This is a genomic window from Roseicella aerolata, assembly GCF_020523605.1.
In the GTDB taxonomy this organism is placed as follows: Bacteria; Pseudomonadota; Alphaproteobacteria; order Acetobacterales; family Acetobacteraceae; genus Paracraurococcus; species Paracraurococcus aerolatus.
Map to the genome: position 1 here is coordinate 112720 of NZ_JAJAQI010000005.1, position 57411 is coordinate 170130.

Here is a 57411-nt window from a genome sequence, read left to right on the forward strand (position 1 = left end):
GCGAGGTCGGGCGCCTCGGGCAGCGCCTCGATGCTCTCCGCGGCGGCGAGTCCCTCGACCTGCATGCCGATGACGTGCAGCGAACCCTTGAAGCCGCCAGCGGCCAGGTTGCGGGCGATGGTGGCCGTTTCCGGCACCGCCGGATCGGCGAGCAGGACGACGCTGCGGGGCCGGAACATGGCGGCGGCGCGGAAGCTGGCGGTGCCGCGGACGGAGAGAAGGCTGGGCATGGTGCAGTGCAACATGACCCCGATCCCCCCCTCTCCGCAAGCATTACCGCATGACAATCCACGTGCTTGCGGTCCTCGCGCGGGGCGGTTCCACTGTGCCTGCGAAGCAGGAGGACGCGATGGCACACCCAAGGCTAGACCCGGAGATGGCCGCCTTCAACGCCATGATGGAGGCGCGGGCGGCCACCCTGCCGCCGATCCGCCTCGCCCTGCCCTTCGATGGGCCGCGCGCCCTGACCGAGGCACTGAACCTGCCCCTCGCCGAGGGCGGCCCGGTGATGGCCGAGAGCGGCGACCGCTGGGTCGCGGTGCGCGGCCGGCGCATCCAGTGCCGCTATCACCGCCCGGACCTGTCGGGGCCGCTGCCGGTGCTGCTCTACCTGCATGGCGGCGGCTGGGTCTGGAACAGCATCGACACGCATGACCGGTTGATGCGCGAATACGCCGCCGCCGCCGGCTGCATCGTGGTCGGGCCGGATTATGCGCTGAGCCCGGAGGCGGTCTTCCCGCAGGCGCTGGAGGAATCGGCTGGCGTGCTGCGCTGGCTGGCCGAGCATGGCGCGGCCTGGGGCATCGACACCGCCCGGATCGCACTCGGCGGCGACTCCGCCGGCGCCAACCTGGCGACCGGCCTCGCGCTCTGGCTGCGCGATGACGGGGCGCCGGTGCCGCTGCGCGGCTTGCTGCTGAATTACGGGGTCTTCGATTCCCGCCTCGACACGCCGAGCTACCGGGAATTCGCCGAGGGCTACGGGCTGACGCTGGAACGGATGCGCTTCTACTGGAGCGCCTATGCCCCGCGGGAGGCGGACCGCCTCAACCCGCTGGCAGCCCCGCTGCGTGCCGAGCTCACCAATCTGCCGCCCTGCCTGCTGCACATCGCCGAGCTCGACGTGCTGGCCTCCGAGAACCACGCCATGGCGGCGCGGCTGCGCGCGGCGGGGGTGGCGGTGGAGACGCGCCTCTTCCCCGGCACGGTGCACGGCTTCCTTCGCGCCCTCGGCCATGTCGGCCAGGCGCGGGACGCCGTGGCGGCGGCCGGCACCTGGCTGCGGCGGCGGCTCGGCTGATCCTGCCGGCGGCTCCCGCTCCTGGCCGCGCTGCCGCGGGGCTGGCGGGAGCGGCATCGGTTTTACACGCATTTCCTGTCCTCGACCGCGATTGACCGGCAGCATCCCGGGCGGTGCGGCATTTCCGGGATGGTGGGCCAGGCACCGCCACGGCGCAGGGGACCGCGCCGCCCCCTTCGAGGATTCGGGACATGGCTGAGCACAAGGCGCAGGAACGGTCGGTGGAACGGCCAAGGGGCGAAGCGCGGGCGGCTGACAGGCGCGGCGCCGAGATGCCCTCCCGCACGGGCGGCTTCGCGCGCATGCCGACCGAGGCGCGGCTGCGCGAGGTGCCGGCGGCCGCGCCGGCCGAGGCGACCGCCGACGACATGACGGCCTGGATGCAGGAGACCACGCGCGGCCTGCGCGCCGCGATGATGCTGCCCATCGCTCCGGGCGCCGGCTTCATCGAGGTGCAGGAGGCCTATGCCGAGCTGGTGACGGGCATGATGCGCAGCAATGTCCGGCTGATGCAGGAGGTGATGCGGATCTGCAGCCCGCAGGAGCATGTCGGCCTGATGCAGCAGGTGACGCGGCAATGGCTGGATGCCGTGCTCGAGAGCCAGTTGACGTTGCTGCGCCTCGCGCAGGAGCGCACCGACGAGGCGCTGCGCCCGGTGGCGGCGATGACGGAACGGCAGCAGGCCGCGCCCCGCTGAGGCCGGATCGCGTCAGGCGGGGCGTGCCATGAAGCGCGCGCCCTCGCCATAGGTCGCGAGAGCCAAGGGGTCCCTGACCGGCACATCGCGGAAGCCGTGCCGGGCCCAGTATGCGCCCGACCCCGGAATCGCTACCAGCGTCGTGCGGAGTGGCGAGGGGTCGGCCAGCAGGGATCGCAGCACCGCCGCGGCATGCCCCGCACCGCGCGCGGCCGGGACCAGCGCAATGTCGTGCAGATGCCAGGCGCCGGGCCGCGCCGGCAGGGAGCCCAGCAGCGAATCGAGCAATGGCGGCCCCTCCCCCGTCCAGGGATGGCCGACCGCATAGCCGAGCAGCCGATCGCCCAGGGCCAGGACCCGGCAGCCCAGCGGTGCGAGCGCCCGCCGCTCGGCGAAGACGGCGGGCGCTTCCGGGTGGTGCGGATGCAGCCTGTCCGCGAGCGCCACCACTGCGGGCAGGTCCGCCTCGGTCATCAGGCGCCAGGCTGCGTCCATGTCTCGCTCCGCGGGTCAGTCGCTGCGTACCGTCCGGGATAGCGTGGCCCGGAACGGCGTGCGAGCCTGCCGGACATGACCATTCGCCCCGGCCCCCGCAACCTGATCACCGATGTGGACGGCATCCTGGTGGGCCATGCCGAGGACCACCGGGTGCGCAGCGGCGTGACCGTGGTCTATCCCGTCGCGCGGTGCCCCGCCGCCGCCGATGTCCGGGGCGGCGCGCCGGGGACCCTGAACATCCAGGCCATGGATGCGACCAGCCTGCGGAACGAGGTGGATGCCGTCGTGCTCTCCGGCGGCTCCATGTACGGCCTGGATGCGGCGGGCGGGGTGGTGGCGGTGCTCGGCACCCGCGGGCGGGGCATCGCCTTCGGCGGCGCGGTCGTCCCGGTGGTGCCGGCGGCGATCCTTTTCGACCTCATGAATGGCGGCGACAAGGGCTGGGGCGAGCAGCCGCCCTACAACGCCCTCGGCCGGGCCGCGCTGGGCGCGGTCGGGCCGGATTTCCCGCTCGGCAATGTCGGGGCCGGGCTGGGGGCGCGGGCGAATGCGCTGAAAGGCGGGCTCGGCAGCGCGAGCACGGTCACGGCGGATGGGCTGCAGATCGGCGCGCTGGTGGCGGTGAACAGCTTCGGCAGCGTGGTGATGCCCGGGACCGACCGGTTCTGGGCCTGGCCGCTGGAGATGGAGGGCGAGTTCGGCGGCCTTGGCCCACCCCCGGCCGACTGGCGCGGGCAGGCGGAAATGCCCCTGCCGCCCAACTACGCGGTGAACCCGATGGCGAACACCACCATCGCGGTGGTCGCGGTGAATGCCGCGCTGGCGCAGGGCGAGTTGCAGCGCCTGGCGATGATGGCCCAGGACGGCTTGGCACGGTCCATCCGGCCGATCCACACGCCCTTCGATGGCGATACGGTCTTCGCCCTGGCGACCGGCAGGGTGCCGCTGAGCAATCCGGCGATGCTGGCGCGGCTCGGGCATCTGGCGGCGGACACGCTGGCGCGGGCCGTGGCGCGCGGCGTTTATGCCGCCAGGAGCCTCGGGGACCGGCCGGGCTGGCGGGAGCGCTTCGGTCATTGACCGGCGGGGATGAGGGTCGCGGTGGGCGCCGCGCCGGCCGGCACCGGCGGTAGCACCGGACCGCCGGCCCGAGCGCCTCTGACCCGGCCGTTGGGCAAGCGCGCTTCGCTGACAGCGCCGCTGAGGAGGGGCGCTGCGCACCACCGGGCGGGCGCCCCCGGCGAAGCGCAGCACCGGACCAGGCTGTCAGGTGACGATCCAATCCGACTTTGCGGCCGCGATCCCGGAACTCGCGACCCTGGCGCCATCCATCAGCCAGACTTCCACGCTGCCATCCGTGTGCTGCAACAGGATGTCGGTCTTGCCATTGCCGTCATAGTCGCCGGTATCGACCACTTTCCGGCCCGGGCCAGGATTGGCGATATCGGTGACGCCAGTGACGGTGACGCCATTCATCGACCACATGGCGAGGGAGCCGTCGGCCTGCTGGACCAGGATCTCATCCCGGTTGTTGTTGTCGAAATCGCCCGTGCCGACCACCGATGCACCTTCGGCAAGCGTGCCGATCTCGGCATGGGCGGCGATCCTCGAGCCGTCCATCTGCCAGGCGACGACCCTGCCATCCTCGTGCCTGAACAGGATGTCCGCCTTGTAGTCGCCGTTGAAGTCGCCGGTGCCTACAACCTTCCAGTCAGGCCCCGGCTCGGCGATGACCTTGGCTTCGCGGATGGCGCCGTCCGGCAACTGCCAGCTTCCCATGAACCAGATGACGATGGTGCCGTCATCGTGCTGGAACAGGATGTCCGCGCCGGGGTCGTCATCGAAATGCCCGATACCCACCGCCGACCATTGCGGGCCGGGGTTCGGCAGTTCCAGCGACTTCTGGATGGTGAAGCCGTCCATGTTCCAGATGACCGGCGGGCCGTCCTTGTGCTGGAACAACAGGTCGGGCTTCCAATTGCCATTGAAGTCGCCGCTGCCGATGACCTTCCAGTCATTGCCGGGATTGGCGAGGATCTTCTCGGCGCCGATCCGCGTGCCATTCATCTGCCATTCCGCGACCGAGCCATCCGCGCGTCGCAGCACGACATCCGACTTGAAGTCGATGTTGAAATCCTGCACCGGCGGGTCGAAGAACTTGCCCGGCAGCGGCTCGAAGACGATGTCGCCGGGTTGCAGGGCGCTGACCCCGGCCAGGAAGACGGAGTCCGGCCCGCCGACCCCGGCATAGTAGATCGCCAGGCCCGCAACGCCGGCGATGGTTTCCGGCCGGATCGTCAGCGACTCCGCGGTGAGCCCGCCGCCGAACTGGATCTTGTCCTCGCCCGGAGTGAAGTGGTTGATGAAGTCCAGGCCGTGGCCCGGCTCGAAGCCGAAGACATCCGCCCCGATATCCGCGATCAGGTAGTCGTTCCCGGGGCCGGCAACGATGAAGTCCCCCTTGGGCTCGGCGCCCGGTGGGTCATCGGCACCTATGATCTCCCGGTAGCGCGTGCCGACCAGCCACCGTCCGGTTACCGTTGCCATGCCGTGCAATCCTCACTCGCTTGTCCCGCAGTACCGGTTGCGGCACCGCAAGGAACATCAGGAATTCAGCACCGGCAACAACGCCACCGCCAGCGTTGCGGTGGGAACAAAAAGCATCTGTGATCCTAACTTTTTCTGATCCCGTTGGAGTGTGAATTGTGCTCGGCAGCGGCCGGCCATGACATTCGTGGTCCAGAGGTGACGCCGCGGCCATCTGTTCTGTTGTCGATATTTGCAACGATTTGGCGGAAATGCCTGCAGGTGGCGCTCTCACCCGAACGCGCCGGCTCCGAACCGGCTCTCAGCTTCCGGCCAGGGCGCGCCTGGCCACCTCCGCCAGGAAGCCGCTCGCAACAGGTAGGATCGCGTCGTTGAAGTCATAGTTGGGGTTGTGCAGTTCACACCCGCCCTCGCCCGGGCCATTGCCGATCCAGACGAAGGCACCCGGCACCTGCCGCAGGAAATGCGAGAAATCCTCGCCGGTCATGGCCGGCGGCAGGTCGCGCCGCACCGTCGTCACCACGCCCGCCGCCGCTGCCGCCAGGTCCCGCTCCGCCGGATGGTTCGCGGTCACCGGCACGCCGATGCGAAAATCGACCGTCGCACGGAGCCCGAAGGCTGCGGCGATGCCCTCCGCGACGCGCCGCATCCCGGTCTCGATCGCCTCGCCCGTCGCATCCGAGAGCCAGCGCGCCGTCCCCTTCAGTACCGCCCGGTTGGCGATCTGGTTCTGCGCCTCCCCAGCCTCGGCGATGGTCACGCTGACCACGCCGGCCTGCATGGGATCGACGTTGCGCGACACGATCGACTGCAGGGCGACGATGCAGTGCCCGGCCCCGAGCATCGGATCGCGCGTCAGATGCGGCAGCGCGGCATGGCCGGCATGGCCCTCGAACGCGATCTCGAAGCGGGCGCCGGCGGCCATCACCGCCGTCTCATGCACCGCGATGGTCCCCGCCTCCAGCCCCGGCCAATTGTGCCAGCCGAAGATGCACTCCATCGGGAAGCGCTGGAACAGCCCGTCGGCGATCATCGATCGCGCGCCGCCGCCGCCTTCCTCGGCCGGCTGGAAGACCAGTTGCACCGTGCCGGACCAGCTCTTGTCCTGCACCAGCAGCGCGGCCGCGCCGAGCAGGGCCGTAGTGTGCCCGTCATGGCCGCAGGCATGCATCACGCCGGGAATGGTGGAGCGGTGCGGCAGGTCCGGATTCTGCTCCTGGATCGGCAGCGCATCCATGTCGCCCCGCAGCCCGACCGAACGGTTGCTGCCCTCGCCTCGGACGCGCCGGATGGTGCCGACCACGCCATGCCCTCCCACCCCTTCGGTGACCTCCAGCCCCATCTCGCGCAGCCGGGCGGCGACGAAGGCGGCGGTCTCCCCCTCATGTAGGGTCAGGCCGGGATGGGCATGCAGATGGCGGCGCCAGGCGGTCAGGTTTTGGGCAAGGGCTTGATCCATGGCAGAGTCCTAGCCCGCACCCATCTCAACTGCCATCCCCGCAGGGAACCGAGCCGAAGGAAAATACTTCCGCACCCGTGTCAGCCAAACTTCGCCGCCTCCTGCTGCCCTTCCTCCTGCTCGCCGGGCTTGCCCTGGCGCAGGCGCCGGCGCCTGAGGAGGAGCCCGACACCCTCCCCTACACGGTGGAGATCGAGCCGACCGGCGACGGGCGGCTGGACACGGCCCTCACGGCGGTGTCGCAACTCGTCGCCCTGCGGGAGAGCGCCCCCACCAGCCCGGGCGGCGTGGCCGGCCGCGCCCGGGCCGATCGGGAAAGGCTGCAGCAGGCCCTGCAATCCGAGGGATACTGGGCCGGCACCAGCCGGATCGCGCTGGCCGGCACCACGGCCGAGGATCCCCTGCTGACCGAAAGGCTGGAGGCGAGCATGGAGCGCCCGCTGTCCATCCGCATCACGGTGGAGAAGGGCGAGCCCTACCGGATCGCCAGCATCGTGCTGCGGGCCGATACGCCGGCCGGCCAGCGGGCCCTGGACCGGGTCGCGGAGAAGCCCTTCGACCTGGCGGTGGGCGAGCCGGCCCGCGCCGCGCCCGTGCTGGATGCCGAGCAGGCGCTGCGGGACCGGCTGCTGGCGGCCGGCCACCCGCTGGCAAGCATGGTGCGGCGGGAGACGGTGGTGGACCATGACCGCAGGACCATGGACATCACCTGGCAATTCTCCCCCGGCCCGGTCGCGGTCTTCGCGGCACCGGAGGTGGAGGGCATGGTGCGAGTGGAGCCGCGCTTCCTGCGCGCCCAGGCCAGCCGGATCGAGGGCGAGCGCTACAGCCCGGAGGTGCTGGAGCGGCAGCGGCGTGACCTCATGGCGCTCGGTGCCTTCGGCTCGGTCCGTGCCAGGGCCGCCGAGCGGCTGGACGAGGCTGGGCGGCTGCCGGTGACCTTCACGGTCACCGAGCGCGCCCGCCGCGCCATCGGCGTGAACCTGGCGTATGAGACGAATTACGGCCCAAGCGTCAGGGTCTACTGGGAGCACCGCAACCTCTTCGGCCGGGCCGAGCGGCTGCGGCTGGAGGCCGAGCTGGCGCGCATCGGCACCAATGGCGGGCTGGAGGAGGCGACCTACCGCATCGGCGGGACTTATCGCGATCCCGCGGTGTTCGGCCTCCAACTCGGGCCGCAATGGAGCTTCGTCGGCAGCCTCTTCGGCTTGCGGGAGCGGCTGGAGGCCTATGACCGCGACGCCATCACCTTCTCGGCGCTGATGGAGCGGCGCCTCTCCGAAAAGCTGAGCCTGAATGCCGGCCCGGTGCTTGATTTCGGCAGCATCGGCCCGCCCGGCGGCACGCTGACGCCCTACCAGATCCTCGGCCTCCAGTTCGGCGGGCGCTATGACGGAACGGACAGCCTGCTCGACCCGGCGCGCGGCTGGCGGGTGAACGGGACCCTCACCCCCTCCTGGTCCTTCCGCGACTCCGCTCCTTTCGCCCCGCTGCGCGTGACCGCCAGCACCTACTGGGACGTGCTCGGCGACCGGCGGAGCATCCTCGCGCTCCGCGGCACGCTCGGCTCCCTGATGGGCGCGGAGCGGGCGGATGTGCCGCGGCACCAGCGCTTCTATGCCGGCGGCGGCGGCTCGGTCCGCGGCTATGACTACCAGTCGATCGGCCCGCGCGATGCCTTCAACCGCCCCTCCGGCGGTGCCAGCCTGATCGAGGCGAGCGCCGAGTGGCGGCAGCGGGTCTGGGGCGATTTCGGCGCCGTGGCCTTCGTCGATGCCGGCTCGGTCGGGTCCAGCTCGGCGCCGGACACCACCAATCTGCGGATCGGCGCCGGCCTCGGGGTGCGCTACTACACCGCGATCGGGCCGGTGCGGGCGGATATCGCCGTCCCGCTGGTGCGGCAGCGGGACAATTCGGCCTTCGGCCTCTATGTCGGCATCGGCCAGGCCTTCTGATGCGGCGCGCGACCCTCCTTCTGGTCCTGCTGCTGCCGCTGCTGGCCCTCCTCGCCCTTGGCACCGCGGCGCAGGAACAGGAGCACAGCCCCTCCTTCCTCGAACGGCAGCTGGAATCGCTGGTGCCGGGCCTGCGGGTCGAGGGCCTGCAAGGCACTTGGCGCGCGGCGCCGCGGGCGCGGCGCATCACCCTCTCCGACGCCCAGGGCGTGTGGCTGGAGTTGCAGGACGTGCGGCTGGACCTCGCCCCCACCTCCCTGGTGCGCGGCGTGCTGCGGCTGGAAATGCTGGAGGCGCAGCAGGCGCGGGTGGAGCGGTTGCCTGTGCCCGACCCGCAGGCGGCCCCCGCCCCCGAGGCCGCGCCTTCGGATCAGGTGCTCCCCGCCCTGCCGAGCCTGCCGGTGGATGTGGCACTCGACCGGCTCGCGGTGGAGCGGCTCGAACTGGGCGAGGCGGTGGCAGGCCAGGCCGCGGCCTTCGCCCTGGACGGCAAGGCCCGCCTTGCCTCCGGACGCCTGGAGGCGGAGCTTGGCCTTCGCCGCCTGGATGCGGGCGGCAACGCCCAGGTGAACCTGGTCCTGGCGCCGGCTGACGACCGGCTCGATGCCACGGTCACGCTGCGGGAGGATCCGGGCGGGCTGGTCCCGATGCTGCTGGGCCAACCCGACCGGCCGCTGGACCTCGATTTGCGCCTCGCCGGCCCTGCCTCGGGTGCCACGCTTTCGGTGCAGGCAGGCATGGGGTCCGGGATCGCCCTCAACACCCAGGGAACCGTTCGGGCGCTGTCGGATGGCAGCTATGGCGCGCAGCTCACCGGCGATGCCGGCGCGGCGCCGCTGCTGCCACCCGATCTGGGGCCGCTCGCCTTCCCGGCGCGATTCTCGCTGGACGTTGATCGACCAGCCGAGGCGCCGATCGCCCTGCGCGGGCTGACGGTGGAGACCCCGGCGGGCAGCGCCGATGCGACCGGCACGCTGGACCTGGCGCGGGAGGCGCCGGACCTGACCGCCCGGCTGCGCCTGCAGGACTCGGCGCGCTTCGCCGCCCTGCTGCCGCCGGGCTTCGCCTGGGAGAGCGTTCAGGCGGAGGCCCGGGTCACCGGCCGCCTCGCCACGCCCGAGCTCCGCCTGCAGGCCCGGCCGCAAGGCTTCGCCAGTGGGATCCCCCAGCTCGATGCCGTGCTCGGTCCCGCGCCAGGGCTGGCGCTCGACGCCGCCCTGCCCGGCCCTCGCCTCGATGCCCGGCTCGAGGGGGCGGAGGGCCGGCTGATCGCCACCGGCACCCTCGCCGAGCCCATCGCCCTCGATGCCCGCCTCTCCCTGCCGCGCCTCGCCGTGCTGGGCGGCGGTTCGGAGGGCGCGCTGGAGGCCCGGGTGCAGGCGAGCGGCGCGCTCGCCGATCCGGACCTCGTGGTCACCGCCGAATCCGGCCGAATCGCGGCGGCGGGGCGCGTTCTCGAATCGCTCTCGCTCGATGCCCGGATCGCCACCCCTGCCACCGCGCCGCGCGGGACCGCGACGCTGGAAGGCAGGCTGGACGGCATGCCCCTCGCCCTTCTCTTCCGCGGCCAGCCCGAGGGGAGCGCGGTCCGGATCGAGCAGGGCGAGGCCCGGCTCGGCCCGGCCCGGCTCCAGGTCACCGGGCGCCTTGATCCCGCCGGCCCGGTCTTCGACGGCAGGGCGCAGCTGGAGGCGAGCGACCTCGCCCCGCTCGGCCGGCTGGGCGGCGTCGCCGGCCTCGCCGGCCGGCTCTCGCTGGAGGCGACCCTGGCGCCGAGGGACGGCCAGCAGGGCTTCGAGGCCAGGCTTGACGCGCCACGCCTTGGCTACAACGGCACCGAGGGCAGCCTGCAGGCGACGGCCGCCGGAACGCCAAGCGCCCTCGACTGGACGCTGCAGGGCCGCGCCACAGAGGGCGCCGTCTCCGGCCGTGGCCGGGTGGCGCAGGAGAATGGCGGCTGGCGGCTCGACCTCGCGGCACTGGAAGCACAGGCGATGGGCGAGGCCGTCCGCCTCGCCTCCCCCACCCGGGTGCGGCTGGGTGGCGATGGCGGGGTCGATCTGGCCCCGACCGCACTCGCCATCGCCCGGGGCGGCCGCATCGAGGCGCGGGGCCGCTGGGGCCCCGAGCGCGCCGATCTCACCGCCACCATCGCCGCCTTGCCGCTGGCGCTGGCCGAGCGCTTCGTGCCCGATATTCAGCCGCAGGGCACCCTCTCCGCCGAACTCCGCGCCACCGGGCCGGTCGCCAGGCCGGAGATCCGGGCCAAGCTGACCGGTACCGGCCTCGGCGCCGGCGCCGCCTGGGCGCAGGGGCTGCCCGCCCTGACACTGCGCGCCGAGGGCAGCCTGCTCGGCGAGGCCGCACAGCTCCGCGCCGATCTGGAGGCCGGGCCGGCCGGCCGGCTCACCGCCAATGCCCGGCTGCCGGGCGGCTTCGGGCCGCGCGGTCCAGTGACCGCCACGCTCGACGGCAACCTCAACCTGGCGCCGCTCGCCAGCCCCTTCCTCGCCGCCGGCGCCGACCGGGTGACCGGCCGCGTCGCGCTCGCGCTCCGCGCCGACGGCACGGTGGGCGAGCCCCGCCTCGGTGGCCGCGCCACCCTCTCCGGCGCGGAATACCGCAACACCGCCTATGGCGTGCGGGTCTTCGATCTGAACGGCACCCTGACCGGCGACGGCACGCGCCTCGTAATCGAGCGCATTGCCGGCCGGACCGCCGGCAACGGCACGCTGGAGCTGCGCGGCAGCCTCGATGCCGGCGCGCCGGGCTTCCCGGCCGACCTGATCCTCACTGCCCGCAACGCCCGCCCGGTCGTCTCGGACCTGGTCACCGCGACCATCGGTGCCGATCTGCGGATGCAGGGGCCGGTCACCGGCGGCGGCACCCTCTCGGGCGATGTCCGCATCCAGCGCGCGGAGATCCGCATCCCGCAGACCCTGCCGGCCAGCGTGCCGAGACTTGAGAATGTCCGCCAGACGCGCCCGCTGCCGCCCGGCGTCATCCCGCCCGACCCGCCGGCGCCGCCGGCAGCGCCGGCGCCGCCCATCAACCTTGCCGTCACGGTCAGTGCCCCGCAGGGCATCTTCGTGCGCGGCCGCGGCGTAGAGGTGGAACTCGGCGGAGAGGTACGGGTCGGCGGCACCCTGGCCGAGCCGGTGCCAAGCGGCGGCCTGACGCTCCGCCGCGGCACGCTCGACCTGGTCGGCCGGCTGCTCACCTTCCAGCGGGGCAGCATCGACTTCGCCTCCGGCACCCTGGTGCCGCGGCTGGACCTGACGGCGCAGTCCCGGGCCGGCAGCACCACGATCCTGGTGAATGTCGAGGGCCCGCCGAACGACCCGAAGGTCACCTTCACCTCGACGCCCGAACTGCCGCAGGACGAGGTGCTGGCGCGGCTGCTCTTCGACCGGCCGACCAGCAATCTGTCACCCTTCGAGATTGCCCAGATTGCCGCCGCGGTGGCGCAGCTCACCGGGGTCGGCGGCGGGGCGGCCAATCCGCTCGACAAAGTGCGGGGCCTGCTGGGGTTGGACCGGCTCGGCGTCACCTCCGGCCAGCAGGCCGGCCAGGCCGCGGGCCAGGCGGGCGGCCAGCAGGGACCGACGGTGGAGGCCGGCCGCTACGTGGCGCCAGGCGTCTTCCTGGGCATCCGGCAGGGCACCCAGGGCGGCCAGACCGGCGTCGGCGTGCAGGTGGAGATCACGCCGCGGCTGAAGCTGGAGGGGCAGACGGCGACCGGGCCGGCTGGCGACCGGCTGGGGCTGTCCTACGAATTCGAATACTGATGGCGGCCGGCACACCTCCTGACCTGCCGCCGCCCTCGGCGGCTAGAGCAGATCGCGGAGGGGCGTGAACGCCCCGCAGCGTGAATCTGCTCTACGGACAATAGCCTGCAGCGGATTGGCGTTCAGTTTTGAACGCAATCCGCTGTAGGGCCGCAAATGCCGCCCCAGCCGCGTAGCCAGGCCGCCGGGGCCTGAGGCCGCAGACATGCGTCGGCATTCATGCCAGACGGTATCGCCCCAACAACCCCTTCGGCGGCCCCCGTCGAGGCTGCTCTCCGGCCCGGCCGGTGCTTCCGGGCGGATCAGGGATGCCGCCGCATTCGCCCTCGGGGCCGCCTCGCCCGCGGAGCATGATGCGAGGCGGCCCGCGAGGGCGGGACACCCTCCCCGGCCCGGCGCCGCCGGCACCAGGATGGTGGCCTGACGCGTTCCCTACGCGACCGCCTCCAGCACCTTCTCCCAGGCGGGGTTCACCAGCGGGCTGCGATCGCCGAGCCGGGCACGTGCGGCGGCGTATTCACGCCGGAAGCGCTCGATCAGCACGGCGGCCGGCTGCACCTCCCTCACCGTGCCGATGCCCTGGCCCGAGCCCCAGATATCCTTCCAGCGCCGTTTGCTGCGGTCCGTGCCGAAGCTCATCTGGCTCGGGTCGCTGCTCGGCAGGTTGTCCGGGTCGAGCCCGGCCTTGCGCAGGGAGGGCTTCAGGTAATTGCCGTGCACGCCCGTGATGAGGTTGGTGTAGACGATGTCCTCGGCGCCGCACTCGACGATCATCTGCCGCTGCTCGGGCTGGGAGCGCGCCTCCTCGGTCGCGATGAAGGCGCTGCCGATATAGGCGAAGTCGGCGCCCAGCGCCTCGGTCGCCAGAATGCTGGCGCCATGCGCGATGGCGCCGGACAGCGCGATCGGCCCGTCAAACCAGGTGCGCGTCTCCTGCAGGAAGCCGAAGGGCGAGAGCGCGCCGGCATGCCCGCCGGCGCCGGCCGCGACCAGCACCAGCCCGTCCGCGCCCTTGTCGATGGCGCTGTGGGCGAAGCGCTGGTTGATCACGTCATGCAACACATAGCCGCCATAGGAATGGATGGCCTGGTTCACCTCCGGCCGGGCGCCAAGGCTGCTGATGATCAGCGGCACCTTCTGCTTCACGCAGATCGCTAGGTCGTGGTCGAGCCGGTCGTTGGATTTGTGGACGATAAGGTTGATGGCGAAGGGCGCGGCAGGCCGGTCCGGGTGGCGCGCGTCATGCGCCGCCAGCCGCTCCTTGATCTCGATCACCCATTCCTCGAACTGCTCCGCCGGCCGCGCATTCAGCGAGGGCATGGAGCCGATGATGCCCGAGGTGCATTGCGCCACCACCAGATCGGGCACGGAGATGATGAAGAGCGGCGAGCCGATGACGGGCAGCGAGAGCCGGCCCTTCACCATGTCCAGCAGAGACATCCTGTGTTTCCTCTCAGCGCGCGGGGCGGATCGCCGGGGGCGTCCATCCGGTCCGCAGGGACTATACGCGATTGCCGGTTCGCCGCCCCGTCAGCGGGCCGTGGATTTCGGCTTCAGCACATGGGCCATGATGGCCTGGGTCTCGGGGGCACGCAGGCGCTCGGCGATCAACTCCCGCTCCTCCTCCATGCGCGCGAGCATCGGCGGCATGTCCGGGCGCAGCAGGCGCTTGGTGATGCGCAGCGCCTCCTGCGGCTTCTGCGCCAGGGCGCGCGCCGTGGCGGCCGCGTGCGGCAGCAGCTCGCCGCGGTCCAGGATACGGTTTACGAAGCCCATCCGCTCCGCCGCCGCGGCGTCGAAGAAGTCACCCAGCAGGAGCAGTTCGGCCGCGCGGTGCTTGCCGACCAGCCAGGGCACGAGCATGGAGGCGCCGAGTTCCGGCACCAGGCCGAGATCGACGAAGGGCAGGCGGAAGCGGGCCTCCGGCGCGGCATAGACGATGTCGGCATGCAGCAGCATGGTGCAGCCGATGCCGATGGCGAGGCCAGGCACCGCGGCGACGACCGGCTTCTCGAAATTCGCCAAGCCGAAATAGAAGCGCCGGCTGGGGGTGGGCGTGTTCGGGTCGTCCAGCGGCCGGGGGCTGCGGAAATCGGCGATGTCGTTGCCGGCGCAGAAGATCTCCTCGGTGCCGGTCAGCAGCAGGCAGCGAATCTCCGGATCGGCGGCGCTGCGCTCGATCGCCTCGGCCAGGCCGGCATACATGTCGCGCGTCAGCGCGTTCTTCTTCTCCGGCCGGTGCATGGCCACGGTGCAGACGCCGTCCGCCACCGAGACGCGGATGTGCTCGGACATCGCTTTCCTCCAATTTGCCGCATTGCAGGCCGGGGCGGGGATGGCGTCAAGCGCGCCCCTTTCCGCCTGCAGTCGGGCCGTGGCAGGGTGCGGCAAAGCCTCGGGAGGAACGAAATGCGGATGGCGATGGGGCGGCGGCCCCTTCTGGCGATGGGCGCGGCCGGGCTGGCGGCGCCGGCCCTGGCGCAAGGGCGACCGATCACCCTGGTGGTGCCCTTCCCGCCCGGCGGTTCGACCGATTTCATGGGCCGGCTGCTGGCGGAGCGGATGCAGGGCGCGCTGGGCCAGCCCGTGCTGGTGGAGAACCGGCCGGGCGGCGCGACCGTGGTGGGCGCGGAGGCGGTCGCCCGCGCGGCGCCGGATGGACATACGGTGCTGGTCAATTCCGGCACGACGCTGACGATCAACCCGCTGCTGATGCGCAGCCTCTCCTACAAGGTCGAGGATTTCGCGCCGGTCTCCCTGCTCTCCACCCTGCCCTTTGCCTTCCTGGTGCAGAACCGGATGCCGGCGACCATCTCGGAATTCGTGGCGCTGGCGAAGTCCCGGCCGGGGCAGCTCAACTACGGCACCAATGGCCCCTCGAGCTTCAACAACATTGCCGCCGTGCTGGTGGCGGAGAAGCTCGGCATCCGCATGCAGGACGTGACCTATCGCGGCGATGCGCAGCAACTCAACGATTTCCTGGCGGGCACGCTGGACCTGCTGGTGGTGGGCGGGGCAAGCGCGATCGGGCCGCACCGCAACGGCCAGGGGCGGATCATCGGCTGGACCGGCGACCGGCGCCTGCCGTCGATGCCGGAGATCCCGACCTTCGACGAGTTCGCCCCGGGCGCCCTTGCGCAGACCTATTTCGGCCTGGCGGTTCCGGCACGCACCCCACGGCCGGTGATTGACCGCCTGTCGCAGGCGGCAGCGACCGCGCTGAAGGAACCGGCCCTGCGGGACCGGCTGCTGGCGGAGGGCCAGTTTGCCCTCGGCACCAGCCCGGAGGAATACGGCGCCTTCCTGCGCGCGGAGGCCGAGCGCTGGGCGCCTGTCCTGCAGAAGATGAATCTCCAGATCGACTGACCCGCACCGGCCAGGCCGTCGGACCTCCACGTCCAACCCGGCTTGGCGGAATGGCTCGGAGGGGCAGAGCCCCTCCGGTCGGTCACGCCGCCGGCGGTGCCTCCCCCTTCACCTGCGTCCGGTGCATCACCCGCCGCGCCGCCGCATCGAAGGGATCGCGCCGGTGCATGGTGCAGCGGTTGTCCCACAGCACCAGATCGCCGACGCGCCACTGGTTCTTCCAGCAGATCTCGGGCCGCGTCGCGTAGGACCACAACTCGTCCAGCAGCGCCTCGCTCTCGGCCAGGCCCAGCCCGTCGATATAGGCCATGCGGCGGCGGCCGAGATACAGCATGGGCCGCCCGGTATCTGGATGCCGGCAGACCAGCGGGTGCAGGTGCCCCGGCGCCTGGCGCGGATCATCCGTCGGCGTCACGCCTGCACGAACGAAGCCGCCGCTGTTGTAGGTGCCGTCATGCTTGACCATCAGCCCCTGCGCGCGCGCCTGCAGCGCGGGCGGCAGGCTCTCGTAGGCGGCGACCATGCTGGCGAAATGCGTGTCGCCGCCGCTGGGCGGAATCTCCAGCGCGTAGAGCATGGAGGCCTTGGGCGGGCGCGGCAGGTAGGACATGTCGGTGTGCCATACCGCCTCCCCGTTGCCGAGACTGCCGATCGGCTGGCCATCGGCCCCGAGGACATTGGAGACCACGTAGAGCTCCGGCCTACCCTCGACGAAGCGGCGGCCATTCTCCTGGATCGGGGCATGGTCGAGCTCACCGAAGCGGCGGCTGAAGGCGATCAGCTCATCCGGCGTCAGGCTCTGACCACGGAAGAGCAGCACCGCATGCGCGTGCCAGGCGTCGAGGATCCGGGCGAAGGCGGCGTCGTCCACCGTCCGGAGATCGACGCCCCGCACCTCCGCGCCGAGCGCGGCACCGGTCGGCACCACCTCCGGACCGGTGCGATCGAGGGTCGCTGCGGTCGCCATTGCATTGCCCTTTCAGAATCCGTGAAATAAGATCGTATCACGCTCCGGGACAGCGTGGAAACCACACCTTTGACCCGGACTCCGCGACCCCCTACTGCGGGAGGTGGGGGCAGGAGGGCCGATCCTTGTCGCTGGGGCGCCGCGGATCCAGCGCAGCAGTGTCCGGTGCTCCAATCTGTGCGTTCGGCGGACCTCCCGAGGAAAGCCGCGATCACCCTTACACCTGGGTCGTGATGCACCTAGAATCCCTGACGACTGAAGGACTCCATCACTCCATGTCAGGCCAGCCCACTGCCGACACACCAGCCGCCCGGGCCGAGGCGACCCGGGCCCGGATTGAGGCAGCAGCCGAGCGGCTGTTCCGCAGCATGGGCTACCAGAAGACGGCCGTGGCCGACATTGCCCGCGAACTCGGCATGTCCCCGGCCAATGTCTACCGCTTCTACCCCTCAAAGAGTGCGATCAACGAAGCCATCGCCGAGCGCATCCTGGGCGCCATGCTGGAGGAGATCGAGGCGATCGCCCGCGGCTCCGGCACGCCGGGAACGCGGCTGCGGCGCCTGTTCAGCCGCATGTTCGAATTGAAGATCGAGGTCTTCTTCCAGGAGCGGCGGCTGCACGACATGGTCACCGCCGCAATGGACGAGCATTGGGGCGTGATCGAGCGTCACCTCGGCGGCGTCCATGCCGCCATCGCGCGGGTGTTGTCCGACGGCATGGCCAGCGGGGAGTTTGCCGCTCGCGACCCCGTTAAGGAAGCGCAAACCATATTGCATACGATGGTGCCTTGGAACCACCCCGGCCTGATTGAAAGCAGCATTGCCCGCAAGGGCCAAACCATTGAGGAACTTCGCGCACAGGTTGCCGACATGACCGAATTCGTGCTGCGCGCCCTGCGGCCGTGAGGGGCGCGAACTGACGATTATTGACTTTCGTCAGAACACAGCCAAGCTGACCTCCGGCCATCGCCGGAGACCGTCATGCGTCCCCTTTCGCTGCTCCCCGCCCTCGGCGCCATTATCCTCCTCTCCGGCTGCCGGGCCGAGAGCACCCCGCAGCCGCAGGGCGCAGCACCGAAGCCGGTCCAGGTGGCCGAGGTACGGCTGGCCCCCGCCACCGAGGCGCATGCCTTCACGGGCGTGGTCCGGGCGCGGCGGGAGGCCGATATCGCCTTCCGCACCGGCGGGCGGATCACGGCGCGGCTGGTGGAGGTCGGGCAATACGTCACGACCGGGCAGCCCCTGGCGGGGATCGACGAGACGGACCTGACGCTGGCGCTCCGGGCCGCCGAGGCCGATCTCTCCGCCGCCGAGGCGCAATCCCGCCAGGCTGCGGCGGAAGCCAGGCGCTCCAGGGCGCTGCGCGCCGCCGGCCATGTCTCCATCGCCTATGACGACCAGCGTGTGGCCGCCGCCAGCAGCGCCGCCGAGCGGGTGGCCGCCGCCCGGGCCAATCTGGACCTCGCGCGGCGCCGGCTGGACTACACCCGGCTCCGCGCTCCGGGCGATGGCGTGGTGACGGGGCTGCTTGCGGAGGCCGGCCAAGTGGTGGCCGAGGGCCAGCCGGTGCTCCGCATCGCCAACCCCGAGGAGCGGGAGCTGGTGGTGCAGGTGCCGGAATCCGCCGTCTCCGGCCTGGCCGCGGCGGCGGCCGAGGCGCGCTTCTGGGCCCGCCCGGGCGAGGCGCTGCCGGCCCGGCTGCGCGAGCTGGCACCGCAGGCCGAGGCGACGCTCCGTACCTACACGGCCCGCTTCTCCCTGCCCGCCGCGCCGGACTGGGTGGCGCTCGGCATGACCGGGACGGTGCGCACCGAGGCACCGGCCGCGACCGTCGCCACCCTCCCCCTCTCCGCCCTGCATGACCGTGGCCAGGGCCCGATGGTCTGGAAGGTGGAGCACGACCGCCTGACCGCCGTGCCGGTCGAGGTCGTCTCGCTCGGCGAGGTCACCGCCGTGCTGCGCGGCGCGCTGACGGAGGGCGACCGGGTGGTGGCGATCGGGCCGCAGATGCTGGACCCCGCCAGCCGCGTCCGCGTCGCCGGCCTACGCGCCGCCGCGACGCTGCGGTGAGGGAGGCGGCGATGCGGTTCAACCTCTCCGACTGGGGTGTCCGCAACGGCGCCCTGACGCTCTTCCTCATCCTCCTGCTGGCCGTGGCCGGCACCGTCTCCTACCTGCGGCTCGGCCGGGCGGAGGATCCGGGCTTCACCCTCAAGCTCATGGTGGTCTCCGCCCAGTGGCCCGGCGCGACCGCGGAGGAGATGCAGGCCCAGGTCGCCGACCGGATCGAGAGCAGGCTGCAGGACCTGCCCTGGCTGGACCATGTCCAGACCTTCACCCGCCCCGGCTCGGCAGTGACCACGGTGGTGCTGCGCGACGCCACGCCACCGAAGGAGGTCCAGGGTCTCTGGTACCAGGTCCGCAAGAAGGTCGGGGACATCCGCCATACCCTCCCCGCCGGGGTCCAGGGGCCCTTCTTCGATGACGAGTACTCCGATGTCTATGCCGTCGTCGTCGCGCTGACCGGTGCCGACAATGCCGAGCTGGTCAGGCAGGCGGAGCGGATCCGGCTGCGCCTGCTGGGCCTGCCTGGCGCCGGCAAGGTGACGATTTTCGGGGAGGAGGCGCAGCGCGTTTTCGTCGATGTCTCGCATGCCCGGCTGGCGACGCTTGCCGTGCAGCCGGGCGCCATCCTGGATGCGCTGGCACGGCACAACGCCATCGCGCCGGCCGGCGTGGCGGAGACCGGGTCCTCGCGCATCCATCTCCGGACGGAGGCCGGATTCGACGGGCTTGCAACCATCCGCGCCATCCCGGTCGAGAGTGGCGGCCGCACGCTGCGGCTCGGCGACATCGCCACCGTCAGCCGCGGCCTCGCCGACCCGCCGAGCAGCGCGATCCGGCATGAGGGCCGGCCCGCCGTGCTGGTCGGCATCGCCAAGCGCGCCGGCGTGGATGTGCTCGCCCTCGGCCGCGACCTGGAGGCGGAGCTGGCAAGGCTGCGCGCCGGGCTGCCGGTCGGGCTGGAGCTGGCAAAGATCGCCGACCAGCCCGCCGTGGTGCAGGAGAGCGTCAGCGAGTTCCTGGTGAAATTCGCCGCCGCCCTGGCGGTGGTGATGCTGGTCTCCTTTCTCTCCCTCGGTTTTCGCGCCGGCGTCGTGGTCGCGCTGTCCGTCCCGCTGACGCTGTCCGTGGTCTTCATCATCATGCTGGCCTGGGGCATGGAGCTGGAGCGGATCAGCCTCGGCGCTCTGATCCTCTCCCTCGGCCTGCTCGTGGATGACGCGATCATCGCGATCGAGGCCATGGCGGTGAAGCTCGATGACGGCTGGGACCGGGTCAAGGCCGCGACCTTCGCCTGGTCCTCCACCGCCTTCCCCATGCTGTTCGGCACGCTGGTGACGGTGGCGGGGTTCCTGCCGGTGGGCTTCGCCGCCTCCTCGGCCGGCGAGTATGCCGGCGGCATCTTCTGGGTGGTGGGCGCGGCGCTGATCGCCTCCTGGCTCGTCGCCGTGCTCTTCATCCCCTATCTGGGCGTCAGGCTGCTCCCGGTGCCGAAGCGCGTGGTGGCACACCATGGCGGCTATGACGGCGCGGCCTATCGCGCCCTGCGCCGTATGGTCGGCTGGTGCGTGGACCACCGCGCCATCATCCTGCTGGCGACCGTGGCCGTGCTGGCGGCCGGCTTCGCCGGCATGGGCGCGACCCGCAAGCAGTTCTTCCCGACCTCCGCCAGGCTGGAGGTGCTGGTGGACATCACCCTCCGCCAGGGTGCCGGCCTGCCCGCGACGCGTGCCGCGGCGGAGAAGATCGAGGCCGCGCTGCGGGGCGATCCCGATGTCCGCACCTACACCACCTATCTCGGTGCCGGGGCGCCGCGCTTCTTTCTGGCGCTGAACCCGGACCTGCCCAACGAGTCCTTCGCCAAGATCGTCATCCAATCCGCCGATCTGGCGGCGCGGGAGCGGCTGCTCGGCAGGCTCCGCGCCATGGCGGAGGACGGCTCGGTCCCGGAGGCGCGCCTGCGCGTCAGCCGGCTGGAACTCGGCCCGCCGGTCGGCTTCCCCGTGCAATTCCGCGTCCACGGGCCGGATGCTGATGGGCTGCGCCGCGTGGCGGAAGAGGTCGCCGCCGCGCTGCGGGCCACCCCCGGCACACGGGACGTGCAGTTCGCCTGGGGCGAGCGGGCCCCCGGATTGCGGATCGCGCTGGACCGGGAGCGGCTGGCACAGCTCGGCCTCTCCCCCGCCGCCGTGTCACAGTCCCTGCAGGCGCTGCTCTCCGGCGTGACCGCGACGCAATTGCGGGAGGGCAACCGGCTGGTGGATGTGGTGCTGCGCGCCCCCGCCGCCGAGCGGCTCGCTCTCTCCTCGCTCGGCGACCTCACCATAGCGACGCCCGCCGGCGCCGTGCCGCTCTCCCAGCTCGCGCGGCTGGAGCCGGTGATGGAGGAGCCCATCCTCTGGCGCCGCAACCGCGAGATGTTCCTCACCGTGCGGGCCGACATCACGGAAGGTCTGCAGGCCCCGGACGTGACCGCCGCCGCCCTGCCGCGCATCGAGGCGCTGCGGGCCGGGCTGCCGGCCGATATCCGTATCGTCACCGGCGGCGCGACTGAGGAGAGCGAAAAGGCCAATGCCGCGCTCTTCGGCCTCTTCCCCATCATGATCGGCGCCATGTTGCTGTTGCTGATGTGGCAGCTCCGCCATTTCGGCCGCACCGCCCTGGTGCTGGCGACGGCGCCGCTCGGCATCCCGGGCGCGGCCGCGGCGCTGCTGGTGACGGACCAGCCCTTCGGCTTCGTCGCGCTGCTCGGCGTGATCGCCCTGGCCGGCATGATCATGCGCAACGCTGTCATCCTGGTCGATCAGGTGCGTCAGGACCTGGAGGCCGGGGCCGAGCTGCGCCGCGCCATCATCGAGAGCACGGTGCGCCGGGCGCGGCCGGTGGTGCTGACCGCGCTGGCCGCCGTGCTGGCCTTCGTGCCGCTGACCCTCTCGGTCTTCTGGGGACCGATGGCCGTCGCCATGATCGGCGGGCTGACGCTCGGCACGCTGGCGACACTGGTGGTGGTGCCGGCGCTCCATGCGATGGCGCTGCGGCCGCCGAAGGCGGTCCCGCTGCCCAAGGCCGTCGCGATGCCGGCGGAGTGACGGTCCGGAGAGAAAGCCTTGTCCCCGAACCCCTTATCAACTTCTGCGGCGCCGGCATGCCGAACAGCGCCGCCTGATCACCTGCCGATTCGCGCCGCGACCGCCTTCGCCACCGCCGCCGTTCCGTCCTTGCCGCCGATATCCGCCGTCCGCAGCCCCTCGCCGAAGGCCTTGTCCACCGCGCCTTCCAGCTCAGCGGCGGCATCGGCGAAGCCCTGGCCGGCGCCGCGCGCGGCAAGCCAGTCCAGCATCATCGCGGCCGAAAGCAGCATCGCGGACGGGTTGGCGATGCCCTGACCGGCGATGTCGGGCGCCGTGCCATGCGCCGGCTGGAACACGGCGTGCTCGTCGCCGATATCGGCACTCGGCGAAAAGCCCATGCCGCCAACCAGCCCGGCGCCGAGGTCGGAGAGGATGTCGCCGAACATGTTCTCGGTCGGGAGCACATCGAATTCCCAGGGGCGGCGCACCAGGTCGAGCGCCATGGCGTCCACATAATGGTGGCCGCTCTCCACCGCGGGAAATTCCCTGGCGACCCCGTCGAAGACGGTACGCATGAAGGCGAAGGCGCGGAAGACATTCGCCTTGTCCACCAGCGTCACCCGCCCCTTGCGGCCGCGCTGCACCGCGCGCCGCTCCGCCAGCCGGAAGGCGAAGCGGGAGAGCTTCTCCGTCGTCGCCCGGGTGATCCTGAGCGTCTCCTCGGCAAGGTCCTCCGTCACCATCCCCTTGCCGCGGGAATGGAATAGACCCTCCGTGCTCTCCCGGATCAGCACCAGATCGATCTCCCGTGCCCGCGGATGCGCCAGCGCTACCGGCACGCCGGGGATGGCCCGTACCGGCCGGACACCCGCATACAGGTTTAGTCGGAAGCGCAGGTCGAGCTGCGGCGCGATCTCCGTGCCATCCGCATAGCGGATGCCGGGCCAGCCCATGGCGCCGAGCAGGATGGCATCCGCCTTCTCCGCCGCCCGGAAGCTGCTCTCGGGGAAAGCTTCGCCCGTCTCCTTGTAGTGGAAGGCGCCGGCCGGGAGCATCTCGGTCGCGATGCCGATGCCATGGCGCCTCGCCAGCGGCTCCAGCACCGCCAGCGCCGCCTCGGTGACCTCCGTCCCGATGCCATCGCCGGGCAGCACCGCCACCCGTACCGAATTCGACTGCGCTATCACCCGCTTCCCCCATGGACTTTTCGGCCCCTATCCTGCGGCAAAGAACTCGGGAGGGACAGGCATGGCATGGACCAGGCGCGGCACGCTGATCGCCGGCGCGGCATTCGCAACCACGGCGTGGCACGCCCAGGGCACATGGCCGGACAGGCCGGTCCGCTTCATCGTCCCCTTCCCGCCAGGCCAGGCCGCCGACCTCTTCGCCCGCATCCTGGCCGAGGAACTCTCGAAGCGCTGGCCGCAGCGGGTGGTGGTCGAGAACCGCGCCGGCGGCGCCGGTGCCATCGGCATGGAGGCGATCGCCCGCGCGGCGCCGGATGGCGGCACCTTCGGCATCGGCACCTCCGGCACGCTGGGCGTGAACCCCTCCGTCCTCGCCCGCCTGCCCTATGACGCGGAGCGGGACTTCGCGCCGGTGACCAACATCTTTACCCTGCCGCTTGTCATCGTGGTGCATCCGGACTTCCCGGCGCGCACGGTGCAGGAACTGTTGGCGCTGGCGAAAGCCGGGCCCGGGATGCAGTTCGCGTCCGCCGGGCCGGCCACCGCGCAGCACATGTCGGCCGAGATGTTCGCCCACCGCGCCGGGCTGCGCATGGTGCATGTGCCGTATCGCGGCAGCGGCCCGGCCATGGCGGACCTGCTGGCCGGCAATGTCAGGCTGATGTTCGACAGCAGCGCCAGCGCCCTGCCGCATATCCAGTCCGGCCGCATCCGCGCGCTGGCCGTCACCACGCCGCAGCGCCTGCCGCAACTGCCGGATGTGCCGACCGTCGCCGAGACGGTGATCCCCGGCTATGCCGCCATGGGCTGGTCCGGCCTCGTCGCACCGGCCGGGACGCCGGAGCCGATCATCCGCCGCGCCAATGCCGATGCCGTGACGGTGCTGCGCGATCCCTCCGTCGCCACGCGCATCCGCGAGATGGGCGCCTTCCCCGATCCCGGCACGCCGGAGGAATTCGCCGCCTTCATCCGCGCCGAGATTGCCAAGTGGCGGGAGGTCGCGCGCGCCGCGGATGTCCGGCTGGAGGGGTGACGCGCGCCGGCCTATAGAGGTCGCAACGACCCGGAGGATACGACCCATGACGCTGCGCCGCCACCTGCTTGCCCTGGCGGGCGCCACCCTCGCCGCGCCGCATGTCGCGCGTGCCCAGAATGCCTGGCCGGAAAAGCCGGTGCGCATCATCGTCCCCTTCCCGCCTGGCCAGGCCGCCGACCTCTTCACCCGGCTGTATGCCGATGAGCTCTCCCGCCGCTGGCCACAGCGCGTCATCGTCGAGAATCGTGGCGGTGGCGCCGGCGCCCCGGCGCTGGAGGCCGGCGCCCGCGCCGCGCCGGACGGATACACGCTGACCGCCGGCACCTCCGGCACGCTCGGGGTGAATCCCTCCGTCCTGCCGCGCCTTCCCTATGATGCGGAGCGCGACTTCACTTTCATCGGCAATGTCGTGGTGCTGCCGCTGCTGATGGTGGCGCATCCGAGCTTCCCCCATCGCACGGCCCAGGAGGTGGTCGCAGCCGCCAGGGCGAAACCGGGCGGCATCGACCTGGCAACGGCCGGCCCCGCCAGCAGCCAGCACATGTCGGCGGAGCTCTTCGCCCACCGGACCGGGACGAAGTTCAACATGGTGCACTACCGCGGCAGCGGACCCGCCATGGCCGACCTGCTGGCAGGCAATGTCCTGGTGATGTTCGACAGCGTCGCTTCGTCCCTGCCGCAGATCCAGGCCGGCAAGGTGATCCCGATCGCGGTGACGACGCCGGAGCGCGCCCCGCAATTGCCGGACGTGCCGACCATCGCGGAAACGGTGGCGCCCGGCTATGGCGCCTATGGCTGGACCGGCCTCTGCGGTCCGGCCGGCCTTCCGGAGGCGATCGGCCGCAAGGTCAATACCGATCTCAACGCCGTCCTGCGCGAGCCGGCGATGCAGGCCCGCTTCATCGAATTGGGCGGCACCGCCGCGCCCGGCACGCCCGAGGACTTCGCCGGCTTCGTGCGGCGCGAGATCGCGCAGTGGCGGGAGGTGGCGCGGATCGCCAATGTGCGGCTGGAGGGCTGACACCAGAACCGGCCAAGCTGCCCACGCGGCCTGGCGGACCTGAACAGCGCGGCAACGGCCGATGATTCCGCAACCGCAGCGGAGAGCAGGGTTGAAGGGCCGGTCGCCAGCCCTCGTCCGGCGGATTGCAGAAGGCTACAGCGGATTGCCATCAAGACCGAAGGCTGATCCGCTGCAGCGTGTTGGTTGAAGAGGAGATTTGGCACCCCAGGCTTTCACGCCTGGCCGCCATCTGCTCGAAGCTCTCGCCTTATCGCTGCGCTGCTGCTGCAGCAAAGGCGAAGTTCTCGTAGGAATTCTCCGCTACCCGGAACCACTGGAACTGCTCGTCCCGGAACGCCTTGTAGTTCGTCCACATCTTCCGGAAGCGCGGGTTCTGCGCCGATATCTCCTCGTACAACTCGTTCGTGGCACGCCAGGCGCCCTGCAGGATCTCGCGCGGCCAGGCCCGCAGTTGCGCGCCGTTCGCCAGGAGCCGGCGCAGCGCCTGCGGGTTCGCCTCGTCGTAGCGGGCCATCATCTCTTGCGTGGCCTCGCCGCAGGCGACCTCGAGGATGTGCCTGTAATGCTCCGGCAGGCTGTCCCAGGCACCCTGATTCACCATGAAGACCCCGCGTGAGCATCCGTCCCAGAAGCCCGGCGTGTAGTAGTACTTGGCAACCCGCACGAAGCCGAGCTTCTCGTCGTCATAGGGGCCGATCCACTCGGCCGCGTCGATCGTCCCGCGCTCGAGCGAGGGGTAGATATCCGTGGCCGCGATCTGGGTCGGCGTTGCGCCCAGTTTCGCAAACAGGTGCCCGGCGAGGCCCGGGATGCGGAACTTCAGCCCTTTCAGGTCCTCCAGGCTGCGGATCTCCCGGCGGAACCAGCCGCCCATCTGCGTGCCGGTATCGCCGAAGGGGATGCCGATGACGTTGTAGTCACGGTAGATCTCGGCCGCGAGTTCATTGCCCCCGCCATGGCGCATCCAGGCGCTCATCTGCCGCATGTTCAACCCGAAGGGAATGGCGGCGAAGGCGGCAAGGGTCGGGTCCTTGCCGACGTAGTAGAGGCTGGAGGTCTGGCCGCATTCGATGGTGCCGTTCTGCAGCGCGTCAAGCACCTGCAAAGCGGGCACGATCTCGCCGGCGGCGAAGCTGCGGATCTGGAATTTGTTGTCCGTCATCTGCGCGACACGGCGCGCCAGGTACTCGGCCCCGCCGAAGAGGATGTCCAGGTTCTTCGGAAAGCTGCTGGCCAGGCGCCACCGGACCTCAGGGTTCTGGGTCTGCGCCAGCGCGGGCGTGGCCAGCGCCGCCGGCGCAGCCGCGACGGCTCCCCGCAGCATGAGGCGACGTTTCATGACGTTGATCCCCCGAATTTCTGAGCCGCGGGGCTGGCCCGCAGCATGGGGGAGCATGCATGGTCACAACGGCCGCGCAAGGCGTTCCGTCGCGGCGCGACCCAGCCCCAAGCAGCAGAGGCCCGACTGCGGCCCACCGCCGGCAGCGCCACGGAAGGATGATGCGCTCGCGCTTGGCCGGGCATCACCGCGTCAAATGCAGGTTGCCGGTTCCAGACGCCGGTCGGGAACCGCCGACCGGGTGCCAAGGCAATCAGCGCCGCGGCACCACCCGGCAGGCTTCCGAGGCCACTTTCGCCAGGCGCAGCATGCGCCGCGCGGCCACCGCGCCGGCCGCCGCCTCACCGGCGAATTGCTCCAGCAGCCGGTTGGAGAGCAGTGCGCGCGCCGCCGCGTCCACCGCGATATCGGTCGCCGCCACGGTCGCCGCATCCCACAGCGTCCGCCGCAGCAGCGCGAGCGTCCCGGCGAGGCCCGGCCGCAACCCATGCAGCACCGCCACCTGCCGCACAAGCCTAACGCCGCGCCAGGCGAAGACCAGCGCATCCAGCCCCGGCGAGGGGCTGATCGCCGTCACCGCGAAGCTCTGCACCGCCGCATTCCGCCCGAGCGCCGCGGCACGCCCCTCCAGCGTCGCCAGCGCAGGCTCCAGCAGCGCCTGTAACTCCTCGACACTCGCGGCACCGCGGATGGCGGGCTGCAGGGCCGAGGCTTCCTGAACCGAGCCAGCCCAGCGCAACGCCTCCGCCTTCGCCGTGTCCAGGTCGCCGCGCGCGAAGGCGGCGCGGGCGCGGTCAACGGCACGGATGGAGGCCAGGCCGCGCAACTCCCGCCACAGGCCGGAGCCGAGCAGCGCGACACCGCCCGCGACGACCCCGAGCGTCGCGAAGCCCTGCACCGGGCCACGGCCGAACTGGTCCACTACGAAGTTGGCGGCATCCAGCAAGGCCAATCCGCCGCCGAGCAGCGCCAGGCCACCGATCGCGCGGCCGATGCCGGACCAGCGCACGGTCGGCCGCGGCGCGGCAACGGGAACCACCGCCTGCTCCCATTGGAAGTCCAGGCGCGGCGCGGGCGTGTCCTCCTCGACGATCACCCGCGGGCCGCGCGGCGGTTGCTGTTCGCTCACAGCACATCTCCGATCAGCGCTGCCAGCAGCGCATCGAGGCCGAGATGCGGCACGCCCGCGCCGCCCGCGGGATCGAGCCGCGGCGGCTCGAATTCCGGCATCTCGAAGAAGCCGTGTTCCCAGAATCCCGGTTCGGGCGGACGCAGCGGGATCTCACCGGGATAGACCTTGGCGCTGCGCCGGTTGGCGAGCAGCACGCCGCGTACCGCCGCCACCGGCCGGCCCTCCAGCGTCGCCACGTCGTCTTCCGTGCAGCGGACGGAAGCGAGGGCATGCACGCTGGTGGTGACGCCGGCGCTGGTGGCCCGTCCCTGTGGTGCCGCGACCAGATGGCCGAGCAGCGCGGAAAGCGCGTCGCGCTGCCGCGCCGGCACGTGGTCCGCCTTGGTGGCGACGAAGGCCACGCGATCCACGCCGGCCCCGGTCAGCCAATCCAGCCAACCGCCGCCATAGCGCAGGGCATCAGCGATGGCGGCCAGCGCCTCGGCCGTGTCCTCGAAGGCGTCGCGGCCGGCATGCAGCGCGCCGAGCACATCGACCAGCACCGCCTGACGCTCGAACCGTCGGAAATAGGGCTCGAAAAAGTCGCGGCGCTGCGCCTCGACATAGGCGCGGTGGCGATCGGCCATCAGCTCGGCGAGGCCGCCGCGCGCGGGCTGCGGTAACGGGAAGAACCAGAGCAGCGGCGTCTCGCCCCGGGGGCCCGGATTGAGCACGCGGCCGGGCTGCAGGAAGCGGAAGCCGAGCCTGTCACGGCAGGCGCGCAGGGCATCGCGGTAGAGCGCGAAGCCGCGCCGCACCAGGCTGTCCTCCGCCGCCGCACCCTGGGGCAGTGAATCGATGAAGGCCAGGAACTCCCCGGCCGCCTCCGCCCGCGGCCCGCGCCGCAGCCGTGCCAGGGTCGCGCTGGACCAGGCGGCGAAGTCCTCGTTCAGCATGGGAAGGTCGAGCAGCCATTCGCCGGGGTAGTCGAGCAGTTCCAGCGTGATGCTGCGCGTGCCGAGCAGACCCGCAAAGAGGCTCTGCCGGTCGAGTTCCAGCGTCAGTTCCAGCGTGGAGAGATCGTCGGTGCGGGCCGGCCAGGATGGCGGATCGGCGGCGAGCGCGGCGAGATGCGCAGCCACGTCGAAGCGCGGCATGCCCTCGATGCCGGCCGGAACCGGGCGCACGGCGCGCAGCCGCCCGCCCGCCGCCTGCTCGAGCATCGGCAATGTGCGCCGGCCCCGCCCGGCCGCCAGCAGATTGGCCAGCAGCGAGGTGAGAAAGACGGTCTTGCCGGCGCGCGTCAGGCCGGTGACGGCAAGCCGGATGCGTTCCTGCCCGATGAGCGAGCGGCTGAGCCGCTCCGCCCCGTAGGCGGCATCGCGCAGCAGGTCGAAGGCGTCGGAGGCGCCAGGCACCCTCATCGGCCGCCCCCGCGCAGCCGGCGCGCCACGGCCCGCAGCCCGCCGGTGATCCGCCAGGAGGTGCTGGCATATACCGCGGCCAACCGGGCACGCGTCTCGGCGTCCGCCCGGGCGCGCAGCAGCGGCACCGGCCGCCCGCGCCAGCCGGTGATGGCGAGCGCATTCGGATAATCGAAGGGTGTCACGGTCACCGCCTCGAAGCCCGCGCGCAGTACCCAGGTCCACATATCGGCGCCGAACTCGGTCTGCACCCGGTAATCCTCCGCCCCCGTTTCCGGACCGCCATGGTAGCTCGGCGGCATACCGGCCCGGCTGCGCGTCATCCGCCCCGGCAGGGTCGGCACCGTGAAGCAGAGCGCGCCGCCGGGCCGCAGCACCCGGCGGCATTCCTGAAGGGCGCGCAGCGGGTCCGGCACATGCTCCAGCGTGTCGGAATGCAGCACGAGGTCGAAGGATCCGTCCTGGAAGGGCATCGCCTGCATGTCCACCTCCGGCCAGGCGCCGAAGCGATGTCCGGGCAGGCGCCGCAGCGCCGGGCTGAGCGTGCCTGCCTCGTTCAACTCCAGCAGCGCGAGGCCGGAAGCAGCAGGCGAGTCGATCAAGGCATGCAGGGTGCCCTCGGCGCCGAGCGCAGCGAGGATCGCCTCGGCCAGCGCGATGGAGCGGAGATTGGATCCGCAGGCTTCGCAGTGGCAGCCTTGCTGCCGATCGACCAGCACCCGCTCCTCAGCGGAGAGTTCCCACTCCGCGGCGAGCGCATCCCAGATGATCGTGCGTTCCGAGAAGGCGGTGCCACCGCAGACGGCGCAGACCAGCCCGTGCGGCACCGTCCGCCGCCTCAGCGCTGGATCAGCTCGATCTTGTAGCCGTCCGGATCTTCCACGAAGGCGATGATGGTGGTGCCGAACTTCACCGGCCCGGCCTCCCGCGTCACTTTGCCGCCGCCGGCGCGCACCTTCTCGCAGGCCGCCGCAACATCGGGCACGCCGAGGGCAAGGTGCCCGAAGGCATTGCCTTGCTCATACCTCTCGACGCCGTAGTTGTAGGTCAGTTCGATCTCCGCCTGGCCCTCGGCATTGCCCTCGCCATAGCCGAGGAAGGCAAGGGTGTACTTGCCATCCGGCACGTCGCGGCGGCGCAGTTCCTTCATGCCCAGCAGTTCGGTGTAGAATTTCACGCTGCGGTCAAGATTGCCGACCCGGATCATGGTGTGCAGGAACTTGCTCATGGCGTCGTCTCCGTCTCGTTGAAGGTCTCGGGGTGCAGCGCGAGGAGAAAGAGCCCCGCCGCATCCGCCGCCGCCACCGTCCGGGCGCGATCCACCAGGATGGTGCCGCCCGCCTCGATGGCAATGCCGGCCAGGCCGGCCGCGACGGCTCCCCGGATGGTCTCAGGCCCGACTGTCGGCAGGTCGAGGCGGCGATCCTGCCCGGGCTTCACCAGCTTGACCAGCACGCCACCCGGTCCCTCGCGCTTCAGACCGGCGCAACGCGCGAGCAGCGCATCCGTGCCTTCGATCGCCTCGACGCCAAGGACGAGTCCCTGCTGCACCACTGCGCCCTGGCCGACATCGACCGCGCCGAGCGCACGCACCACCAGGATGGCCCGCATGATATCGGCGCGCGCAGTCGCATCCGGAGAGGCCCGGGTCAGCAGCCCCGCCGGCGGAAGGATGTCCCGCAGCACGTCCTGCGCCGCGACGATCTCGAAGCCCTCCGCCTCAAGCGCACGCGCCACGGCGCGCAGCAGCCCGTCATCACCGGTGAAATAGGCCCGGCCGATGCGGGCCAGCATCCGTGCCGCGGTGGCGTCCGGGCGGAGCGAGAGGATGGACGGCCGCTGCGCCCGCCCGGTCATCACGATCTGCCGGACGCCCTGCGCGCGCAAATGGCCGAGAATGCGGCCGGCGGCGCCGGGCCGCTCGCGAATCAGCGAAAACCCGTTCCAGACCTGGTCGGCCCAGCCATCAAGGGCGACGACATGGACCGGGCGGCCCGCCGTCTGGGCGGCCTGGGCGACCTGCAGCGGCACATCGCCGCCGCCGGCCAGGATGCCGAGGGGCTCGGGGCTCACGCCCCCTCCCCGTTCTCCTCATCGACACCGCCGAGTTCGGGCGCGGCCATGCGGCCGGGACGGACCAGTTGCCGGCGGCGCGTCATGTCGCGCACGAAGGCGATCACCTCCTGCACCAGCGGCTCGTCCGGCCATCGGGTCGCAACCTGCTCGACCTTCGCGGCGAATTCGCCCGGATCCTTGAACAGCAGGTTGTTGGCGAGGCGAAGGGTGCGCAACTGGTCGCGGGAAGCGCCGCGGCGCAAAAGGCCGATCTTGTTGAATCCGACCAGCCGGGCCGGCAGGCCGAAGACGTAGCCGAAAGGCGGGATGTCATTGGTGACGCCGGCAAGGCCGCTCACCATCGCCAGCCGGCCGATGCGCACCGTCTGGTGCACCGCCGCGCCACCACCGATGAAGGCCCCGTCCCCCACCAGCACATGGCCACCGAGCATGACGTTGTTGGCGAGGATCACGCCATCGCCGAGGAGACAATCATGCGCAACATGGGCCTGCGCCATCAGCATGCAGCCCGCGCCGACCTTGGTGACACCCCCACCCCCCACGCTGGCGCGGTGGATGGTGACGCCCTCGCGGATCAGGCATTTCGGGCCGACCTCGCAGCGCGTCGGCTCCCCTTTGTATTTGAGATCCTGCGGGGGGGTGCCGATGGAGGCGAAGGGCAGCACCTTGGTGCCTGCGCCGATGCGCGTCGCGCCCTCGACCACCACATGGGAGACGAGTTCGACGCCCTCCTCCAGCACCACTTCCGGCCCGACGGTGCAGAAGGGACCGATGCGGCAGCCGGCGCCGATCATTGCGCCATCTGCAATGGCTGCGCCGGGCGCGATCAGCGCCGTCGGGTCGACACCGTTCAGGATCTGGGGGGCCAAGGCGTTCAACGGTCCAGGATCATCGCTGCGTAGGTGGCTTCCGCCACCACCTTCCCGTCCACCTTGGCCTCGGCGGTGAACTTCCAGATGTTGCCGCGCTGCTTCTCCTTTACGACGTGCACGCGCATCTGGTCGCCGGGCACCACCGGCTTGCGGAACTTCGCGTTCTCCACCGTCATGAAATAGACCAGCTTGCCCCGCGCTTCCGGCCCAAGCGTCTCCACCACCAGCACGGCGGCGGTCTGGGCCATGCATTCAATGATCAGGACGCCCGGCATCACCGGGTGTTCGGGGAAGTGGCCCTGGAAGAAATTCTCGTTGATGGTGACGTTCTTGATGCCGATCGCGGAGGCGTTCTTCACCACCTCCACCACCCGGTCCACCAGCAGGAAGGGGTAGCGGTGGGGAATGGCGCGCATGACCTGCGCGATGTCGAAAGCCTCCACCGTCGTCGGGGCCGCGGTCTCCGCCGCCTGCGCCTCGCTCGCGTCCATCGTCCTAACCTGCCTTCCCCTCGGTATCGCGCCCGGCGCCGAGCTTCCTCAATCGCGCAATGGAGCGCCAGTATTCCCGCACCGGCATGGACGGGCTGCCCATGACATCGGTCTTCGCCGGAACATCGTTCATGACGCCGGACTGGGCGCCGACCCGTGCCTGGGTACCGATGCGGAGGTGACCCGTCAGCCCCGCCTGCGCCGCGATGGTAACGAAGTCCTCCAGCGTGGTGGAGCCCGAGATGCCCGCCTGTCCAACCACGACGCAGCCGCGCCCAGTGCGGACGTTGTGCCCGATCTGCACCAGATTGTCGAGGCGCGTGCCCGGACCCAGGACGGTATCGCCCTGGCTGCCGCGATCGACACAGGAATTCGCCCCCACCTCGACAAAATCCCCCAGCAGGACACGGCCGAGTTGCGGCATGGTCTCGAATCGTCCGTCCGGCGTCGGGGCGAAGCCGAATCCCTCCTGTCCGATCCGCGCCCCTGGATGCAGCACCACGCCCTGACCCAGGATGGCATGGCTGACGCTGACATGCGGATGCAGCCGGCAACCATCGCCGATCTCGACGGCCGGCCCGATCGTGACATGGGCGTGGATGATGCAGCCGGCGCCAATCCGCGCGCCGGCGCCGATCACCACATAGGGGCCGATCTCCGTCCCCGGCCCAACCACGGCGCCCGGTGCGACCACGGCGGTCGGGTGAATGCCCGGCAGCGGCTCCGGCAGCGGGTGCAGGAGCCTGGCGATACGGGCGAAGCCGAGATAGGGCTGCGGCGTCACCAGCGCGACCGCGCCGGGCGGCACCTGCGCGGCGAAGGGCGCCGCCAGCACGATGGCGCCCGCCTTGGTGTCCTTGAGCAGCTGCGCATAGCGGCGGTTGTCGAGGAAGCTGACATCCTCCGGCCCCGCCGATTGCAGCGGGGCGACGCCGGTGAACCGGCGTTCCCCATCACCCTCGAAGCTGGCCGCGGCAGCAGCGGCGATGTCGGCCAGCCGCTGCGGTCCGCTGGTCGGGAAGAAGCGCGGATCCGCCACGGCCCGGTCCGCCCTGCCTAACGCCGCTGCTGCGGCTGCTGCCCCTGCTGGGGCGCGGCCGGGCGCGGTGTGGCGGCGGCAGCGGGCGGCTCGGCGCCGGTCGCTTCAGGCGGCATGGTCACGCTGCGCAGGACCTTGTTGAACTGCTGCGCCACCTCTTCCGTCAGGTCGAAGGGCGGCTCATTGAAGATAACCAACGGGCGCGGCAGCACCAGGTTCACATTGCGGCTCGCGGCCACCTGCCGGATGACGGTGCCGAGCGTCTGCTCGATCTCGACCAGCGCCTGCTGCGCCGCCTGCTCGATGGTCCGGCTGCGCTCGCGGAAGATCCGCTGGCTGTCGGTGATGCGGTCCTGCAGGGCACGCTCGCGCTCGCGCAGCTGCTCGGGCGGCAGGCTTGCCCGCTGATTGGCGAGTTGCTGCTGCTGCTCGCGCCAGTTGTTCTGCTCACGTTGCAGATCATCGTTCAGGCGCTGGCGCCGGCGCTCGATTTCGTCCCGCACCTGGCTGAAGGCGGTGGAGACCCGCTGGATCTCTGGAACGTCCACTATGCCGATCACGGCCGCGGGCGGCTGCTGCCCGGGCGGCAGCGCCGCCGGCCGCTGTGGGGGCCGCTGCTGCTGTTGCTGCTGGGCCGGCCGCTGCTGCTGTTGCGGCTGCGGCTGGCCTTGCGGGCGTTGCTGCTGCCCCTGGTTCGGCACGAACCACTCCTGCTGCTGCGCCAGGGCGGGCGCGGCCATCAGCAGGGCGGTCGAGGCCGCAGCGGCCAGGCGCAGGGCGGCCAGACGGGCCGAGGTGGTGCTGGAGCGCATATTCAGGGCAGTTCCCGTGGTCAGAAGCGGGTGCCGAAGCCGAAGCGGAAGACCTGCGTCTCGTCGTAGGGCTTCTTCACCAGGGCCTGGGCCAGATCGATGTTGATGAGGCCGAAGGGGCTGCGCCAGGAGACACCGACACCCGCGCCGACGCGCGGCGAGGCGTCGTCGCGCACCTCAGCGCCGGAGACCGTCTGCGACAGCGAGCCGACATCGACGAAGGCACGGCCGACCAAGCCAAGTTCCGCCGGCAGCGGCAGTGGGTAGCGCAATTCGGTGCTCTGGGTCCAGAGCAGGCGGCCACCCAGGCTGTCACGCGTCTCGATGTCGCGCGGTCCGGCGCCGGCGATCCGGAAGCCGCGCAGGTTCTCGCCGCCCAGGAAGAAGCGGTCGATGATGCGATCCCGCTTGTTGAACAGCGGCTCGAGGTAGCCGACGCTGCCGGCGATCGAGAGCACGAAGTCCGGATCGCCCAGATAGGATTCGAGGGGGATGAAGTAGGTCCCGTCCAGCCGGGTGCGGAAATAGGCCACATCGCCGCCGAGGCCGGCGAAATCGGTGCCGAGACGGATCACGCCGCCGCGCCGCGGGTCGATGATCGAATCCCGGAAGTCGTAGGTCAGCGTCTGGCCGAGCTGGGAGAGCAGCGTCTCGCCCCGCTGCTCGCTCACAAAGCGCGAGGCATTCTGCGCGATATCGTAGATCTCGCGGTTCGTCAGGGTATAGGCCCAGGTCTGCCGCAGGCGGTCGTTGAAGGCGTAGCCGATGCGCGTAGCGAAGCCCGCCCGCCGCTCGCGATAGGAGGCGATGTTGAGCAGGTTGCGCTGGATGTAGAAGATATCCAGGCCCGCGGCCAGATTGCGGTCCAGGAAGTACGGATCGGTCACCGAGAAGTCGAGCTGGCTGCGCCGTTCCGCCAGGGTGCCGTTGATGCGCGCATCGATGCCGGTGCCGAGCAGGTTGCGCTCGCGCAGGCCGATATCCGCCAGCGCACCGGCATCGGTCGAGTAGCCGCCGCCGACCGAGACCTCGCCGGTCGCGCGCTCCACCACCTGCGTGTTGAGCACCGCGCGGTCAGGCGCCGAGCCGGGGGCCGAGCTGACCTGCACATCCGAGAAGAAGCCGAGGTCGCGGATCCGCTGGCGCGAGCGGCGGATCTGCGCCGCGTTGAAGGCATCGCCCTCGCTCAGCCGGAACTCGCGGCGGATGACCCGGTCCTGGGTCCGGGTATTGCCGGAGATCTCGATGCGCTCGACATAAACACGCGGCGCCTCGTTGATCTCGAAGGTCAGGTCGACCCGGCGCCCCTCGCGGTTCCGCTGGATGCGCGGCTGCACGTCCACGAAGGGAAAGCCGCGCAGGTTCACCGCATCCTGCAGCGACTGGGCCACGCGCTCGACGCTGTCGCCGTCGTACCAGTCGCCTTCATCGATATCGACCAAGCGCGCGATGCTCGCGGCATCCAGGTTGCGCAGGTTGGAGACGACATCCACCTTGCCGACGCGGTAGCGCGGGCCCTCGTCGATCGAATAGGTGACGAAGAAGCCGGTGCGGTCGGCTGCCAGCTCCGCGGTCGCGTTCGTCACCTGCACATCGGCATAACCGTTCCGCAGGTAGAAGCGACGCAGCAACTCGCGGTCGAAGGCCAGGCGCTCCGGGTCGAACTGGTCGGAGGAGGAAAAGATCCGGTACCAGGCCTGCTCCTTGGTCGCGACCACCTCCTTCAGGCGGGTGTCGCTGTATTCCCGGTTCCCGACGAAATTGATGCGCGCGATCAGCGCGACATCGCCTTCCTGGATCTCGTAGACGACATCCACTCGGTTCTGGTCGAGTTGGATGAGCTTCGGCTCGACCACCGCGCCGAACCGGCCGCGCCGGGCATAGAGCTCCTGGATCCGCTGCCGATCCGCCTGCACCGCCTGGGGCGTAAAGACGGCGCGGCTGCGCATCTGCACCTCGCCGCGCAGCACATCGTCGGAAATCTTGCGGTTGCCCTCGAAGGCAACGCGATTGACGATCGGGTTCTCCTGAACCTCGACCACCACCCGGCTCCCCTCGCGCCGCACCTGGACGTCGCGGAACAGCCCGGTCGCAAAGAGCGACTTCAGGCTGCGATCCAGCCGGTCGGCGTCGAAGCGGTCGCCCGGCTGCAGCAGCATGTAGGAGCGGACGGTATCCGCCTCGATCCGCTGGTTGCCCCGGATGTCGACGCTCTGGATCACCCCCTCTGGCGCGCCGCGCGCGGCGGCAGGGGCCGTGGCGCGGGGCCGCGTCTGCGCCTCCGCGCCCGCGGGCAGCAGGGTCGGCGCAAGGCAGACGGTGGCGAGCAGGAGGGCGCGTACGGAAAGGGACAAGTTCGGACCCGTGCGGCTGGGGTTCGCAGGCGGAACGCAGAATAGCCGCAGCACCCCGCTCCCGCCACCCCACCACTTCGGTCCCGGCTAGGCGGCGTCGCGGTGTGTCGCCGCCGCGCCGCCGAAACCGGCCTCAGCCCAGCAATCGCGCCACGGCGCGGCCGATGCCGCCCTCCACGATGTCGTTCGTCGAGGCGAAGAGGAAGAGCGCGATCAGCAGCGCGAATCCGGCGCGGAAGCCGTATTCCTGCACCTTCGGCGGCAGCGGCCGGCCGCGAATCGCCTCGGCCGCGTAGAAAACCAGATGGCCGCCATCCAGAATCGGGATCGGGAACAGGTTCAGCAGGCCGAGGCTGACCGAGAGCACGGCCATCAGGTTCACCAGGGCGCCGAGGCCGAGCGAGGCGGCCTCGCCGCTGATCTCGGCGATTCGGATCGGTCCCCCCAGCTCCTTCGCGCTGCGCTGGCCAAGGATCATTTCCCCCACCCCGACCAGCGTCTGCCAAGTGATGTCGGCGGTCTGCACCGTGCCGGCCACCACCGCGGAGAAGGGATCCATCCGCTCGAACCGCGCCGCGCCGCCCTGGATGCCGAGCACGCCGACCGTGCCCTGCGCGCCCGCGCGCGGCTCCGGCACCGCCGTCACCGCCAGTTCCGCGCCGTCGCGCATCACCCGGACCTCGATGGGTTGGCCGGCACGCGGCTGGACATAGCGCTGCACCTGGTCGAAGCGCGCCACTTTCTGGCCGTCGAGCGCCACGATCTCGTCGCCGGCGCGCAACCCGGCACGCGCCGCCGCGGAGGATTCGACCACAGTGCCGATGCCGGTGCCGCCGATCGGCTGGCCGATCGTCATGAACAGGCCCGCGAAGAGCAGAATCGCGAGCAGGAAATTGGCGAAGGGCCCGGCCGCCACCACGATGGCGCGGCTGCCGACCGGCTTGCCGTGGAAGGTTCGGCCTTGCTGCCAGGAGGCCCGGATCTCGGGCGGCGCGTCCTCGGGCGTCTCCTGCCCGTGCATCTTCACATAGCCGCCGAGCGGGATCCAGCCGAGCCGCCATTCCGTCCCATGCCGGTCGGTGCCTTTCAGCACCGGACGGCCGAAGCCGATCGAGAAGGCCTCGACATGGACGCCGCGCCAGCGTGCGGCCAGGTAGTGGCCAAGCTCGTGCACGAAGACCAGCACGCCAAGCACGACCGCGAAGGCGATCAGGGTGCGCGGCAGCGCCGGCAACAGGTTCCAGAGACTACCCAGAAACTCCAAGGCCCTGTCCTCCAGCCGGCACGCGCCGGCGCGGGTTCAGCAATGATGATGCCCGGGCCGGTCGCGGAGCCCGGCCTCAGGCCGCGGCGCGGCGCGCGGCGATCCGCCCGGCCTCGGCCCGGGCCGCGTCATCGAGGGCAAGAACCGCCTCCAGCCCCGAGACATCCGGCGCGCCGAACAGGCCGAGCGTCTCCTCGACGACTGCCGCAATGTCGAGGAAGCCGAGCCGCCGGTCCAGGAAAAGCGCAACCGCCGCCTCGTTTGCGGCATTCAGAATAGTGGGGGCGCCGGCCCCGGCCTGCAACGCCTCCCGCGCGAGGCGGAGAGCGGGGAAGCGGACCGGATCGGGGGCGAAGAATTCCAGCCGGCCGAGCGTCGCCAGGTCGAGCCGCGGCAGCGTGACCGGCATGCGCTCGGGCCAGGCAAGGCAATGCGCGATCGGGGTGCGCATATCCGGGGTGCCAAGCTGGGCGAGGATTGAGCCGTCGGCATACTGGACCATGCCGTGCACCGCGGATTGCGGGTGCACCAGCACCTCGATCCTCGCCTCCGGCACCGGGAAGAGCCGGGCGGCCTCGATCAGTTCCAGCCCCTTGTTCATCATGGTGGCGGAATCGACTGAGATCTTGGCCCCCATGGACCAGACCGGGTGGCGCACCGCCTGTTCCGGCGTCGCCGCGCGCATCGTGGCGAGCTCGGCCGTGCGGAACGGCCCGCCGGAAGCGGTCAGCACGATCTTCTCGATCAGTGCCGGGTCCTTGGTGTCGAGCGCCTGGAAGATGGCGTTGTGCTCGGAATCCACCGGCAGCAGCGTGGCGCCGGCGCGGGCGGCCTCGGCCAGCACGATCTCGCCGGCGCAGACCAGGCTTTCTTTGTTGGCGAGCGCGACGGTGCCGCCGCGGGCGAGCGCAGCCAGGGTGGAGCGCAGGCCGGCGCTGCCGACGATCGCGGCCATGGTCCAGTCAGCCGGGCGGGTGGCGGCCTCGACAACCGCGGCCGGCCCGGCCGCCACCGAGATGCCGGACCCCGCCAGCGCCTCCTTCAGCGCGCCGTAGGCGCTCGGCTCGGCCACCACGGCCAGGCGTGCATCGTATTGCCGCGCCTGGGCTGCCAGCGCCGTGACGTCCCGGCCGGCGACCAGCGCCTCCACCGCATAGGCGCCCGGTGGCGCCGCCTCCACCAGGGCCAGGGTGCTGCGGCCGATGGAGCCGGTGCTGCCGAGAATGGTCAGGCGCTTCATGGGATCGTCCGATGCTGGTCGGGTGCCGAGGCAGGTAGCCGGCGAGGCCGCTCCCCACCCATGCGAGTGCCCCCGGAAGTGTTAACAGGCATGAGCGTCAGGCAGCCCTGGCGCGTGAGCCTGGAGGAAATTCCAGCTGCCATGGTGCCATGGCCTCCACCCCTCGCACGGGCGCTGCTCTCAACGCCACAGGACAGCCCCGGGGCCGAGGAGGACCCCGAGCAGCGCCGCCGCCGGCGCCGCGGCGAGCACGCCATCCAACCGGTCGAGCAGGCCGCCATGGCCGGGGATCAGGGCGGAACTGTCCTTCACATGGAAATGGCGCTTGAGCCAACTCTCGAAGAGATCACCCATCTGCGCCAGCAGCCCGAGCACGGCCGCGACCAGCAGGACCCGCCCGACCGGCAGGGCTTCGGGCGCGACCAGGGCGGCGGCTGCCAGGCCGACCGCCATAGCGGAGAACAGGCCGCCGACGGCCCCGGACCAGGTCTTGTTCGGCGATATCCCGGGTGCGAGCTTCGGGCCGCCGAAGCGCCGCCCGGCGAGATAGGCGCCGATATCGCTGGCCCAGACCACCAGAAAGAGGAACAGCACATTGACCCGCCCGGCCGCGGCATCGCCGCGCAGATGGATCAGCGCCACGCCGGCCAGGCCGATATAGAGCAGGCCAAAGGCCAGCCAGAAGCCGGACTGTCCCGGTCGTGGCCCGGCGGGGCGCGTGATCGCCCAAAGCCCAAGGGAGCCGGCAAGCAGCAGGCCGAGCGCCCAGAGCCAGGCCGCTTCCACCGCCAGCATCCCCGCGGCGAGCGTCCCCAGCGGAACGAACATCCCAGGCAGCCGGCGGGTGGAGAAGCCGCAGAGCCGGACCCATTCCCAGGCAAGCAATGCGACGGCCGCCGCCATCAGCGCCGCCCAGGCCTCCGCCCCAAGCCAGATGCAGAGGATGGCCGCCGGAATGAGCAGCGCAGCCGACAGCGCCCGCTTGCGCAGGTCGGGCCAGCGGGCAGGCCGGGGTGGCGTGGCGACAGGATCAGCCGGTGCGGGCACCATATCGCCGCTCCCGACGGCCGAATTCACGAAGGGCATCCGCCAGGGCCTCGGCGTCATAGTCGGGCCAGAGCACCTCCTGGAAGACGAACTCCGCATAGGCCGCCTGCCAGAGCAGAAAGTTGGACAGCCGCTGCTCGCCCGAGGTCCGGATGATCAGGTCGGGGTCGGGCATGTCGGCAGTGAAGAGGCGCCGGCCGAAGCCGGCCTCGTCCAGGCTCGCAGGGTCGAGCCGACCGTCGCGTGCCGCCTCCGCAATCGCCCGCGCCGCCGCCACGATCTCCGCCCTGCCGCCATAGGAGAGCGCGACCGTCAGGTTGAGGCGCGTGCCATGGGCAGTGACGGACTCGGCCCGTGCGATCTCCCGCATCGTCTCATCGCCGAAGCGGCTGCGGTCGCCGATGACACGAAGGCGGATGCCTTCCTTCGCCAGGGTTGCCACCTCTGAGCGCAGGTAGAGGCGCAGCAGGCCGGTCAGGGCCCGCACCTCCTCGGCCGGCCGCAGCCAGTTCTCCGAGGAAAAGGCGAAGAGCGTCAGCCAGCCGACGCCCTGCTCGACACAGGCCTCGATGGTGCGGCGCACGGCTTCGGCGCCAGCCTTGTGGCCGAGCGGGATCGGCAGGCCGCGCGCCTCCGCCCAGCGGCGATTGCCATCCATGATGATGGCGACATGCGCGGGTGGCGCGGACTGGCCGGACCGCGTCGGAGCGGTGGCGGCCGCGGCATCCCGGGGCGCGAGGCTCAGCTTGGGGGCACCGGACACCGGGCTCAGACCTGCCTGATGTCCTTTTCCTTTTCAGTCAAAGTCTGGTCCACCAGCTTGATGTACTGGTCGGTCAGCTTCTGCACCTCGTCGGACCAGTGCTTGGCGTCGTCCTGGCTGATCGGCGCCTTCTTGTCCTTCTCCTGCGCCTTGATCTGCTCCATTCCGTCGCGCCGGACGCCGCGCACCGCGACCTTGGCGCCTTCGGCATATTTGTGCGCGGCCTTGATCAGCTCGTTGCGGCGCTCCTGCGTCAGAGGCGGCAGCGGAACGCGGAGCGTCTGCCCCTCGGTCTGCGGGTTGAGGCCGAGGCCGGAGTCGCGGATCGCGACCTCGACCGCCTTGACCACCGACTTGTCCCAGACCTGGACGGAGAGCATCGCGGGGCCGGAGACGGAGACATTCGCCACCTGACTCAGTGGCTGCTCCTGCCCATAGGCCTCCACCCGGACCGGTTCCAGCAACGCCGGGCTGGCGCGGCCGGCGCGCAGGCCGGAAAATTCCTTCTTGAGCATCTCGATCGCGCCGTCCATGCGACGCGTGAGGTCCTGCTTGAGTGCCTTGAGGTCGGCCGGCATGGCCCGTGGTCCCCCGCTCCGTTTCTGGCACAACCCTGTCGCCGCCCCGGGCCCGCAAGCCCCGGGCGCGACCGGGCCTTCAGTGCTCCACGACCGTGGTGAAATTCCCCTCACCGCGCATGACGGCGGTGAAGGCACCGGGTTCATGGATGTTGAAGACGATGATCGGCAGCTTGTTCTCGCGGCAGAGCGAGATCGCGGCAGCGTCCATGACCGCCAGGTCGCGCGCCAGCATATCGAGGTAGGTCAGCGTCACATAGCGCTCGGCCTGCGGGTTCTTGCGCGGGTCGGCAGAATAGACGCCATCCACCTGCGTGCCCTTCAGCAGAGCGTCGCACCCCATCTCGGCGGCGCGCAGCGCGGCGGCCGTGTCGGTGGTGAAGAAGGGGTTGCCCGTGCCGGCGGCGAAGATCACCACCCGCCCCTTCTCCATGTGCCGGATCGCCCGGCGGCGGATATAGGGCTCACAGACCGACTGCATGGCAATCGCGCTCTGCACCCGGGTAGGCACGCCGAGCTTCTCGAGCGCCGATTGCATGCCAAGCGCGTTCATGACGGTGGCCAGCATGCCCATGTAATCGGCCTGGGCACGGTCCATGCCGGCGGCGGCACCGGCGATGCCGCGGAATATGTTCCCGCCGCCAATGACCAGACAGACCTCGACCCCGAGATCCACGACGCCCTTCACATCCTCTGCGATGCGGCGGACGGTGCTGGTATCGAGACCGTAGTCGCGCTGGCCCATCAGTGCCTCGCCAGACACCTTGAGCATGACACGCTTGTAGCTGGGCGGAGGGCTCATTATGGGACCGTCACGGCAGGCGGGTGAAGATAGGCAGCCCCCTACCCCCGGGCAAGCGCGGGAATCAACAAGGAGGCGAGAGGCAGGCCGTTCCGGCACGCCGCCGGCCAGCCTGGCCTGCCCGGGCCACAGCCCGGGCAGCGCTCAGTATCAGGCGGAGGCGGTGCCCGCAGCGGCCGCGACCTCGGCGGCGAAATCGCCGGCCTGCTTCTCAATGCCTTCGCCGAGCTGGAAGCGGGCGAAGCCGGTCAGGTTGCCGCCAGCCTTGCGGACGACCTCCTTCACGCGGCTCTCGCCGTCATGCACCCAGACCTGCTCCAGCAGCACCACTTCCTCGTAGTACTTGCGGATCCGGCCTTCGACCATCTTCTCGATGACCGCCGGCGGCTTGCCGCTGGCCCGGGCCTGCTCCTCCAGCACGGCACGCTCGCGCATCAACGCCGAGGGGTCGACCACCGAGATGTCCAACGCCTCCGGCCGGGCGGCCGCAACATGCATGCCGATCTGCCGACCGAGCATCTCCAGCGCGTCGATCTCCGACTTGCCCTCGAGCGCAACCAGCACGCCGATCTTGCCGAGACCCGGCTTGACCGCATTGTGGGTGTAGGTGGCGACCGCGCCCTCATTGACCTCCAGCCGCTTGGCGCGGCGGATGGTCATGTTCTCGCCGATGGTGGCGATCATCCGGGTCAGCTCCTCGGCGACCGAGTGGCCGGTGCCGGGATAGGTCGCGGCCTTCAGCCTCTCCACGTCGTCGCCGACCGAGAGGACGAGACCGGCCACCTCGGCGACGAAATTCTGGAACTGCTCGTTGCGGGCGACGAAGTCGGTCTCGGCATTGACCTCGACCATGGCGCCGACCTGCGGGCCGGTGGCCACGCCGATCAGCCCCTCGGCCGCCACGCGGCCGGACTTCTTGGCGGCGGCCGACAGGCCCTTCTTACGCAGCCAGTCAATCGCGGCTTCCATGTCGCCATTCGATTCAACCAGCGCCTTCTTGCAGTCCATCATGCCGGCGCCGGTCTTCTCGCGCAGCTGCTGGACCAGCGCGGCGGTGATCTGGGCCATGGGTCTTCTCCCGTGTCCAACGGTTCGGATAAGCACCTGCGGGCCGGGCGTGGCTCGCCCGCCGCATCAGGCGCGATCAGCATCAGGCGGCCGGAACATGGTCGCGCGGCCGGGCCGGCGCGACCATGCTCCAGACGAAGTCAGACCTTGGCGGCCTGGTTGCCGTCGTCCTGGTTGGCCTGCACCATGGTTTCCAGGCTCTCGGTATCGATGCCGGCGGTCGGGCTGGATTGCGCCTCGGCCAGCACCGGCTCGTCCTCGGTCAGCTCGGGCTCGACCGGCAGCTCCTCGGCCGAGCCGATATCGACGCCGCTGGCCTGCAGCTCGGCCGAGATGCCGTCGAACACGGCGCCGGCGACCATGTCGCAGTAGAGATTGATGGCGCGAATGGCGTCATCATTGCCCGGAATCGGGAAGGCGACGCCCTGCGGATCGGCGTTGGAATCGACCACGGCGACGACCGGGATGCCGAGCTTGTTGGCCTCCTCGATTGCCAGCTTCTCCTTCACGACGTCGATCACGAAGATGATGTCGGGGAGGCCGCCCATCTCCTTGATGCCGCCGAGCGCGCGATCGAGCTTCTCCTTCTCGCGCGTCAGCATCAGGACCTCCTTCTTGGTGAGGCCCTGGACGTTGCCGGAGAGCTGCTCCTCCATCTGCTTCAGGCGCTTGATGGAGCCGGTGATCGTCTTCCAATTGGTCAGCATGCCGCCGAGCCAGCGGTGGTTGACGTAGTACTGGCCGCAGCGGGTCGCCGCTTCCGCCACATACTCGGCCGCCGCCTTCTTGGTGCCGACGAAGAGCACGCGGCCGCCGGCGGCCACGACGTCACGGACGGCGCGCAGCGCGCGGTCCATCATCGGAACGGTCTGCTGCAGGTCCAGGATGTGGACCTGGTTGCGCACGCCGAAGATGTACGGCGCCATGCGCGGATTCCAGCGCCGCGTGTGGTGGCCGAAATGCACGCCGGCCTCGAGCAGCAGGCGCAGGGAAACCTGGGGCATCGCCATGGGGCGAAATCCTTCCATTCAGTCCGGTTGAGCCTCCGCGGTGCCTTCCCGGATGCCCCGGGACCGGACCCGACCCACCTTGGCAACCAAGGATCGGAAGGGCGCGCCGCGTGCGGATTTGCCGGCGCGAGGAATCCCCCGCGCCGGCGGCGGCCCTATGGCACGCGGTTGGGCCGGGAGCAAGCCGGGGCGCGGTCAGCCCGGCATTTCGGCCTTCCTTAACCCACTTCGTCTCATTTTTGAGACGAGCGCCCTGAGGTGCTCCCACGACGGCCAGGGCCGGCGCGGCGGCGGAGGGGCTTTCGGCCATGGCAACCAGCACGACCATAGGTGCCACCCGCAACAAATACATCGACGGGCTGCTGTCCGGACGTGCCTGGACCGGCCTCCTGACTTTCGGCTTCCCCGAGGAGGCCGCAGTCTATGATTCACTCTATGGTGCGGGCGAGCCATACAGCGGCTTCGCCGCCCTCGCGCCGGCGGGGCGTGATGCGGTGCGGGCGGCACTGCTCGGCACACCGAACGGGTCGGGCAATGCGGCGCTGCAGGGCATGGGGATCGCCCAATTCACCCAACTTGACATTACCGAGGGCGACAGCGGCGCCGATCTGCGCATCGCGGAGTCCGCCCGTCCCCCTACTGCCTGGGCCTATTATCCCGGCGCCGGGACAGGCGGCGATGTCTGGTTCGGAACCGCCTATGCCGGAACGGTCCATGACTTCCGCAGTCCGACCCTCGGAAATTATGCCTATGTCACCGTGCTGCATGAACTCGGCCATGCGCTTGGCCTGAAACATGCCCAGGAGGGCGGCGGTCCGGGCGCCACGGCCGTCCCTGCGGATCGTGACAGCCTCGAATTCACCGTCATGACCTACCGCTCCTATATCGGTGCTCCAACCTCCGGCTACAGCTTCGAGCAGTGGGGCGCGCCGCAGAGCTACATGATGCTCGACATCGCGGCGCTGCAGGCCATGTACGGCGCCGACTTCGGCACGCGCACCGGCGACACGATCTATTCCTGGAACCCGCTCACTGGCGAGATGTCAGTCGACGGCACCGGTCAGGGGCGGCCTGGCGGCAACCGTATCTTCCTCACCACCTGGGACGGCGGCGGACGCGACACCTACGATCTCTCAGACTACGCGAACGGGGTGAATGTCGATCTTGCGCCGGGCGGCTGGTCGATTCTCTCGGGCGCGCAACTGGCGAAGCTTGGCAACACCAAATATGCTCGCGGAAACGTCTTCAACGCGCTGCAGTACCAGGGCGACCGTCGCTCCCTGATCGAGGATGCGATCGGCGGCATCGGCAACGACACCTTGCGTGGCAATGTCGCAGCCAATCTCCTGCAGGGCGGCGCCGGGAATGACAGCCTCTCCGGGCTCGACGGCAACGACACGCTGGAAGGCGGCGCCGGCAAGAACACCCTGGTGGGCGGTGCCGGCGATGACAGCTACATCGTCTCCAGCACGACCGATGTCCTGATTGAGGCGGCGGCCGCCGGGACGGACACGGTCATCACCAGCCTTGCCTGGACGCTCGGCGCCAACTTCGAAACACTTATCCTGACCGGCGACGCCAAGGTGAACGGCACCGGCAATCCGCTCAGGAACCTGATGCAGGGCAATGTCGGGGATAACCTGCTGAGCGGCGCGGCAGGCAACGACACCCTGCTTGGTGCCGAAGGCAATGACACGCTGAATGGCGGCCTTGGGGCCAATCAACTGCATGGCGGCCCCGGCGACGATACCTACGTAGTCTCCAGCGCCATGGATGCCATTTTCGAAGCGCCGAATGATGGCAGAGACCGCGTGGTGACCACGCTGTCATTCACCCTGCCTGACGATATCGAGCGGCTGGAGTTCACCGGTACCGCCGCGGCTGCCGGCACCGGCAACGCGACCGCCAATGTCATCCTGGGCAATGCCGGCCTCAACCGGCTCTCCGGTCTCGACGGCAATGACAGCCTTTCCGGCGACCGTGGAGCTGACACCCTGCTTGGCGGTGGCGGCGATGATACGCTGGTGGGTGGCGCGGGCGCCGATCAGCTGACCGGCGGTGCCGGAGCGGATCACTTCCTCTTTCTCCGCCCTGACGACGGCTTCGATACCATTCTCGATTTCGATGGCACCTCGGATTGCCTGGCCTTCTCTGGGATGCCGTTCGGCCTGACGGCAGGGATCGACCTTCAGGCAACCGGCCGCCTGACGCTCAACGCGACAGGCAGCGCGGTCGGCACGGCGGCGCAGTTCGTCTACAACACCACCACGCATATCCTGTGTTGGGACATGAACGGGGCCGCGTCGGGCGGCGTGCTGCGGCTCGTCATGCTGCGCGATGCCGTCGCGGTGACGGCTGCGGATTTCATCGTCATTGCCTGATGACGGGCTACACCGCCTCCACCTCGGCAACCCCGGGCAGCACCTTCATCGCCTGCATCAACCGGGGCGAGACATTAAAGCCTCCCGGCAGAGCCAGTTCCACCTCCTGCCCCTGGCCGGTGCGGGCCACCACCACCACGCGGCCCTTGCCGCGTCCCTCACGCGTCAGCAGGTCGCGGATATGCGGAACGGCGATGTCGCCCTCCAGCCACAGGCGGATCCCCTGCCCCACCTGCTGCGCCGCCCTCTCCAGCCCCTCCATCTCCTGTGCGGTGAGGCGCAACATTTCGCCCTCCAGCCGTGCCTCGGCGGTGACCAGCACGGCGGTGCCTTCGGCCAGAAGGTCGCGGGAGCGGGACAGCACCTCGGAGAAGAGCGTCACCTCATAGCTGCCGGCGGCATCCGAGAGGCTGATCCAGGCCATGCGGCTGCCGGTCCGCGTCGGCCGTTCCTTGCTGCTGACGACGGTGCCCGCCAGCTTGAGCCGCGCCGCGCCCGCCTTCGCCCGTTCCTCGATGCGGGAGGAGGGCGTGACGCCCAACCGTTGCAGGACCGATTTGTAGGTGTCCAGCGGATGGGCCGAAAGGTGGAAGCCGACCGCCTCCGCCTCATAGGAAAGCTTCTCGAGTTGCGGCCAGTCCGGGATGTCCGGCATCCGCAGCGGCTCGGGCTTCGAGTCCGCCCCGCCGAAGAGCGCGATCTGCGCGCTGGCCCGCTCCTCCGCCGCCGCCTGGGCGCGGCGCAGGATCACCTCGGCGCCCGCCACCAGCCTGGCGCGGTTCTGCTCCAGGCTGTCGAAGGCGCCGGCCTTGGCCAGGTTCTCGATCTGCATCTTGTTGAGCAGCTTCGGATCGACCCTATGGGCGAATTCCGCGACCGAGGCGAAGGGTCCCTTGCCGTCACGCGCCTTGACGAGATCCTGCATGGCCCCGGCGCCGACCCGCTTCACTGCGGCGAGCGCAAAGCGGATCGCGGCCTTCCCGTCCTCGGTGGTCTCCACCAGGAATTCGGCGCCCGACTTGTTCACATCGGGCGGCAGGACTGGAATGCCGAGCCGGCTCGCCTCCTGCATGTGGTTCGCCAGCTTCTCGGTCTTGTCGAGATCGAGCGTCATGGAAGCGGCCAGGAAGGCGACCGGATGGTTCGCCTTCAGCCAGGCGGTCTGGTAGCTGACCAGCGCATAGGCCGCGGCGTGCGACTTGTTGAAGCCGTACTCCGCGAACTTCGCCATCATGTCGAAGATCTCGGTCGCCTTCTCCGGCGAGATGCCGTTCTTCACCGCGCCCTCGGTGAAGATGGCGCGTTGCTGCTCCATCTCCTTGGCGATCTTCTTGCCCATGGCGCGCCGCAGCAGGTCGGCGCCGCCGAGCGAATAGCCCGCCAGCTCCTGGCTGATCTGCATCACCTGCTCCTGGTAGACCATGATGCCGAAGGTCTCCTCCAGGATGTGGTGGATCTTCGGGTGCGGGCTCTCCCAGGGCTCGCCATGCTTGCGTTGGCAGTAGGCCGGGATGTTGGCCATAGGGCCGGGGCGGTAGAGCGAGACGGCGGCGATCAGGTCCTCGAACCGGTCCACCCGCATCTGCCGCAGGCAGTCCCGCATGCCCGCGCCTTCGAACTGGAACACCCCGGCGGCGTCGCCGCGGCAGAGCATGTCATAGGTCTTCTTGTCATCGAGCGGGATGGCGCTGATATCGACCTCGACCCCCTGCCCCTTCAGGATCGCCAGTGCCTTCTCGATCACCGTCAGCGTCTTCAGGCCGAGGAAGTCGAACTTCACCAGGCTGGCCTGCTCGACATATTTCATCGAGTACTGGGTGATCAGCATCTCCGACCGCGGGTCGCGGTAGAGGGGAACGATGTCGATCAGCTGCTTGCGGCCGATGACGACGCCGGCGGCGTGGGTGGAAGCGTTGCGGTAGAGACCCTCCAACTGGTTGGCGATCTCCAGCAGCCGCGCCACCTGCTCATCGGCGTCGCGCATCTGCTGCAGCCGCGGTTCCTCCTGGATTGCCTGGGCAAGGGTGATGGGCTTCGCCGGGTTGAAGGGGATCAGGCTGGCGATGCGGTCCACCTGGCCATAGGGCATGCCGAGGACGCGGCCGACATCGCGCACCGCCGCCTTGGCCTGCAGCTTGCCGAAGGTGATGATCTGCGCGACCCGGTCGGCGCCATACTCCCGGCGGACATAGTTGATCACCTCGTCCCGGCGGTCCTGGCAGAAATCGATGTCGAAATCCGGCATCGAGACGCGCTCGGGGTTCAGGAAGCGCTCAAACAGCAGCCCGAAGCGCATCGGGTCGAGATCGGTGATGGTCAGCGCCCAGGCGGCAACCGAGCCGGCACCGGAGCCACGCCCCGGGCCCACCGGGATGCCCTGCTGCTTCGCCCACTGGATGAAGTCGGCGACGATCAGGAAGTAACCGGAGAAGCCCATCTGCTCGATGACGCCGAGCTCATAGGCCAGGCGCTTGCGGTAGGGCTCGCGCTTCTCCTCCGGCATTGCCACGGCATCCAGCCGCGCTTCCAGCCCGCGGGTCGCCATGTCCCGCACCGTCTCGGCCTCAGTCATGCCGGGCTGGACCTTGGGGCAGACCGGCAGTTCGGGCTTCTTGGTCTCGGCCATCACCGCGCAGCGGCGGGCGATCGCGAGGGTGTTGTCGCAGGCCTCCGGCAGGTCGGCGAAGAGGGCGCGCATGGCCTCGGCCGGCTTGAACCAATGCTCGGCGGTCACGCGCCGCCGGTCCTCCTCGGCCAGGGTCCGGCCCTCGGCGATGCAGAGCAGGGCGTCATGCGCTTCATGCATCGCGGGCGTAGCGAAATAGACATCGTTGGCCGCAACGATCGGCAGGCCGAGATCGTCGGCAAGGGCCAGCATGGCAGGCTCGATCGCCTTCTCGACCGCAAGGCCGTGGCGGTTCAGTTCCACCGCCAGCCGATCCGGGAAGACGGCGGCCAGGCGCCGCAGCAAGGCCTCGGCCGGGGCGCGCCGGCCCTCGGCCAGCAGCCGACCGATGGGGCCGAAGGTGCCCCCGGTGAGGAGGAAGATACCCTCCGCATGCTCCTCCAGCGTCGAGAGCTTCAGGCAGGGGCGGCCGGAGGCGTCATTGGCCAGGAAGCTGCGGGAGGAGAGGCGCTGGAGGTTGTCGAGGCCGCGCGCATCCATGGCGAGAGCCACGACCGGGTCCGGCGCCTGCCGTTCCGCCTCCGGCCGGTCGTCGCTCGCGGTCCGGCTGAGGAAGAGCTGGCAGCCCATGATGGGCTGCACGCCCTTGCCCGAGCAGCCCTGGGCGAATTCCAGCCCGCCGAAGAGGTTGGCGCTGTCCGTCAGCGCCACCGCGGGCATCCCCGCCTCCTTCGCCAGGGTTGCCAGCTTGTCCGCCTTGATGGCGCCTTCGCTCAGCGAATAGCTGGAATGGGTATGGAGGTGGACGAAGCTGCCGGCCATGCGCGACTCCCGTGGAGGAAGCAGGATAGCATGGCCGGAGGGTGGTTTGCCGCCCTACCCCGCCCCGGCCGCGACGGGACTGCAACACCAGCAGTGCCATCCAGGACCCTGCCCCGGGCATGCCGGCGCTGCGCCATCGGGCATCACAGGCATCGCACCTTCGTCATTGATCCGGGTGCTTGAGCAGCCCATCCCGGGCGGCGGCTGCCCAGCGGGCATCCTCCTCCTGCCGCAGCGCAGCGAACTCGGCCGGTCCGAGCACGCCGAGATCCGCCCCGGTCCTGGCCAGGCGCTCGCGCATCCCGGGCTCGCGCAGCGCAGCCAGGATGGCCGCATGCATGGCGGCGGCGATCCCCTCCGGCAGCCCGGCCGGGGCCAGCATGCCGTACCAGCCGGCGAATTCGTAGCCGGGCACGCCGGCCTCGATCAGCGTCGGCACCTCCGGCAGCAGCGCGCTGCGCTGCGCCGTGGTGACGCCCAGGGCACGGATGCGGCCCGACTGCAGATGCGGCAGCGCGGCGACCGTGCTGTTCCAGCTCGTCGGCAGATGGCCGGCGATCAGGTCGTTCAGCATCGGCGCGGCACCGCGATAGACCACCTCGACCATCTCCACGCCGGCCAGCCGGGTGAAGAGGTTGCCAGCATAGGAGATCGCCGCATCCGAGGTGCCGAAGCCGATGCTGCGCGGCTTGGCGTGTGCATCCGCCACCAGCTGCGCAACAGTCCGGTAGGGCGTCGCCGTGCTGGCGGCGAGCAGCAGGGGAAAGCGCGACAGCAGCGCCACCGGCGCGAAGTCGCGCAGCGGCTGGAAGGGCAGGGTCGGCGTGACATGCGGGTTCATGGTGTGCGCGCCGGTATCAACCAGGAAGAGGCTCCCATCCGGCTCCGCCCGCGCCACCATCTCCGAGCCGATGATGCCGTTCGCGCCGGCGCGGTTCTCGACCAGGACCGGCTGGCCGAGCTGCTCGCGCAGCCCCTCGGCGAGGGTGCGGGTGAAGACGTCGGTGCCGCCGCCGGGGGCGTAGGGCACCAGCAGCCGGACCGGCCGCTGCGGCCAGGGGCGCGCCGCCTGCGCCTTCGCGCGCCGAAGCATCGCCGCCGTCGCGGCGAGACCACCCGCCCCGCCGAGGAGCAGCCTGCGCCGTGATGGCGTCCGCATGGTCGTTTCTCCCCCTGGATCTGCTTGCAGCAAGGGCTATCACCCCCGACGCGCCACAGGAAGCGGCACGGCGCCGGCTGGCGCCACCGCATGCCGGTCCGGCCATCTCACGGAGCCGATGGATACCTCCGGGCGATTCCGCCCGACGGCGATCTGCTCTAGCCTGCGGGGATGGCGCCGCCCTCCCCTCTTCCCCCCGCGACCACCGGCAGCGGCCTGCATGGCCGCCTGGCGCTGATCACCGGCTCCACCGGCGGGATCGGCCATGCCGTCGCATCCCGGCTCGCCGCCGCCGGATGCCACCTGGTGCTGCATGGGCTGGAGGCGCCCGCCGCGGCCGGGCCGGCGGTCCGCGCGCTGGCCGGGCGCCATGGCGTACAGGCGCGCTACATCCGGGCCGATCTGGCGCATCGCCCGGAGGTGGAGGCGCTGGCGGCCGATGCCGGTCCGGTCGACATCCTGATCAACAACGCGGCCTGCCGGCATTTCGCGCCGATCGAGGCTATGCCGCCAGAGGATTGGGACGCCGATCTCGCGGTCAACCTCTCCGCCGCTTTCCACCTGATCCGCCTGACGCTGCCGGGCATGCGCGCGCGCGGCTGGGGCCGCATCGTCAACATGTCCTCCATCTATGGGCTGGTCGGCGGCACGGGTCGCGTGGGCTATGTCACCACCAAGACCGCCCTGATCGGGCTGACCCGCGCCGTGGCGCTGGAGACGGCACAGAGCGGCATCACCTGCAACGCCCTCTGCCCCGGCACGACGCTGACGCCGAACATCGAAGGGCGGATCCGCGCGATCATGGCGGAGTCCGGGCTGGATCGCCCGGCGGCCGATGCACGCTTCCTCGCGGGCAAGCAGCCGACCGGCCGCTTCGTGGAGGCGGAGGCGGTTGGCGCGATGGTGGCCTTCCTGTGCGGAGAGGCCGGGCGGGACATCACCGGCGCGGCGCTGCCGATGGATGGCGCCTGGTCGGCCGCCTGAGGGCAGCCGCCCAGCGAGCCGTTCCCCCCGGTCGCCAGGTTCGCCGTGGAGTGCATCCGGGCTTCACCGCTGGCGTCCCGGGCTGCGCTGCGCCTACCATCCACCGCAACGACACCGGGGCAGGACAGTGCGGCATGGCCGTATCGCGCCTCCCCGCAAGAACCAGCACAGGGGAACGTCCCACGCATGATCGATAAATTCGTGCGTTCCATGGCGGAGGCCATGAACGACATCCGGGATGGCTCGACCATCCTGATGGCAGGGTTCGGCGAGGTGGGCGCCCCACACGCGCTTCTGCAGGGGCTGATCGAGCAGGGCGCGACCGACCTCACCATCGTCATCAACTCCACCGGGCGCGTGCACCGGCCGGGCCAGCCGGTCACCGGCCTCGCCCGGCTGATCGAGCAGCGCCGCGTGCGCAAGGTCATCACCAGCTTCCTGCGCAGCCAGAGCATCGCCGGCGCGGCGGTGCGCGACGGGCGGATGGAGGCCGAGGTGGTGCCGCAGGGCACGCTGGCCGAGCGCATCCGCGCCGCCGGTGCCGGCGTGCCGGCCTTCTTCACCCCGACCGGTGCCGGCACGCTGGTGGCGGAGGGCAAGGAGGTCCGGGAGTATGGCGGCCGCCCCTGCGTGCTGGAACTCGCCCTGCCCGGTGATGTCGCGCTGGTCGAGGCCTGGATGGCCGATCGCTGGGGCAATCTGACCTACAGGGACAGTAGCCGGAACTTCAACCCCATCATGGCCATGGCGGGCGCGCTCACCATCGTGCAGACGCATCATGTCTGCGACCTGGGGCAGTTGCCGGCGAACGAGATCATCACCCCCGGCATCTTCGTCGATCGCGTGCTGCACGTGCAGGCCGGCGATCCGGTGCTGCCGCGCTGAGGGGAGGACCGCGATGAAGGACAGCACACAGGGCTTCAGCCCGCTCGACCGCACCGGAATGGCGGCGCGGGTGGCGCAGGACATCCCGGAAGGCTGGTATGTCAATCTCGGCATCGGCATCCCGACTCTGGTCGCCGACCACATCCCGCCGGAGCGGGAGGTGGTGGTGCATTCGGAGAACGGCATCCTCGGCATGGGGCCGGCGCCGGATGCACACAAGGAAAATCCCTGGCTGGTGAATGCGAGCACGCAGCGCGTCACCCTTCGCCCCGGCGGCAGCTTCGTCCACCATGCCGACAGCTTCGCCATGGTGCGCGGCGGGCATCTCGACCTCTGCGTGCTGGGCGGCTTCCAGGTGGCGGAGACTGGCGACCTGGCGAACTGGGCGCATTCGGTGACCGAGACCGGCCGGCAGATCGGCGGGGCCATGGACCTAGCGGTGGGTGCGAAGCGCGTCTGGGTGGTGATGGAGCATGTGACGAAGGATGGCCAGGCGCGCCTCCTGCCGCGCTGCACCTACCCGCTGACGGCGGCCGGCTGCGTCAGCCGCGTCTATACCAGCCTGACGGTGCTGGATGTGACGCCGAAGGGCTTCGTCGTCCTCGACATGGTGCCCGGACTGTCCTTCGAGGCGCTGCAGGCCCGCACCGAGGCGAGGCTGCACCGGGACTGACCGGAGCGACCGGCGAATGGCACTGGTCAGTCGGCGCGTCCCGGCCCAATTCCCCCTGGACGACAACGCATGATTCCTGGGGGAAGAGGATGGGGAGCCTGGACGGCAAGGTCGCGCTGGTGACCGGGGCGGGGCGTAATATCGGGCGGGCCATCGCCCTGCGGCTGGCGCAGGACGGCGCCACGGTGGTGGTCAATGGCCGCACGGACCGTGCGGCCGTAGAGGCGGTGGTGGCCGAGATCGCGGCGATGGGCGGCAAGGCCGTCGGTCACCTCGCCGATGTGTCCGACCGCGACGCGGTCGCGGAGATGGCCGAAGTGGTGGCGGCAGGGCTCGGCGGGATCGACATCGCCGTCTCCAATGCCGGGTTGCGGCGGCAGACGCCCTTTCTCGATATCCGCCCGGAGGAGTGGCGGGACATCATGTCGGTTGCCCTCGACGGCGCCTTCAACCTGGCGCAGGCGGTCGTGCCGCAGATGATCCGCCGCGGCGGCGGTGCGCTCATCGGCCTGTCCGGCATCTCGACCCATGTCGGCACGCCGAACCGTGCGCATGTCTCGGCCTCCAAGGCGGGGCTGGAGGGGTTGATCCGGGCGCTTGCCGTCGAACTCGCGCCGCATGGCATCCGCTGCAATTGCGTGGCGCCCGGCACGATCGACACGATGCGGGGCGCCTCCGCCGGCGCGCTGCCGGGCACGCTGGCCGAAAGCGGCATTCCCCTGGGCCGCAAGGGATCTGTCGAGGAGGTCGCCGCCGTGGTCCGCATGCTGGCGGGTCCCGAGGGGGGGTTCGTCACCGGCCAGACGATCCATGTGAATGGCGGCGTCTTCCTGACCTGACGCGAAAAGGCTCTGGCTGCATGGCCCTCCGCTGACAGGGCGCAGCAGCCTGGGGCGGCCCATCCGGGCCGCCGCACGGGGGTGTCAGGGACGGACGGCCGGCGTCTCCACCACCAGCCCGCGTGCCCGCTCCGCCAGGAAGGCCTCGAGCGCGATATATTCGGCCGCGCCGGGGGCGAAGGGTTCGGACCGCACGCCCACCATGCAGTTCCGCAGCCGGCGCTGCAGGGAACCAAGCCCCTGCCATTCCAGCCGGTAGAGCGGGTAGCCATTGGCATGGCCTTCCGGAATCAGGCTGCCGGCCAGCCGCCGGCCGGCATTGTCATCATGGCATTGCCCGCAGGAAAGGTTGAGCTGACCGCGCCGCTCTCGGAACAGGGCCTCGCCCTGGCGGCGCACGAACTCCATGCGTGGGTCCGGGTTGGGCGTGAGCGGCAGGCCGCGCGACTGGTGGGCGACGAAGACGGAGAGTGCCAGCATCTCCTTGCCCTCGCGCGGCAGCGGCGCCCTGCCCTGCCGCTCCTCCCGGCACTGGGCGATGCGGCCCGCCAGGTCGATGGGCCCGTCGCGCGCCGCATCGAAGGCGGGATAGCGCGCCGCGACGCCCTGCATGGCCTCGGCGCTGTGGCAGGCAGTGCAGCCCTGCTGCTGGAACTGCGCCTCGCCCTCCGCCACATGGAGCATGCCTGGATTGGCCAGATCATCCTGCTGCATCGCCCGCAACTCGGGTGACATGGTCTCGAAACCCGAGCGCGGCCCGGCCGCCGGGCCGAAGACGGCAACCGCAAGGAGCAAGGCGACGCGCGCCAGCCTCGGACCGGTCCAGGGGTGGTTCATCCCTGGCAGGGGTGCTCGAGGGGACAACGCTCCCTCGAAGGAGCGTGGCGGGATCATGCCACGGTAAGAGCCCGCGTCTCCGTCTGGCTGAAGCCATTATCGCCTTCCCAGATGAAGGCGAGGACGCCGCTCTCCCGCGCCACGAAGGTGAAGGTGAGGTAGGGGTTCGCGGCGATGGCCGGATGCAGGTCCGCCTCGAAGACCGGGCGGTTGTTGTAGAGGCAGGTGAAACGCCGGATGATGTCGCGTGGCTGCACCGTGCCGTCGGCGCCGGGGCGGAAGCCGGTCTCCATGGGGTGCTGAATCAGCGTGCGGATCTCCACCACCTCGCCGCGCTGCGCGGTGCCGGGAACACGCAGGAGGGTGCGCGCCATGGCCCTCAGCCCTCGATGCAGGCGGCGAGCGTGACCACCACCTGCTGCTCCGCTAGCCGGAAGCTCCCGTCCGAGAGCGCCGCGATGGCCATCAGCCGCTGGGAGGTGGCGAGGCGGATGCGCGTGCCGATCCGGGCCGCGCCGGACCAGGGGCCGAGCTTCACGGTCAACACGTTCGGGAGCGGGTTGCGCTCGCTGAACAGGGCGATGGCACGGACATGCTCGGCCTCGGTCATCGGGCTCTCCACCTCGATCGAAACGGGTACCGCGTTGCCGTTCTCGACCAGCGGCGGGATTTCCAAATTGATGCCGCCAGGTTGCGGCACGGCGCCACCGGTGAAGCCGCGGATCGCCTGCGCCATGGCCTCCGGCGCGGCGCTGGCGGGCCGCAGCAGGGTGACCGCCAGCAGGCCGCCGAGCAGCGTCCGCCGTTCAGTCGCGCAGCGTGACCAGGAAGGCGACGACATCCTCGATCTCCTCGGCCGTCAGCACGGTCCGGCCCTGCCAGGCACGGCCGACGCGCCGCAGCCCCTCCGTGCTGAAGTAGGAAGGCATGATGGTATCGGGGTTCAACCGCCGCCCGTCCACCATCCGCAGGCGCAACTGACCCTCGCTCCACCGCGTGCCGGCGCCGGCCAGGCTCGGCGCCAGGTCGCCCTGGAAGCGCTCCTCCGGGAAGGGACCGCTATGGCAGAGCAGGCAGAGCCCGCGCTGCCGGTCCAGCACGATGGCGCGCCCGCGCGCCGGATCGCCGGGCATGCCGGTGAGCGAGGCCGGGATGGCATCGCCCACCACCGGCACATTCTGCGCGAACGCCGCTCCATCCAGGCAGAGCAGCGCTGCGGCCAGGAAAGCCCTCACGCCCTCCGCAGGTCGTGATGCTTCAGCGGTAGGGTGCGGATGCGCTTGCCAGTCGCGGCGAAGATCGCATTCAGCACCGCCGGCGCGGCGACGGCGATGGTCGGCTCGCCCACGCCGCCCCAGAAGCCGCCGGAGGAGAGGATGATCGTCTCCACCTTCGGCATCTCGTCCAGGCGCATGAGCTGGTAGGTATCGAAATTCTCCTGCTCGATCCGGCCGTCCTTCACCGTGCACTCGCCGTAGAGGGCCGCGGAGAGGCCATAGACGAAGCTGCCCTCCACCTGCGCCTCGATCTGCTGCGGATTCACTGCATGGCCGCAATCCGTGGCGGCGATGATGCGATGGATCTTCAGCTCGCCGGCGTCGGTCACGGAGACCTCGGCGCAGGCCGCGACATAGCTGCCGAAGCCATGCGTCTGCGCGAGCCCGCGGAAGACCGGCAGCCCATTCAACGGAGCGGCCGGCCTGCCCCAGCCGGCGCGCTCCGCCACGGCATCCAGCACCGCGCGGTGCTTCGGGTGCCGCGCCATCAGCGCCCGGCGGAACTCCAGGGGGTCCTTGCCCGCGGCATGCGCGAGCTCATCCATGAAGCATTCCAGGTAGATGGCGTTCTGGTTCAGGTTCACCCCGCGCCAGAAACCCGGCGGCACATGCGGGTTGCGCATGGCATGGTCGATCAGCAGGTTGGGGATGGTGTAACCGATCTCCGCCTCGCCGCCGC

Annotated in this window: 50 protein-coding genes (2 of these 50 cut by a window edge); 16 read left to right on the forward strand and 34 right to left on the reverse strand. The window is 70.5% G+C overall.

The window, feature by feature from the left end; genetic code table 11:
- Positions 1–230, reverse strand: partial view of a bifunctional acetate--CoA ligase family protein/GNAT family N-acetyltransferase gene (locus LHA35_RS05020; RefSeq protein ID WP_226605318.1) — the 5' portion only. 2413 nt of this gene lie to the left of the window's left edge; the window shows 230 of its 2643 coding nt (coding positions 1–230); it begins with the start codon at positions 228–230; its stop codon lies beyond the left edge, outside the window.
- 119 nt (positions 231–349) lie between these two features.
- On the opposite strand from LHA35_RS05020, the gene LHA35_RS05025 reads away from it, so the two are divergent.
- Positions 350–1300: an alpha/beta hydrolase gene (locus LHA35_RS05025; RefSeq protein ID WP_226605319.1), complete on the forward strand. Its 951-nt coding sequence runs from the start codon at positions 350–352 to the stop codon at positions 1298–1300.
- A gap of 191 nt (positions 1301–1491) precedes the next feature.
- Positions 1492–1998: a hypothetical protein gene (locus tag LHA35_RS05030; protein ID WP_226605322.1), complete on the forward strand. Its 507-nt coding sequence runs from the start codon at positions 1492–1494 to the stop codon at positions 1996–1998.
- A gap of 12 nt (positions 1999–2010) precedes the next feature.
- Here LHA35_RS05030 and LHA35_RS05035 read toward each other — a convergent pair whose 3' ends face one another.
- On the reverse strand, positions 2011–2493 hold the full coding sequence (locus LHA35_RS05035; RefSeq protein ID WP_226605324.1) for a GNAT family N-acetyltransferase: 483 nt from the start codon (positions 2491–2493) through the stop codon (positions 2011–2013).
- A 75-nt stretch (positions 2494–2568) separates the two neighbouring features.
- Here LHA35_RS05035 and LHA35_RS05040 point away from each other — a divergent pair, with 75 nt between their 5' ends.
- Positions 2569–3576, forward strand: a complete 1008-nt coding sequence (locus LHA35_RS05040; protein WP_226605327.1) for a P1 family peptidase — start codon at positions 2569–2571, stop codon at positions 3574–3576.
- A 186-nt stretch (positions 3577–3762) separates the two neighbouring features.
- Here LHA35_RS05040 and LHA35_RS05045 read toward each other — a convergent pair whose 3' ends face one another.
- Both LHA35_RS05045 and LHA35_RS05050 read right to left on the reverse strand, forming a co-directional pair.
- Positions 3763–5043: an FG-GAP repeat domain-containing protein gene (locus tag LHA35_RS05045; protein WP_226605330.1), complete on the reverse strand. Its 1281-nt coding sequence runs from the start codon at positions 5041–5043 to the stop codon at positions 3763–3765.
- Positions 5044–5344: 301 nt separating this feature from the next.
- Complete coding sequence (locus LHA35_RS05050; RefSeq protein WP_226605334.1) at positions 5345–6502, reverse strand: amidohydrolase; 1158 nt, start codon at positions 6500–6502, stop codon at positions 5345–5347.
- 77 nt (positions 6503–6579) lie between these two features.
- On the opposite strand from LHA35_RS05050, the gene LHA35_RS05055 reads away from it, so the two are divergent.
- Entirely contained in the window at positions 6580–8457 is a 1878-nt protein-coding gene (locus LHA35_RS05055; protein WP_226605337.1) for an autotransporter assembly complex protein TamA, read from the forward strand.
- Positions 8457–12245 (forward strand): translocation/assembly module TamB domain-containing protein, encoded by a 3789-nt coding sequence (locus LHA35_RS05060; protein ID WP_226605338.1) that lies wholly within the window; start codon positions 8457–8459, stop codon positions 12243–12245. Before LHA35_RS05055 ends, LHA35_RS05060 begins: the two co-directional genes overlap by 1 nt.
- Before the next feature lie 432 nt (positions 12246–12677).
- On the opposite strand, the gene LHA35_RS05065 is transcribed toward LHA35_RS05060, so the two are convergent.
- Both LHA35_RS05065 and LHA35_RS05070 read right to left on the reverse strand, forming a co-directional pair.
- Positions 12678–13685: an NAD(P)H-dependent flavin oxidoreductase gene (locus LHA35_RS05065; protein ID WP_226605340.1), complete on the reverse strand. Its 1008-nt coding sequence runs from the start codon at positions 13683–13685 to the stop codon at positions 12678–12680.
- Positions 13686–13775: 90 nt separating this feature from the next.
- Entirely contained in the window at positions 13776–14540 is a 765-nt protein-coding gene (locus LHA35_RS05070; RefSeq protein ID WP_226605341.1) for an enoyl-CoA hydratase-related protein, read from the reverse strand.
- A gap of 114 nt (positions 14541–14654) precedes the next feature.
- Here LHA35_RS05070 and LHA35_RS05075 point away from each other — a divergent pair, with 114 nt between their 5' ends.
- Positions 14655–15611, forward strand: coding sequence for a tripartite tricarboxylate transporter substrate binding protein (locus LHA35_RS05075; protein ID WP_226605343.1), 957 nt, complete (start codon positions 14655–14657; stop codon positions 15609–15611).
- Between the two features lie 82 nt (positions 15612–15693).
- Here LHA35_RS05075 and LHA35_RS05080 read toward each other — a convergent pair whose 3' ends face one another.
- Entirely contained in the window at positions 15694–16578 is an 885-nt protein-coding gene (locus LHA35_RS05080) for a TauD/TfdA dioxygenase family protein (RefSeq protein WP_226605344.1), read from the reverse strand.
- A gap of 275 nt (positions 16579–16853) precedes the next feature.
- Here LHA35_RS05080 and LHA35_RS05085 point away from each other — a divergent pair, with 275 nt between their 5' ends.
- The 3 genes from LHA35_RS05085 (at position 16854) to LHA35_RS05095 (ending at position 21730) form a co-directional block, all read left to right on the forward strand.
- A complete protein-coding gene (locus tag LHA35_RS05085; protein ID WP_226605346.1) occupies positions 16854–17483 on the forward strand; it encodes a TetR/AcrR family transcriptional regulator in 630 nt (209 codons plus the stop codon).
- Between the two features lie 75 nt (positions 17484–17558).
- Entirely contained in the window at positions 17559–18647 is a 1089-nt protein-coding gene (locus LHA35_RS05090; RefSeq protein WP_226605349.1) for an efflux RND transporter periplasmic adaptor subunit, read from the forward strand.
- A gap of 11 nt (positions 18648–18658) precedes the next feature.
- Entirely contained in the window at positions 18659–21730 is a 3072-nt protein-coding gene (locus LHA35_RS05095) for an efflux RND transporter permease subunit (RefSeq protein ID WP_226605351.1), read from the forward strand.
- 77 nt (positions 21731–21807) lie between these two features.
- Here LHA35_RS05095 and LHA35_RS05100 read toward each other — a convergent pair whose 3' ends face one another.
- Entirely contained in the window at positions 21808–22899 is a 1092-nt protein-coding gene (locus LHA35_RS05100; protein WP_226605354.1) for an isocitrate/isopropylmalate dehydrogenase family protein, read from the reverse strand.
- Between the two features lie 61 nt (positions 22900–22960).
- On the opposite strand from LHA35_RS05100, the gene LHA35_RS05105 reads away from it, so the two are divergent.
- Positions 22961–23932, forward strand: a complete 972-nt coding sequence (locus LHA35_RS05105) for a Bug family tripartite tricarboxylate transporter substrate binding protein (RefSeq protein ID WP_226605356.1) — start codon at positions 22961–22963, stop codon at positions 23930–23932.
- Between the two features lie 46 nt (positions 23933–23978).
- Positions 23979–24956, forward strand: coding sequence for a Bug family tripartite tricarboxylate transporter substrate binding protein (locus LHA35_RS05110; RefSeq protein ID WP_226605359.1), 978 nt, complete (start codon positions 23979–23981; stop codon positions 24954–24956).
- Positions 24957–25206: 250 nt separating this feature from the next.
- On the opposite strand, the gene LHA35_RS05115 is transcribed toward LHA35_RS05110, so the two are convergent.
- The 19 genes from LHA35_RS05115 to rpsB form a co-directional block, all read right to left on the reverse strand.
- Positions 25207–26298: a TRAP transporter substrate-binding protein gene (locus tag LHA35_RS05115; protein ID WP_226605362.1), complete on the reverse strand. Its 1092-nt coding sequence runs from the start codon at positions 26296–26298 to the stop codon at positions 25207–25209.
- A 253-nt stretch (positions 26299–26551) separates the two neighbouring features.
- The gene (locus LHA35_RS28940; RefSeq protein ID WP_226605365.1) at positions 26552–27427 is read right to left on the reverse strand and encodes a DUF697 domain-containing protein; all 876 of its coding nucleotides are present in this window, start codon (positions 27425–27427) and stop codon (positions 26552–26554) included.
- Positions 27424–28833: a YcjX family protein gene (locus tag LHA35_RS05125; protein ID WP_226605369.1), complete on the reverse strand. Its 1410-nt coding sequence runs from the start codon at positions 28831–28833 to the stop codon at positions 27424–27426. The genes LHA35_RS28940 and LHA35_RS05125 overlap by 4 nt, the downstream gene beginning before the upstream one ends.
- Positions 28830–29660: a class I SAM-dependent methyltransferase gene (locus LHA35_RS05130; protein ID WP_226605372.1), complete on the reverse strand. Its 831-nt coding sequence runs from the start codon at positions 29658–29660 to the stop codon at positions 28830–28832. Before LHA35_RS05130 ends, LHA35_RS05125 begins: the two co-directional genes overlap by 4 nt.
- Positions 29661–29671: 11 nt before the next feature.
- Entirely contained in the window at positions 29672–30061 is a 390-nt protein-coding gene (gloA, locus tag LHA35_RS05135) for a lactoylglutathione lyase (RefSeq protein WP_226605375.1), read from the reverse strand.
- Complete coding sequence (locus tag LHA35_RS05140; protein WP_226605379.1) at positions 30058–30906, reverse strand: LpxI family protein; 849 nt, start codon at positions 30904–30906, stop codon at positions 30058–30060. Before LHA35_RS05140 ends, gloA begins: the two co-directional genes overlap by 4 nt.
- Positions 30903–31778 carry an acyl-ACP--UDP-N-acetylglucosamine O-acyltransferase gene (lpxA, locus tag LHA35_RS05145; protein ID WP_226605385.1) on the reverse strand — a complete coding sequence of 292 codons (876 nt, stop codon included), beginning with the start codon at positions 31776–31778 and terminating at the stop codon, positions 30903–30905. The genes LHA35_RS05140 and lpxA overlap by 4 nt, the downstream gene beginning before the upstream one ends.
- A 5-nt stretch (positions 31779–31783) precedes the next feature.
- Positions 31784–32272, reverse strand: a complete 489-nt coding sequence (fabZ, locus tag LHA35_RS05150; RefSeq protein WP_226605387.1) for a 3-hydroxyacyl-ACP dehydratase FabZ — start codon at positions 32270–32272, stop codon at positions 31784–31786.
- A gap of 4 nt (positions 32273–32276) precedes the next feature.
- Positions 32277–33311, reverse strand: coding sequence for a UDP-3-O-(3-hydroxymyristoyl)glucosamine N-acyltransferase (gene lpxD / locus LHA35_RS05155; RefSeq protein ID WP_408902304.1), 1035 nt, complete (start codon positions 33309–33311; stop codon positions 32277–32279).
- 17 nt (positions 33312–33328) lie between these two features.
- The gene (locus LHA35_RS05160; RefSeq protein WP_226605390.1) at positions 33329–34123 is read right to left on the reverse strand and encodes an OmpH family outer membrane protein; all 795 of its coding nucleotides are present in this window, start codon (positions 34121–34123) and stop codon (positions 33329–33331) included.
- A gap of 20 nt (positions 34124–34143) precedes the next feature.
- Positions 34144–36477 (reverse strand): outer membrane protein assembly factor BamA, encoded by a 2334-nt coding sequence (gene bamA, locus LHA35_RS05165; RefSeq protein ID WP_226605393.1) that lies wholly within the window; start codon positions 36475–36477, stop codon positions 34144–34146.
- Between the two features lie 133 nt (positions 36478–36610).
- Positions 36611–37741, reverse strand: a complete 1131-nt coding sequence (gene rseP, locus LHA35_RS05170) for an RIP metalloprotease RseP (protein ID WP_226605395.1) — start codon at positions 37739–37741, stop codon at positions 36611–36613.
- Between the two features lie 76 nt (positions 37742–37817).
- Positions 37818–38981: a 1-deoxy-D-xylulose-5-phosphate reductoisomerase gene (dxr, locus tag LHA35_RS05175; RefSeq protein WP_226605398.1), complete on the reverse strand. Its 1164-nt coding sequence runs from the start codon at positions 38979–38981 to the stop codon at positions 37818–37820.
- A gap of 180 nt (positions 38982–39161) precedes the next feature.
- Positions 39162–40031, reverse strand: coding sequence for a phosphatidate cytidylyltransferase (locus tag LHA35_RS05180; RefSeq protein WP_226605401.1), 870 nt, complete (start codon positions 40029–40031; stop codon positions 39162–39164).
- Positions 40012–40686 (reverse strand): polyprenyl diphosphate synthase, encoded by a 675-nt coding sequence (gene uppS / locus LHA35_RS05185; protein ID WP_264185367.1) that lies wholly within the window; start codon positions 40684–40686, stop codon positions 40012–40014. Before uppS ends, LHA35_RS05180 begins: the two co-directional genes overlap by 20 nt.
- A gap of 110 nt (positions 40687–40796) precedes the next feature.
- A complete protein-coding gene (gene frr / locus LHA35_RS05190) occupies positions 40797–41369 on the reverse strand; it encodes a ribosome recycling factor (RefSeq protein ID WP_226605404.1) in 573 nt (190 codons plus the stop codon).
- 79 nt (positions 41370–41448) lie between these two features.
- Positions 41449–42171: a UMP kinase gene (gene pyrH, locus LHA35_RS05195; RefSeq protein WP_226605408.1), complete on the reverse strand. Its 723-nt coding sequence runs from the start codon at positions 42169–42171 to the stop codon at positions 41449–41451.
- Between the two features lie 150 nt (positions 42172–42321).
- Entirely contained in the window at positions 42322–43239 is a 918-nt protein-coding gene (gene tsf / locus LHA35_RS05200; RefSeq protein WP_226605411.1) for a translation elongation factor Ts, read from the reverse strand.
- Positions 43240–43379: 140 nt separating this feature from the next.
- Complete coding sequence (gene rpsB / locus LHA35_RS05205; protein ID WP_226605414.1) at positions 43380–44249, reverse strand: 30S ribosomal protein S2; 870 nt, start codon at positions 44247–44249, stop codon at positions 43380–43382.
- Positions 44250–44557: 308 nt separating this feature from the next.
- On the opposite strand from rpsB, the gene LHA35_RS05210 reads away from it, so the two are divergent.
- Positions 44558–46630 (forward strand): M10 family metallopeptidase, encoded by a 2073-nt coding sequence (locus tag LHA35_RS05210; protein ID WP_226605416.1) that lies wholly within the window; start codon positions 44558–44560, stop codon positions 46628–46630.
- Between the two features lie 7 nt (positions 46631–46637).
- Here LHA35_RS05210 and dnaE read toward each other — a convergent pair whose 3' ends face one another.
- Together dnaE and LHA35_RS05220 are read right to left on the reverse strand one after the other, a co-directional pair.
- Positions 46638–50078 (reverse strand): DNA polymerase III subunit alpha, encoded by a 3441-nt coding sequence (gene dnaE, locus LHA35_RS05215; protein ID WP_226605419.1) that lies wholly within the window; start codon positions 50076–50078, stop codon positions 46638–46640.
- Between the two features lie 163 nt (positions 50079–50241).
- Positions 50242–51237 carry a tripartite tricarboxylate transporter substrate-binding protein gene (locus LHA35_RS05220; protein ID WP_226605422.1) on the reverse strand — a complete coding sequence of 332 codons (996 nt, stop codon included), beginning with the start codon at positions 51235–51237 and terminating at the stop codon, positions 50242–50244.
- Positions 51238–51408: 171 nt separating this feature from the next.
- Between LHA35_RS05220 and LHA35_RS05225 the strand changes: the two genes are divergently transcribed.
- From LHA35_RS05225 to LHA35_RS05240, 4 genes are all read left to right on the forward strand, one after another.
- Positions 51409–52221, forward strand: a complete 813-nt coding sequence (locus LHA35_RS05225) for an SDR family NAD(P)-dependent oxidoreductase (protein ID WP_226605424.1) — start codon at positions 51409–51411, stop codon at positions 52219–52221.
- A 186-nt stretch (positions 52222–52407) separates the two neighbouring features.
- Entirely contained in the window at positions 52408–53106 is a 699-nt protein-coding gene (locus tag LHA35_RS05230; protein ID WP_226605427.1) for a CoA transferase subunit A, read from the forward strand.
- 13 nt (positions 53107–53119) lie between these two features.
- Positions 53120–53779 carry a 3-oxoacid CoA-transferase subunit B gene (locus LHA35_RS05235; RefSeq protein ID WP_226605429.1) on the forward strand — a complete coding sequence of 220 codons (660 nt, stop codon included), beginning with the start codon at positions 53120–53122 and terminating at the stop codon, positions 53777–53779.
- Between the two features lie 89 nt (positions 53780–53868).
- Complete coding sequence (locus LHA35_RS05240) at positions 53869–54618, forward strand: SDR family NAD(P)-dependent oxidoreductase (RefSeq protein WP_226605432.1); 750 nt, start codon at positions 53869–53871, stop codon at positions 54616–54618.
- A gap of 84 nt (positions 54619–54702) precedes the next feature.
- Here the strand turns inward: LHA35_RS05240 and soxA are convergent, their stop codons facing one another.
- The 5 genes in view from soxA to LHA35_RS05265 are tightly spaced (at most 53 nt apart) and all read right to left on the reverse strand, a layout consistent with a single transcriptional unit that may run on beyond the window.
- The gene (gene soxA, locus LHA35_RS05245; RefSeq protein WP_226605434.1) at positions 54703–55455 is read right to left on the reverse strand and encodes a sulfur oxidation c-type cytochrome SoxA; all 753 of its coding nucleotides are present in this window, start codon (positions 55453–55455) and stop codon (positions 54703–54705) included.
- 53 nt (positions 55456–55508) lie between these two features.
- Entirely contained in the window at positions 55509–55829 is a 321-nt protein-coding gene (soxZ, locus tag LHA35_RS05250) for a thiosulfate oxidation carrier complex protein SoxZ (RefSeq protein ID WP_226605436.1), read from the reverse strand.
- A 5-nt stretch (positions 55830–55834) separates the two neighbouring features.
- Entirely contained in the window at positions 55835–56296 is a 462-nt protein-coding gene (locus LHA35_RS05255) for a SoxY-related AACIE arm protein (RefSeq protein WP_226605438.1), read from the reverse strand.
- A complete protein-coding gene (gene soxX / locus LHA35_RS05260; protein ID WP_226605440.1) occupies positions 56262–56690 on the reverse strand; it encodes a sulfur oxidation c-type cytochrome SoxX in 429 nt (142 codons plus the stop codon). Before soxX ends, LHA35_RS05255 begins: the two co-directional genes overlap by 35 nt.
- Positions 56687–57411, reverse strand: the 3' portion of a protein-coding gene (locus tag LHA35_RS05265; protein ID WP_226605442.1) for a xanthine dehydrogenase family protein molybdopterin-binding subunit. 1462 nt of this gene lie beyond the right edge of the window; only the last 725 of its 2187 coding nucleotides appear in the window; the start codon falls outside the window, past its right edge — the gene reads right to left on this strand; its stop codon occupies positions 56687–56689. Before LHA35_RS05265 ends, soxX begins: the two co-directional genes overlap by 4 nt.

Coding starts and splice junctions, on each gene's coding strand:
- LHA35_RS05180 (WP_226605401.1), bottom strand. CDS start 40,031: ATGGTGCCCGCACCGGCTGATCCTGTCGCCACGCCACCCCGGCCTGCC.
- LHA35_RS05045 (WP_226605330.1), bottom strand. CDS start 5,043: ATGGCAACGGTAACCGGACGGTGGCTGGTCGGCACGCGCTACCGGGAG.
- LHA35_RS05080 (WP_226605344.1), bottom strand. CDS start 16,578: ATGGCGACCGCAGCGACCCTCGATCGCACCGGTCCGGAGGTGGTGCCG.
- LHA35_RS05255 (WP_226605438.1), bottom strand. CDS start 56,296: ATGTCGTCGCCTTCCTGGTCACGCTGCGCGACTGAACGGCGGACGCTG.
- LHA35_RS05030 (WP_226605322.1), top strand. CDS start 1,492: ATGGCTGAGCACAAGGCGCAGGAACGGTCGGTGGAACGGCCAAGGGGC.
- LHA35_RS05040 (WP_226605327.1), top strand. CDS start 2,569: ATGACCATTCGCCCCGGCCCCCGCAACCTGATCACCGATGTGGACGGC.
- dnaE (WP_226605419.1), bottom strand. CDS start 50,078: ATGGCCGGCAGCTTCGTCCACCTCCATACCCATTCCAGCTATTCGCTG.
- LHA35_RS05220 (WP_226605422.1), bottom strand. CDS start 51,237: ATGCGGACGCCATCACGGCGCAGGCTGCTCCTCGGCGGGGCGGGTGGT.
- LHA35_RS05035 (WP_226605324.1), bottom strand. CDS start 2,493: ATGGACGCAGCCTGGCGCCTGATGACCGAGGCGGACCTGCCCGCAGTG.
- pyrH (WP_226605408.1), bottom strand. CDS start 42,171: ATGAGCCCTCCGCCCAGCTACAAGCGTGTCATGCTCAAGGTGTCTGGC.
- LHA35_RS05235 (WP_226605429.1), top strand. CDS start 53,120: ATGAAGGACAGCACACAGGGCTTCAGCCCGCTCGACCGCACCGGAATG.
- dxr (WP_226605398.1), bottom strand. CDS start 38,981: ATGAAGCGCCTGACCATTCTCGGCAGCACCGGCTCCATCGGCCGCAGC.
- LHA35_RS05050 (WP_226605334.1), bottom strand. CDS start 6,502: ATGGATCAAGCCCTTGCCCAAAACCTGACCGCCTGGCGCCGCCATCTG.
- frr (WP_226605404.1), bottom strand. CDS start 41,369: ATGCCGGCCGACCTCAAGGCACTCAAGCAGGACCTCACGCGTCGCATG.
- soxA (WP_226605434.1), bottom strand. CDS start 55,455: ATGAACCACCCCTGGACCGGTCCGAGGCTGGCGCGCGTCGCCTTGCTC.
- gloA (WP_226605375.1), bottom strand. CDS start 30,061: ATGAGCAAGTTCCTGCACACCATGATCCGGGTCGGCAATCTTGACCGC.
- LHA35_RS05110 (WP_226605359.1), top strand. CDS start 23,979: ATGACGCTGCGCCGCCACCTGCTTGCCCTGGCGGGCGCCACCCTCGCC.
- rpsB (WP_226605414.1), bottom strand. CDS start 44,249: ATGGCGATGCCCCAGGTTTCCCTGCGCCTGCTGCTCGAGGCCGGCGTG.
- LHA35_RS05240 (WP_226605432.1), top strand. CDS start 53,869: ATGGGGAGCCTGGACGGCAAGGTCGCGCTGGTGACCGGGGCGGGGCGT.
- LHA35_RS05125 (WP_226605369.1), bottom strand. CDS start 28,833: ATGAGGGTGCCTGGCGCCTCCGACGCCTTCGACCTGCTGCGCGATGCC.
- LHA35_RS05075 (WP_226605343.1), top strand. CDS start 14,655: ATGCGGATGGCGATGGGGCGGCGGCCCCTTCTGGCGATGGGCGCGGCC.
- LHA35_RS05115 (WP_226605362.1), bottom strand. CDS start 26,298: ATGAAACGTCGCCTCATGCTGCGGGGAGCCGTCGCGGCTGCGCCGGCG.
- LHA35_RS05225 (WP_226605424.1), top strand. CDS start 51,409: ATGGCGCCGCCCTCCCCTCTTCCCCCCGCGACCACCGGCAGCGGCCTG.
- fabZ (WP_226605387.1), bottom strand. CDS start 32,272: ATGGACGCGAGCGAGGCGCAGGCGGCGGAGACCGCGGCCCCGACGACG.
- uppS (WP_264185367.1), bottom strand. CDS start 40,686: ATGGATGGCAATCGCCGCTGGGCGGAGGCGCGCGGCCTGCCGATCCCG.
- tsf (WP_226605411.1), bottom strand. CDS start 43,239: ATGGCCCAGATCACCGCCGCGCTGGTCCAGCAGCTGCGCGAGAAGACC.
- LHA35_RS05065 (WP_226605340.1), bottom strand. CDS start 13,685: ATGTCTCTGCTGGACATGGTGAAGGGCCGGCTCTCGCTGCCCGTCATC.
- LHA35_RS05025 (WP_226605319.1), top strand. CDS start 350: ATGGCACACCCAAGGCTAGACCCGGAGATGGCCGCCTTCAACGCCATG.
- LHA35_RS05160 (WP_226605390.1), bottom strand. CDS start 34,123: ATGCGCTCCAGCACCACCTCGGCCCGTCTGGCCGCCCTGCGCCTGGCC.
- LHA35_RS05085 (WP_226605346.1), top strand. CDS start 16,854: ATGTCAGGCCAGCCCACTGCCGACACACCAGCCGCCCGGGCCGAGGCG.
- LHA35_RS05105 (WP_226605356.1), top strand. CDS start 22,961: ATGGCATGGACCAGGCGCGGCACGCTGATCGCCGGCGCGGCATTCGCA.
- LHA35_RS05230 (WP_226605427.1), top strand. CDS start 52,408: ATGATCGATAAATTCGTGCGTTCCATGGCGGAGGCCATGAACGACATC.
- LHA35_RS05070 (WP_226605341.1), bottom strand. CDS start 14,540: ATGTCCGAGCACATCCGCGTCTCGGTGGCGGACGGCGTCTGCACCGTG.
- LHA35_RS05060 (WP_226605338.1), top strand. CDS start 8,457: ATGCGGCGCGCGACCCTCCTTCTGGTCCTGCTGCTGCCGCTGCTGGCC.
- soxZ (WP_226605436.1), bottom strand. CDS start 55,829: ATGGCGCGCACCCTCCTGCGTGTTCCCGGCACCGCGCAGCGCGGCGAG.
- LHA35_RS05210 (WP_226605416.1), top strand. CDS start 44,558: ATGGCAACCAGCACGACCATAGGTGCCACCCGCAACAAATACATCGAC.
- LHA35_RS05090 (WP_226605349.1), top strand. CDS start 17,559: ATGCGTCCCCTTTCGCTGCTCCCCGCCCTCGGCGCCATTATCCTCCTC.
- LHA35_RS05095 (WP_226605351.1), top strand. CDS start 18,659: ATGCGGTTCAACCTCTCCGACTGGGGTGTCCGCAACGGCGCCCTGACG.